This is a genomic window from Faecalicatena contorta (assembly GCF_021531895.1).
In the GTDB taxonomy this organism is placed as follows: Bacteria; Bacillota; Clostridia; order Lachnospirales; family Lachnospiraceae; genus JAFBIX01.
In genome coordinates, this window is the sequence record NZ_JAFBIX010000005.1 from 57,672 (window position 1) to 115,342 (window position 57,671).

General features: G+C 41.4%; 48 protein-coding genes and 1 tRNA gene (1 of these 49 only partly in view). 9 read left to right on the forward strand and 40 right to left on the reverse strand.

Annotated elements, in window-relative coordinates; all coding sequences use genetic code 11:
• Positions 1–1,193, reverse strand: the beginning of a protein-coding gene (locus JQM81_RS02585; protein ID WP_235231967.1) for a histidine kinase dimerization/phospho-acceptor domain-containing protein. 1,420 nt of this gene lie to the left of the window's left edge; only the first 1,193 of its 2,613 coding nucleotides appear in the window; the start codon lies at positions 1,191–1,193; its stop codon lies beyond the left edge, outside the window.
• Between the two features lie 12 nt (positions 1,194–1,205).
• Positions 1,206–1,901 (reverse strand): response regulator transcription factor, encoded by a 696-nt coding sequence (locus JQM81_RS02590; RefSeq protein WP_235231968.1) that lies wholly within the window; start codon positions 1,899–1,901, stop codon positions 1,206–1,208.
• Between the two features lie 219 nt (positions 1,902–2,120).
• Between JQM81_RS02590 and JQM81_RS02595 the strand changes: the two genes are divergently transcribed.
• Positions 2,121–2,471, forward strand: coding sequence for a sporulation initiation factor Spo0A C-terminal domain-containing protein (locus JQM81_RS02595; protein ID WP_235231969.1), 351 nt, complete (start codon positions 2,121–2,123; stop codon positions 2,469–2,471).
• Positions 2,472–2,757: 286 nt separating this feature from the next.
• On the opposite strand, the gene JQM81_RS02600 is transcribed toward JQM81_RS02595, so the two are convergent.
• From JQM81_RS02600 to JQM81_RS02665, 14 genes are all read right to left on the reverse strand, one after another.
• A complete protein-coding gene (locus JQM81_RS02600; RefSeq protein ID WP_235231970.1) occupies positions 2,758–4,242 on the reverse strand; it encodes a glycoside hydrolase family 32 protein in 1,485 nt (494 codons plus the stop codon).
• A 14-nt stretch (positions 4,243–4,256) separates the two neighbouring features.
• Positions 4,257–5,600, reverse strand: a complete 1,344-nt coding sequence (locus JQM81_RS02605) for a glycoside hydrolase family 172 protein (RefSeq protein ID WP_235231971.1) — start codon at positions 5,598–5,600, stop codon at positions 4,257–4,259.
• Positions 5,601–5,632: 32 nt separating this feature from the next.
• Positions 5,633–6,463, reverse strand: a complete 831-nt coding sequence (locus JQM81_RS02610) for a carbohydrate ABC transporter permease (RefSeq protein WP_235231972.1) — start codon at positions 6,461–6,463, stop codon at positions 5,633–5,635.
• A gap of 3 nt (positions 6,464–6,466) precedes the next feature.
• Positions 6,467–7,339, reverse strand: a complete 873-nt coding sequence (locus JQM81_RS02615; protein ID WP_235231973.1) for a carbohydrate ABC transporter permease — start codon at positions 7,337–7,339, stop codon at positions 6,467–6,469.
• 75 nt (positions 7,340–7,414) lie between these two features.
• Positions 7,415–8,737 carry an ABC transporter substrate-binding protein gene (locus tag JQM81_RS02620; RefSeq protein ID WP_235231974.1) on the reverse strand — a complete coding sequence of 441 codons (1,323 nt, stop codon included), beginning with the start codon at positions 8,735–8,737 and terminating at the stop codon, positions 7,415–7,417.
• Between the two features lie 270 nt (positions 8,738–9,007).
• A complete protein-coding gene (locus JQM81_RS02625) occupies positions 9,008–9,997 on the reverse strand; it encodes a LacI family DNA-binding transcriptional regulator (RefSeq protein ID WP_235231975.1) in 990 nt (329 codons plus the stop codon).
• Positions 9,998–10,402: 405 nt separating this feature from the next.
• The gene (locus JQM81_RS02630; RefSeq protein WP_235231976.1) at positions 10,403–12,703 is read right to left on the reverse strand and encodes a glycoside hydrolase family 31 protein; all 2,301 of its coding nucleotides are present in this window, start codon (positions 12,701–12,703) and stop codon (positions 10,403–10,405) included.
• Positions 12,700–14,193 (reverse strand): 4-alpha-glucanotransferase, encoded by a 1,494-nt coding sequence (malQ, locus tag JQM81_RS02635; RefSeq protein ID WP_235232015.1) that lies wholly within the window; start codon positions 14,191–14,193, stop codon positions 12,700–12,702. The genes JQM81_RS02630 and malQ overlap by 4 nt, the downstream gene beginning before the upstream one ends.
• A 50-nt stretch (positions 14,194–14,243) precedes the next feature.
• A complete protein-coding gene (locus JQM81_RS02640) occupies positions 14,244–15,080 on the reverse strand; it encodes a carbohydrate ABC transporter permease (protein WP_235231977.1) in 837 nt (278 codons plus the stop codon).
• The gene (locus JQM81_RS02645; protein ID WP_235231978.1) at positions 15,081–15,923 is read right to left on the reverse strand and encodes a carbohydrate ABC transporter permease; all 843 of its coding nucleotides are present in this window, start codon (positions 15,921–15,923) and stop codon (positions 15,081–15,083) included. It abuts the gene before it with no gap.
• Positions 15,924–15,998: 75 nt separating this feature from the next.
• Positions 15,999–17,294, reverse strand: a complete 1,296-nt coding sequence (locus tag JQM81_RS02650) for an ABC transporter substrate-binding protein (protein WP_235231979.1) — start codon at positions 17,292–17,294, stop codon at positions 15,999–16,001.
• Positions 17,295–17,419: 125 nt separating this feature from the next.
• Positions 17,420–18,718: an ABC transporter substrate-binding protein gene (locus tag JQM81_RS02655; RefSeq protein ID WP_235231980.1), complete on the reverse strand. Its 1,299-nt coding sequence runs from the start codon at positions 18,716–18,718 to the stop codon at positions 17,420–17,422.
• On the reverse strand, positions 18,708–20,474 hold the full coding sequence (locus JQM81_RS02660; protein ID WP_235231981.1) for a sensor histidine kinase: 1,767 nt from the start codon (positions 20,472–20,474) through the stop codon (positions 18,708–18,710). Before JQM81_RS02660 ends, JQM81_RS02655 begins: the two co-directional genes overlap by 11 nt.
• Complete coding sequence (locus JQM81_RS02665) at positions 20,471–22,063, reverse strand: response regulator (protein WP_235231982.1); 1,593 nt, start codon at positions 22,061–22,063, stop codon at positions 20,471–20,473. Before JQM81_RS02665 ends, JQM81_RS02660 begins: the two co-directional genes overlap by 4 nt.
• 370 nt (positions 22,064–22,433) lie before the next feature.
• Here JQM81_RS02665 and JQM81_RS02670 point away from each other — a divergent pair, with 370 nt between their 5' ends.
• On the forward strand, positions 22,434–24,218 hold the full coding sequence (locus tag JQM81_RS02670; protein ID WP_235231983.1) for a bifunctional homocysteine S-methyltransferase/methylenetetrahydrofolate reductase: 1,785 nt from the start codon (positions 22,434–22,436) through the stop codon (positions 24,216–24,218).
• On the opposite strand, the gene JQM81_RS02675 is transcribed toward JQM81_RS02670, so the two are convergent.
• The 13 genes from JQM81_RS02675 to JQM81_RS02735 all read right to left on the reverse strand — a co-directional run bounded on the left by JQM81_RS02675 (position 24,213) and on the right by JQM81_RS02735 (position 36,129).
• Positions 24,213–25,133, reverse strand: a complete 921-nt coding sequence (locus JQM81_RS02675; protein WP_235231984.1) for an alpha/beta fold hydrolase — start codon at positions 25,131–25,133, stop codon at positions 24,213–24,215. The genes JQM81_RS02670 and JQM81_RS02675 overlap by 6 nt on opposite strands.
• Entirely contained in the window at positions 25,134–26,504 is a 1,371-nt protein-coding gene (locus tag JQM81_RS02680; protein WP_235231985.1) for a citrate/2-methylcitrate synthase, read from the reverse strand.
• Between the two features lie 50 nt (positions 26,505–26,554).
• The gene (gene rsmA / locus JQM81_RS02685; protein WP_235231986.1) at positions 26,555–27,436 is read right to left on the reverse strand and encodes a 16S rRNA (adenine(1518)-N(6)/adenine(1519)-N(6))-dimethyltransferase RsmA; all 882 of its coding nucleotides are present in this window, start codon (positions 27,434–27,436) and stop codon (positions 26,555–26,557) included.
• Positions 27,437–27,599: 163 nt separating this feature from the next.
• Positions 27,600–28,046 carry a hypothetical protein gene (locus JQM81_RS02690; protein WP_235231987.1) on the reverse strand — a complete coding sequence of 149 codons (447 nt, stop codon included), beginning with the start codon at positions 28,044–28,046 and terminating at the stop codon, positions 27,600–27,602.
• Positions 28,047–28,053: 7 nt separating this feature from the next.
• A complete protein-coding gene (locus tag JQM81_RS02695; protein WP_235231988.1) occupies positions 28,054–28,710 on the reverse strand; it encodes a hypothetical protein in 657 nt (218 codons plus the stop codon).
• A gap of 88 nt (positions 28,711–28,798) precedes the next feature.
• On the reverse strand, positions 28,799–29,359 hold the full coding sequence (locus JQM81_RS02700) for a TetR/AcrR family transcriptional regulator (protein ID WP_235231989.1): 561 nt from the start codon (positions 29,357–29,359) through the stop codon (positions 28,799–28,801).
• Between the two features lie 43 nt (positions 29,360–29,402).
• Positions 29,403–30,749 carry a citrate/2-methylcitrate synthase gene (locus JQM81_RS02705; RefSeq protein WP_235231990.1) on the reverse strand — a complete coding sequence of 449 codons (1,347 nt, stop codon included), beginning with the start codon at positions 30,747–30,749 and terminating at the stop codon, positions 29,403–29,405.
• On the reverse strand, positions 30,721–31,239 hold the full coding sequence (locus tag JQM81_RS02710; protein ID WP_235231991.1) for a MarR family winged helix-turn-helix transcriptional regulator: 519 nt from the start codon (positions 31,237–31,239) through the stop codon (positions 30,721–30,723). Before JQM81_RS02710 ends, JQM81_RS02705 begins: the two co-directional genes overlap by 29 nt.
• Before the next feature lie 49 nt (positions 31,240–31,288).
• Positions 31,289–32,902 (reverse strand): chaperonin GroEL, encoded by a 1,614-nt coding sequence (groL, locus tag JQM81_RS02715; RefSeq protein ID WP_235231992.1) that lies wholly within the window; start codon positions 32,900–32,902, stop codon positions 31,289–31,291.
• A 34-nt stretch (positions 32,903–32,936) separates the two neighbouring features.
• Positions 32,937–33,221: a co-chaperone GroES gene (locus JQM81_RS02720; protein ID WP_235231993.1), complete on the reverse strand. Its 285-nt coding sequence runs from the start codon at positions 33,219–33,221 to the stop codon at positions 32,937–32,939.
• Between the two features lie 217 nt (positions 33,222–33,438).
• A complete protein-coding gene (locus JQM81_RS02725; protein ID WP_235231994.1) occupies positions 33,439–33,870 on the reverse strand; it encodes a MarR family winged helix-turn-helix transcriptional regulator in 432 nt (143 codons plus the stop codon).
• A 99-nt stretch (positions 33,871–33,969) separates the two neighbouring features.
• A complete protein-coding gene (locus JQM81_RS02730) occupies positions 33,970–35,895 on the reverse strand; it encodes an AAA family ATPase (RefSeq protein WP_235231995.1) in 1,926 nt (641 codons plus the stop codon).
• A gap of 161 nt (positions 35,896–36,056) precedes the next feature.
• A tRNA-Lys gene (locus JQM81_RS02735) sits at positions 36,057–36,129 on the reverse strand.
• 141 nt (positions 36,130–36,270) lie between these two features.
• Between JQM81_RS02735 and JQM81_RS02740 the strand changes: the two genes are divergently transcribed.
• The 4 genes from JQM81_RS02740 (at position 36,271) to proC (ending at position 39,808) form a co-directional block, all read left to right on the forward strand.
• On the forward strand, positions 36,271–36,786 hold the full coding sequence (locus JQM81_RS02740) for a DUF6512 family protein (RefSeq protein ID WP_235231996.1): 516 nt from the start codon (positions 36,271–36,273) through the stop codon (positions 36,784–36,786).
• Positions 36,787–36,907: 121 nt separating this feature from the next.
• Positions 36,908–37,609: an L-2-amino-thiazoline-4-carboxylic acid hydrolase gene (locus tag JQM81_RS02745; protein ID WP_235231997.1), complete on the forward strand. Its 702-nt coding sequence runs from the start codon at positions 36,908–36,910 to the stop codon at positions 37,607–37,609.
• A gap of 32 nt (positions 37,610–37,641) precedes the next feature.
• Complete coding sequence (locus JQM81_RS02750; protein ID WP_235231998.1) at positions 37,642–38,931, forward strand: amidohydrolase; 1,290 nt, start codon at positions 37,642–37,644, stop codon at positions 38,929–38,931.
• Between the two features lie 79 nt (positions 38,932–39,010).
• Positions 39,011–39,808, forward strand: coding sequence for a pyrroline-5-carboxylate reductase (gene proC / locus JQM81_RS02755; RefSeq protein ID WP_235231999.1), 798 nt, complete (start codon positions 39,011–39,013; stop codon positions 39,806–39,808).
• Between the two features lie 784 nt (positions 39,809–40,592).
• On the opposite strand, the gene JQM81_RS02760 is transcribed toward proC, so the two are convergent.
• The 9 genes from JQM81_RS02760 to JQM81_RS02800 form a co-directional block, all read right to left on the reverse strand.
• Positions 40,593–41,210, reverse strand: coding sequence for a V-type ATP synthase subunit D (locus JQM81_RS02760; RefSeq protein ID WP_235232000.1), 618 nt, complete (start codon positions 41,208–41,210; stop codon positions 40,593–40,595).
• Between the two features lie 70 nt (positions 41,211–41,280).
• Entirely contained in the window at positions 41,281–42,663 is a 1,383-nt protein-coding gene (locus JQM81_RS02765) for a V-type ATP synthase subunit B (protein ID WP_235232001.1), read from the reverse strand.
• Between the two features lie 14 nt (positions 42,664–42,677).
• Positions 42,678–44,450, reverse strand: a complete 1,773-nt coding sequence (locus JQM81_RS02770) for a V-type ATP synthase subunit A (protein WP_235232002.1) — start codon at positions 44,448–44,450, stop codon at positions 42,678–42,680.
• Complete coding sequence (locus tag JQM81_RS02775) at positions 44,443–45,030, reverse strand: V-type ATP synthase subunit E (RefSeq protein WP_235232003.1); 588 nt, start codon at positions 45,028–45,030, stop codon at positions 44,443–44,445. Before JQM81_RS02775 ends, JQM81_RS02770 begins: the two co-directional genes overlap by 8 nt.
• Positions 45,031–45,067: 37 nt before the next feature.
• Entirely contained in the window at positions 45,068–45,376 is a 309-nt protein-coding gene (locus JQM81_RS02780; RefSeq protein WP_235232004.1) for a V-type ATP synthase subunit F, read from the reverse strand.
• 1 nt (position 45,377) lies between these two features.
• A complete protein-coding gene (locus JQM81_RS02785; protein WP_235232005.1) occupies positions 45,378–45,812 on the reverse strand; it encodes an ATP synthase subunit C in 435 nt (144 codons plus the stop codon).
• Between the two features lie 28 nt (positions 45,813–45,840).
• Positions 45,841–47,781, reverse strand: a complete 1,941-nt coding sequence (locus tag JQM81_RS02790; protein WP_235232006.1) for a V-type ATP synthase subunit I — start codon at positions 47,779–47,781, stop codon at positions 45,841–45,843.
• Positions 47,778–48,824, reverse strand: a complete 1,047-nt coding sequence (locus JQM81_RS02795; RefSeq protein ID WP_235232007.1) for a V0D/AC39 family V-type ATPase subunit — start codon at positions 48,822–48,824, stop codon at positions 47,778–47,780. The genes JQM81_RS02790 and JQM81_RS02795 overlap by 4 nt, the downstream gene beginning before the upstream one ends.
• 3 nt (positions 48,825–48,827) lie before the next feature.
• Positions 48,828–49,139: a hypothetical protein gene (locus JQM81_RS02800; RefSeq protein ID WP_235232008.1), complete on the reverse strand. Its 312-nt coding sequence runs from the start codon at positions 49,137–49,139 to the stop codon at positions 48,828–48,830.
• Between the two features lie 195 nt (positions 49,140–49,334).
• On the opposite strand from JQM81_RS02800, the gene trmB reads away from it, so the two are divergent.
• From trmB to JQM81_RS02815, 3 genes are all read left to right on the forward strand, one after another.
• The gene (gene trmB, locus JQM81_RS02805) at positions 49,335–49,991 is read left to right on the forward strand and encodes a tRNA (guanosine(46)-N7)-methyltransferase TrmB (RefSeq protein ID WP_235232009.1); all 657 of its coding nucleotides are present in this window, start codon (positions 49,335–49,337) and stop codon (positions 49,989–49,991) included.
• 238 nt (positions 49,992–50,229) lie between these two features.
• Entirely contained in the window at positions 50,230–50,553 is a 324-nt protein-coding gene (locus tag JQM81_RS02810) for a thioredoxin family protein (protein WP_235232010.1), read from the forward strand.
• A 64-nt stretch (positions 50,554–50,617) separates the two neighbouring features.
• Positions 50,618–51,922 (forward strand): DUF1002 domain-containing protein, encoded by a 1,305-nt coding sequence (locus JQM81_RS02815; RefSeq protein ID WP_235232011.1) that lies wholly within the window; start codon positions 50,618–50,620, stop codon positions 51,920–51,922.
• 772 nt (positions 51,923–52,694) lie between these two features.
• Here the strand turns inward: JQM81_RS02815 and glgB are convergent.
• Both glgB and JQM81_RS02825 read right to left on the reverse strand, forming a co-directional pair.
• Positions 52,695–54,605 (reverse strand): 1,4-alpha-glucan branching protein GlgB, encoded by a 1,911-nt coding sequence (gene glgB, locus JQM81_RS02820; protein WP_235232012.1) that lies wholly within the window; start codon positions 54,603–54,605, stop codon positions 52,695–52,697.
• A gap of 112 nt (positions 54,606–54,717) precedes the next feature.
• Entirely contained in the window at positions 54,718–57,609 is a 2,892-nt protein-coding gene (locus JQM81_RS02825; protein ID WP_235232016.1) for a hypothetical protein, read from the reverse strand.
• Between the last annotated feature and the right edge of the window lie 62 nt (positions 57,610–57,671).

The following is a 57,671-nucleotide window of genomic DNA, read 5'->3' on the forward strand; positions in this document are numbered from 1 at the left end:
ATCACCAGGATACCCCTCGCACTTGTTCCGTATTTATCATATAACTGGGATTCCGTATAAAATGCATCCTTAATCGGATAGGTCGTATCCACGCCAACAGCATAGATGAATCCCTCTTCTTTATTGCCGGAGTTCTTCACCTCTTCCTGCCAGTCCGAAGCATCTATATTATTAAAATTCGTCTCAAAATCTGCAAGTTTCGGCATAATGATTGCATATTTTCCCATCTTCCGGAACATTTCCAGATTCTCCTGCGCCTTGTCATAATCCTGATATGCTTTCCGGTTTGTATACACACGCTTAGTATCAGTATCTACATACAAATACGCAAAGTTCGTATCTCCTTCCTGATAGAACTCACTCAGATCATTATATTCTCTCATGTCACTTTCGACCTGGTAGATACAATATCTCAGCATTTCATAAGCTTCACTCAGCCGGCCATTCCAGATAGGATTGTCATTAGCTATCTCCATAACACTCTTGCCATCTACCGTCTGATATTCTTCGGCCAGCCATTGTCCATCGTAACTCCAGCAGTCAATATACGCAATCTTCCCTTCTACATCCTGAAGCCCCTTGAAAGCATTCACCGTATTATTATAGAAATTTCCATCCTGCAATTCATTCAGAATATCCTCTTCAGAAACTCCTGAATCATCACTTGCGATTACAAACCGAAGCTCACCACTGTCTATCAGATTCCTAAATTCACTATAGTAATAATAATGATAGGTATTGTCAGAACGCTTACATACAATAATATTCTCATCCATACCTGCATTATCATCGTAAGATGAATTCTCTTCTCCCTGGTCGAGCCATTGCTGCGCCCAGTCAGACAGATCCTGCAGTCGGTATGCCAGACCACTTAGATTTTCATTCGTAATCTCTGACTCATTATAATATTCCTGTATATCGACAATCTTCTGCGGATTATAGACCCCATCCGTCTCGAATCGGTCCCGCATTCCAATTCCATTCATTACCTGGTGGCTATATGTTCGCAACAGCTCATTAAAGCTTTTCGTCTCTTCATAATTCTTTGCAGGCTTTCCTTCAAACATCTCATTGCGCCCTGCCGGATAGGACAAAATCCATATGATGCAGACCGCCATAATCACCACCAGAATATGTTCAGCAACGATCAAAAGTCCTTTTATGATCGGCGCCCGATACCAACGACGCTTCATATATACTCCCTTCTAAAGTTTCTCTATCTTATATCCAACACCCCAGACCACTTTCAGATAGCGCGGCTCCTTAGGATTGATCTCAATCTTCTCCCGAATATGCCGGATATGTACCGCCACTGTATTATCCACACCAATGGCTTCTTCATTCCAGATATTTTCATATATCTGATCAATAGAAAATACTTTCCCTTGATTCTTCATTAATAATAGTAAAATATTGTATTCGATAGGTGTCAGCTTCACAGTCTCCCCATCTACGGTTACTTTCTTCAGATCATTATTGATTGACAGTCCTCCAACCTCATACACTGCCTGATTCTCATGATTCACCGTACTTCCAAGCTGCGTATATCTTCGAAGCTGTGATTTAACCCTGGCTACCAGTTCCAATGGATTAAATGGCTTGGTAACATAATCATCAGCCCCGACGTTCAATCCAAGAATCTTATCAGCATCCTCAGATTTTGCAGACAATATGATAATCGGCATATTATTCTCTTCCCGAATCTTAAGCGTTGCCCGTATTCCATCAAGCCTTGGCATCATAACATCAATCACAAGAAGATCTACTTTTTCGTTCTTCAAGACCTTTAACGCTTCCTCCCCGTCATAAGCCTTCAACACATGATACCCTTCCTGAGACATATATATATCAATTGCCTCTACAATTTCTTTATCATCATCACAAACTAATATATTAGCCATTTTTATCACCTCCCTTATACTATACAAGAATAGCAGTAATTTTTTAAGAGCAGTTTGTGGAAATTCTTAAGATATTCTGAAAATCTTTTCTGTCGAAAAATGTCGAATTTTTACTGTTCACGTCGCGAAATATATTAAATACTATATTTCCGATATAATGTCCCTATAGCATGTTTTCGTTTCTCATTGTAATAAAACGTAAATAGAACAGGAGACAACATGAGTGAAATAGAAATTGAACGCTTAATTCGCTCTCTTGGCATTGGCGCAACATACCGAGGATATCATTATCTTCAATATGGGATAAAACTTTGCCTGGAGAACGAAGACTATCTTCTCTCTGTCAGTAAATCCCTCTATCCCCAAATTGCAAACCATTACTGCACAAGCAGCTACAGCGTCGAGAGAGATATCCGAACCGTAATTAATGTTTGCTGGGAGCGAGGAAACCGCGAACTACTCCAGAAAATTGCCATGCACCCTCTGGAGGTTCGTCCCGCTTCCAGCGAATTTTTAGATATATTAACTGCCCATCTTAAGCAAAAAGATATTGAAAGATTCTATTTTTAACATTTCTTCTCTGTCATCTTAAGTCCTTTTTAAGAATTTTTCTTTTTCTTTTAGAGTTTTAACATACTTTAGACATAATTTTCTTTTATACTTAGTTACAGATAGTTGATAAACAAATCACTATCTCCCCCTCATAAAGTAAAACATCAAGAAATACATGTTCTTGATGTCACACTTTACTCTCATTCCTTTAGATAACTATAACAACAACGAAACCCGTTAGCATGATAGCTAACGGGTTTCGTCATTGTTTGATACATCATGATTTTTCTACATGTTGTTTCCCCTATTGGTTGCATCCTGTCAGTCCATAGGTTTCTAGATTATTTATAACCACCTGCCCTCCATGAGCACAAAGATATATCTGATTCTGTGCGTTTCCTGCAAACACATTGAGAGAATGGTTGTTCTGATAATCGTCCGTAAATATCTCGATCGAACTCTGATCTGATAATATATGCACATCTAGTTCTTTCCTATCCTTTAGATACATCACGCTTTTGGATATTCCTTTACTCCATCCATCTGCCTCATTTCGATTTACAGACATCTGCGCATTTTTAAAATCAAAGATGCAAATAGTCTTTTTACCCTCTCCACATCGCAAACCTATTTCCAACTGATCCGCATTCGTCTCTTCAAGATTGATTTGCATTTTCCATTCAAAAGAAATACCATCACCGGCCTTAATATCTGTCTTCTTCTCACTTACTATTATAGTCTCCTGATTCCATGCATCCACACGAAGCGATTCTATCTCTTTAATTGGAATAAATTGAAGTGTACCATCTTCTTTCATTCGAACTTCTCTTGGAATATTGTACGAACCACACCAACCTTCTTTATAAGTCGGCCCCCAGTCTTTCCAGAATGGCATCCAATCCCATGCATTAGCCCACCCAACAATTATTCTTCGTCCATCTGGAGTCAGAAATGATTGCGGTGCATAATAATCGAAACCCCAGTCAATTTCTCCATTAATATGGTAATTAAATTTTCCAGTTTCATAATCGAAATCTCCCACAAGATAGACAACCGTACGTTCTCCGGCCCCCATAGGCGAAAACATAAGTACATACCGATCTCCCATTGGATAAAAATCCGGGCATTCCCACATGTATCCCCACTCGCCACGGCTTTCTGCCAACACATTAAAGAACTCCCAATGCAACATATCTTTGGAGCGATATAAGAGTGCCTGTGCTTTATTATCCCGGCTTGCTCCGCATACCATATAATAGGTGCCGTCATGTTTCCATACCTTTGGATCACGGAACTGATATGTCGGGATTCCATCTGGTGCAGTCAATACAGGATTTCCCTCATACTTTTCAAAATGTATCCCATCTTCACTATACGCAATACACTGCGTCTGCTCAAAACCTTTTCCATTATTTGTTGTGCCTGTGAACATCAAAAACAATTTTCCATCATGTTCAATTGCACTTCCAGAAAAACATCCACCACGGAAATGATCGTCATAAAATTCGGAAGGTGCAAGTGCCAGTGGTAGATATTCCCAATGGAGCATGTCATCACTTATGGCATGACCCCAGTGCATATAATCCCAGAATCCATAATATGGATTATACTGATAGAAAAAATGATACTTGCCTTTATAATAAATCAATCCATTCGGATCGTTGATCCAACCAGTCTGCGCCATAAAATGATAGTGTTGACGCATTGCACCGTTTTTCACAATATCTTTTTTTGCATCAATTTCCTGCTGAGCCTTTTCAATTTTTTTTTGCATTAATTCATTAGACATAAGACTCCTCCATATTATTTATATTCATCACGAAGTTTCTTTGCAAATTCCGTATTTAACCTTGATTCTCGACGTGCTTTCTCTTCTTTGATTCTGAATTGTTCCTGTCTTGCCGGACTGTATTCTTCCCATCGTTTTTCCCAGGAATCTCTTGCCGCTTTCATTTCATCTGTCAATTCAGGCATTCTTAAATCTCTTTCTGGAAGAACCGGAACATTCGGTAGTCTTTCTTCCATTGGAAGAATTGTAATATTCTTGCTCGTCGGCAGGGTCTGATACCAATAAGCAGTGGAACTCCAGTCATCAGACAAATGATTTGCATGCCCATGCTCGATTGTTACTTTTAAACTCTTTTCAAAACGAACCGGATCCGTAATATGGAACCTATATGATACCTGGAACCCATCTGTATCCCCTTCATGAACAATCGTTCCAAAGAACGGATATGCATTTCTCTGCATTCCCCATGCATGATTAAAATAGTCCTCTGTTCCTGTACCATTAAGACTTGGGTATTCTTCTCCATCAATAAAGAACATATCATTACCCTCGCCCCACCAACTTCCCTGATAGTGCTTAACAGTCAGATTACATCCTACATAATGTCCTGTTCCTTCTACGTCAAGAATCGTATAATTTCCCTCACCTTTGAAATTCGTCACATTATTTACTTCCGGTGAATTAGTCTGAATATCTGGTCCCCATCCATCACATGGATTCTCTCGTCTCCAGCAAGCATGAAAATATGCAGTATTCTCATCCAATGGCTCTTTATACATTTCGTAATCAATATTGAAATACAAAATAAACGGTAATTCATTCTCATTTATAATCTCAATCTTTGCTTTTTTATTAAACGGCATCGGGAAATAACAGGATACAGAACACGGTGCGCCATATCTTCCTGCCTCTTCTGGTTTTAATGAAACATTAAATGGGAGTGAACTGAAATTTCCCGGATAGCAATTTCCAATACAGAAGAAATCTCCAAAAGGAGCAAGAACACTCGGTGTATCCTGATCATCCCAGGTAATCTTTATTAACACCTTTCTATAATAAAACGGATCATAATCATCCCAAATAACTCCAAGTGCAGGATGAATCTCCATTACCGGGGCTGCCGATGCATTAAGTACCGGATCCAAAATACTTGGTGCCTTTACTTTACGGCAGGAAGATGTCATCCAAATATGGGTAATGCATCCCGGTCCTTCCACTTCTCCTAATACAATACTTTCTTTTGCCGGGATCTCCCAGTAATCCTGATTTTTTCCTCTTTGATCCCAACTTGCAAGTCTTCCGTTTCTAGCTTTTTTTATTGTTGTTAAATCTTGAAATAATCCTGATACTTTACTCATATTTTTCTCCTCCTATTGAGCAAATTTATATGCTAACCTTTTACTGCTCCTGCAGTCATTCCTTCTACGATATTCTTCTGGAATATACCATAGAATATCAACTCTGGAATAATAATCATAACACTTGATGCAACAATTCCACCATAGTCAACTGTATATGTTCCTTTGAAGAAAGATGCTCCCATGGATAACGTGTAATCTGAAACATCTCTTAACATAACGGATGCAAATGGGAACTCATTCCAGATATACAGCACATTGAATATTACAATTGTCGCAATTACCGGCTTTGTCATCGGTAAGATAACTCTCACCATTAAGTCCCAAATAGTACATCCATCTATGACTGCTGCTTCATCTATCTCTGTAGGTAATGATTTCAAATACCCCACCAATAACAATGTATTGAATGATATAGAAGTTGCTACATAAGGGAATATCAATGCCAGTTTCCCTCTGAGTCCAAAAAAAACATTAATCTTGTATACCGGGAACAAAAGAATGAATGGAGAGATTGATAATCCCATAATCAAAAAACCGTACAATAGTTTTTTAAGTTTTTTATTTTTGAATTCCATTCTTGCAAGCACAAAAGAACTGAGAAATGTAATCACCAACTCAATAATCAATGATATAATACATACAAACAACGTATTCCCATATAGCTTAGGAAAATTCAACGTTTCTAATGCATGCTTATAATTCTCAAGATTTAATGTTTTCGGCAATGACAGAGGTGTAGACAATATTTCAGAATTTGTTTTAAAAGAAAGAACCAACATCCATACAAAAGGAAATACGACCAACACAGTAATGATTGCCATTAAAATATACATCGTTGTCTTTTTTCTTTTATTTATCATCTCTTACCCCTCCTTCTCTTTTGTCAAACTAGAATAAATCGCCGTTATAATTAGAGATATTAAGAATGTAACGGTCGCTAAAGACATTCCATATCCATAATCTCCACTTGAAAATGTCTGGGAATAACTATATGTTACCAAAGTCTCAGACAAATGGTTCGGACCTCCTCCAGTTGTCTGCTGAACAATCTCAAAGATTTTAAATACACCCGTAATAATCAACACTGCAACTGTAGAAATTGTTGTCCGCATCATCGGAATCGTCACATAACGTATTTCCTGAATAGCATTTGCCCCATCAATTTTAACGGCCTCAAGGATATCTCCCGGAATCATCTTTAATCCCGCAATAAATATTGTTACAAGATAACCTAACTGCTGCCAGAAATAAATAATTGCTATACTATATGGAGAAAGCGTTTCTCCACCAATCCATTTTTGCTTAAATGCATCTGCCCCTATTGCATCCAGAACATTGTTAATAATACCAATATTAGGATCCAATATGTATACCCATATAATACCTACTATAATTGGCGCTATGATTGCTGGCGAAAAAATTAAAGCCTTAGAAAAATCAACTGCCCTAAGTTTATTATTCAACAAAAGTGCAATTAAAAATGATAATGTGAGCAATAACACAAATGCCAGGACAAACATAATCATTGTATTTTTAAAAGAAACCCAAAACAATTCATCCTGGAACAGCCTTATATAGTTTTTTAATCCAGTAAATCTTGGTTTTCCAATACCAGAATATTTTGTGAAACTATAGTAAACTGCAATAGCAATCGGTAATATTATAAAAATACTATAAACCAGCAATGTAGGAAGCATAAGTCCTACTTTGTATCTTTTCTTACTTAACCAATGCATAGAACCACCTTATTCCTTGCAAGCGTTTTGTTGGGCACGACTTATTTGTCATACCCAACAAAAACGTTTTATAAACTATTGACTATTTGCTAGCGAAGTATCAATTTTATCTAATGCTTCTGCAGGTTCATAAGTTCCCTGAAGCACTCCAAAGATTCCGTCATATAAAGCTTCCTGTACTGCTGATGGTACTGTAAGATCTGGTGCTGCCTCTGGACTTTCCCATCCACTTGCAAGCGATTCAAGCATTGCATTCATTGCATACTGTGAATCTGATGCTGCAACACCTTCATAATTTGTTGCCGGGAAAATAGATCCTTCATAAGACAATTTTGCAGCCTCTTCTCCATAATAGAATTTCAGGAACTCATATACGCCTTCTTTTAATTCTTCATCATCCGCAACTGCTGCACTGACTCCGATTGGTGCAGATGGAACCTTCATTGCTATATCCTGATTTGCCTCAGTATCTGTAAATTTTGGTCCCCACCAGAAACCAATTTTGTCACCAAGATTTTCATCAAATTCTGCACAATCCCACTGACCAGTACCAAACATAGCTGCACTTCCTTCATCAAAGAGCTGTTTTGCATCAAAGTACTCAATTGTTGCCATGTTTTCAGGGAATGCCTGTGCATCTTTCAGTCCCTGTAACTTTTCAAAGCAAGCAAGCAATTCTTCATTATTAAACTTGTCTTTTCCGCTAAGGATATTTTCAATATTATCTTCCCAACCATATCTTGCGAGGAATTCATTGAACTCCCACATTGCAAATGCACTGTTTTTGCTTCCAATTGAAAGAGGTATTATTCCACTTTCTTTTAATTTTTTGATCATCTCAATAAACTCATCGTAAGTTGTATCATCCGTTGGATATGCTACTCCTGCTTTATCAAAAAGATCCTTATTATAAAAGATTCCCTGCACATTACACTGATATGGAAGACCATATTGTCCATTATCGTCTTTGAATGCTGATTCCATTCCACCTAGAGCCTCTTTTATATCAGCATTTTCATCCAGGAATTCTGTCAGATCCATCAGCACTCCTGACTCGCTATACTCGGATGCCTCAGAACCTTCGATCCAGAAAATCTCTGGCAATGTACCGTCTTCTGCTTTCAACTTCATATTTTTCGAGTGCGTTTCTGTGTCAGCAGCTTCAAACTCCACTTTATATTTTCCTTCATTCGCTTTATTAAACGCCTCTACAATACTATTTGTCACTGGTTCTTGTTCTGCCGGATTCGCTACATGAATACCAAATTTAATAACTGTTGCTCCGCTTTCATCTGTTGCTTTTTCACTACTACTGCCGCCGCATCCTGTCAGAAGCCCCATAGTCAAAACGCCTGCCATCGTTGCAGAAAGAATTCTTTTTACATTTTTGCTTTTCATAATTCTTTTTCTCCTTTTTTTGCTTCACTTAATTATGGAACCCGTTCCATATTCATTAAAAAAAATCATTAATATAAAAATATTTTCCGGGGATTACTCTTTGTGGAACGGGTTCCACAAAGAGTAAAAAAAACAAAATCTCCAATGTGCACTTTTTCGATTCATCTGACTTTATTATATTACTTCCCAGCAAATTGTCAATATTATTTCTTTGCATTATAGTCTTTTTGTGTATTATATCAGAACTTCGCCCATTATTTTTGTGCATTATCACAGTTTTTCAATCGTTGTTCTTCCATATCTTACCTGCACATTTAAAAGGATCTTCTTATCCTTATAGACCCTTCCTCCTATCAGCCTGTGAATCAGTCTCACTGACTCTTTTGCCAATCCTTCTATTGGTTGAACAATAGCTGTAAGCTTCGGCTCTACAATCTCAGTAATAAAAGTTCCATCATAAGCAATAAACTTTACATCTCTTGGTACTTTCTTATGTCTGCGAATGGCTTCATTCATACATTCAATTACCAACCGGTCCACACCAAACACGCCATCAAATTCAATATCTTTTGAGAATACTTCTTCCACCACTTCTTTATAGTAGGCAGAATCCATACGATTCCATTTTAATTCGTATCCATAAGTCTGAATATTATTTTTCTTCATAATCCGCTCAAACTCATAATGTCTTTCATGATAGGGAGATTCCACCTGCACTGCCCCTTTAAAATGCAACACCTTCTTACACCCATTTTTTATCAACGTCTCAGCGGCCAGTCTCCCTCCTTCCTTATGGTCAACCGCAACCACCGGAATGTCTTCACCGAGGTAACGATCAAGTGCTACAATCGGTTTATGAATCTTCTTATACTCTTCCACATCCAGCGAATGTACACCTGTAATAATCCCATCCACAATATGACGGTTCAACATATCCAGATATTCCAATTCTGCATTATGAGTCTTTGCCGTATTGCAAAGCATCATCTTGTAACCCAGCTGATATAATTCCGCCTCAACATAATCTACAAATTCTGCAAAAAACGGATTTGATACGTTCGGCACTAAAACAGCTATAATCCCCGTCTTTTTGTGATATAGATTTCTTGCCAACTCGTTGGGTGTATAGTCGAGTTCTTTCATGGCATCTTCAATTTTAGCTCTTGTCTCCCCTGAAACGTACCCGCTTTCATTCAAAAGTCTTGATACAGTTCCTACTCCAACCCCCGCTCTTTTTGCAACATCTCTGATACTCGCCATTTTCCTCCGCCTTTCCATAAAATTCCTACTTCTATTTTAAAATAATTCAGCTAAAAGTCAAACAAAAGATACCTTATTCTTTTACTAACATAACACAATAAATATATACTAATATTTCTCCATCCCTTGGGAAAAAGTAGATTCTCTTTAATGATTACATTTGGCATTTTTAATCACACTGCTTACCTACATAAATAGGAAAAAACAAGTAAACAACAAATAAACCTACCTTTGCACTCAGCAGTCTAGGTAGGCTTATATTTTACATTAATGGCGATCCACTTTGTGGACAGTTATTCCTTTCTCATCTATCATATATCACATCATAACATGTATTGTAAGCATATAAATTTTCCAGAGTATCTTTGCGATATCTGAAACTATTAATTTCACAACTATTCCTCTTCACTCCAGAATTATCATATAGTCATGTTCAAACTTCACGACTCTCTCTTCTCCTTGATACCGGATAACCAATGTCTCATACATCTTCTCATATCCCTGATGAATCAGCTCCATCGACAGCTCGTTTCCATCCAATGAAAAGCGGTACAGATTATATTCACCCTCCTGATAGTGGAAGTCTTCCCCATTATCCTGATAATGAACATACTCTGCTTTTCCCGGATACACCTCCAAAATCAATACCTTGTCCTTTTCCTCTGACGTAGAAAGTCTTGGTGGATACTTTGGTAATATACCTCCCGCTTTTACGAAGATTGGACACTCATCTAGTTCTGCATGGCGAATCTTATACTGTCCGCCTTGGATTTTCTCTCCAGTCCAGTAATCATACCATTCTCCCTCAGGGAAATATATGAGTTTCTGACGCATTCCTTGTTCTGTCACCGGTGCAACCATAATATGATCTCCGACCATGAACTGTCCGTTCAGATTCTTCGTCTCCTCATCCTTTTCATAATTCATAACCAGCGGACGCATCAGTGGGAGCCCTTCTTGCTCTTCTACATGGCACAGATCATAGAGATACGGCAGCAATTCATACCTGAGATTCAGATATTTCCTGTATATATCTAGCACTTCCTGATCAAAAGTCCACGGCTCTTGCCTTCTTGTTCCCATTGCTGAATGATTTCGGCAGAATGGCGAGAAGCATCCCACTTCAATCCAGCGACACATCAGTTCTTTCGTTGCATCCGAACCAAATCCGCCAATATCCGTTCCCACATAGGGGATTCCGCTTAAGCCAAGGTTACACAGCTGCGGAATTGCCATCTGCAGATGCGCCCAGATACTGTGATTATCTCCTGTCCAGGCAATGGCATATTTCTGAGAACCACTGTAGCATGCTCTCGTAATGACAAATGGCCTTTTACCGGTCAACTTCTTTAATCCTTGATAAGTTGCCCTTGCCATATTATGTCCATAGACATTATGCATTTCTGCATGAGTACTCTTCCTGCCGCCATCGTAAAACACAACATTCTCCGGTAGTTCCCCTTTAAAACTTGCTGGTTCATTCATATCGTTCCAGATTCCGCTGATTCCGGACTCCATCAACATACGATGGTTTTCTCCCCACCAATCACGGACCTCATCTTTGCCAAAATCCGGATAAACCGCATCTCCAGGCCAGACTGCATTTTCATATATCTGTCCGTCCTCGTCCAGAGCAAAGTAGCCTTTTTCAACACCTGTATCATACACTTCATATCCCTTTTCAACTTTTACTCCGGGATCCATGATGGTCACAAGCCGGATTCCCATATCTGACAGATCATCCGTCAGCTTCTTCATATCCGGGAAACGCGTTTCATCTACCGTAAACACTTTATATTTTTCCATATAATCGATATCCATATGGATTACATCACAAGGAAGGTGATATTCACGCATGGACTCCGCAATCTTTCGAATATCTGCTTCACATTGATATCCCCATCTAGACTGATGGTATCCCAGCATCCACATCTGTGGCAGCGGCGCGGTTCCAGTCAGGTAAGTATATCCCTTCACTACGTCTTTCATCGAGTCTCCGCCGATGAAATAATAATCCAGATTGCCCTGGTCTCCACCGAACCAATAGTAATCATCCGATTCCTTTCCCATATCAAAATATGTACGAAATGTATTATCAAAGAAAAGTCCAAAAACAGTATCCTTTTTTAACGTAATAAAAAATGGAATAGATTTATACAATGCCCGGAAACTATCCACATGAGGATCTGGATCATCCGTATTCCAGTTCATATATTCATATCCACGCTTATTCAAGAACCCCGTCTTATCACCAAGTCCATAGAAGCATTCGTCTCCATCCAGCTTCTTCAAAACCTGAATCACATGACCATCTGCATTCTCCTGGGTAGAGTGTCCCTCTCGCTCTAAAAGTTCCAGCATCTTCTGGTCAAGTGACTGACTAGAGACTCTTTCTCCTCTGTAATCAATACAGACTGGCTTTCCATCTTTATCATAGATATCCACCTTGGCCTCATCAAAGACTTGCACGGTAAGTTTCGGCAAATGAATCTGGACACTTTTCTCATCTTCTTCTATAGCGAATGCCACCTTTCGGACTTTGTCCCCTTCTATTGCCTTAGATACCGGGCGCTCTTCGGACAACCGCGAAAATACTCGGATAATTTGTCCGGTAATAATCTGAATCTCCAGTTCTCCCTTTTCAAAAGAGATATAAATTATGTTTCCATCTTTTTTATGTTCTTTTAATCTGCCATATTTCTTCATCTTACTCTTCCTGTCACTTTGGTAAGTGCATATATCTTCTCCAAAATCTCATCTGTCAATGCACCTTTTTTCATTCTCCATTGCCAATTGCCGCCAAGCGTAGATGGTGTATTCATACGCGCCTGTGATCCAAGGCCAAGGAAATCCTGCACCGGAATGATACACGTATCTGCTACGCTGCGCATTGCCAGACAGATATAATCCCAGTGAATCTCTTCTTCATCTGTCGCCCAATTATTCAGATATGTCAGTGCCATTTCTTTATCTTCTGCACTGATGCACTGATACCAGCCCTGTAACGTATCATTGTCATGCGTTCCTGTATATACTACACAGTTCGTTCCATAATTATGTGGCAGATAATCACTTTCCTCACGGGAATCAAATGCGAACTGCAACACTTTCATTCCCGGATAGCCGCTGTCTGAAAGAAGCTGCCTTACGCTTTCTGTCAGGAAACCAAGATCTTCTGCAATAATTGGAAGATCTCCCAGTCTTTCTTTTATTGCATTGAAGAGTTCCATCCCCGGTCCCTTTTCCCAGTGTCCGAACTCTGCTGTCGTATCTCCATACGGAATCGAGTAATATTCATCAAATCCACGGAAATGATCAATTCTCATAATATCATACAGGCGGAAGCAATGCGCGATACGCTGTACCCACCATTCATAATTTGTTTCTCTATGATAATCCCATTTATATAATGGGTTCCCCCAGAGCTGACCTGTGGCTGAGAATCCATCTGGCGGACATCCTGCCACCGCAGTCGGAAGATGATTCTCATCCAACTGGAACAACTCAGGATTGGCCCATGTATCTGCGCTGTCAAATGCTACATAGATTGGAATATCACCAACAATCTGAATCCCATTTTCATTGGCATAAGACTTAAGTTCGGTCCACTGTGTGTAAAAAAGATATTGCAGATACTCATAGAATTCTATCTCATCCTGCAATTCATTTCTATAATAAGCCATTGCTTCAGGCTTACGAAAACGGATATCTTCTGCCCAGCTGTCCCAGCTTCTTCCGTCAAACTGGTTCTTTACTGCTGTATAGAGTGCATAATCCTCCAGCCAGTATGCTTCTCTCTCTTTAAATGCACGGTAGTCTTCTTCCTGAAGTCCACCGCTGTCTTTGATTCTTCCATATGCAATCTTTAAAATCAAGAACCTTGCACGAAAGATTTTCTCATAATTTACAGATTCTTCATCATCTCCAAAATCAGCCGCCTTACATTCCTCTTGTGTAAGATAACCTTCCTCGATCAATGACTCCAAATCAATAAAATATGGATTTCCTGCATATGTGGAAAATGCCTGATAGGGGGAATCACCATACCCGGTAGGTCCAAGAGGCAGAATCTGCCACAAAGATTGGCCGGATTTTTTCAATAGATCCACAAACTCATATGCCTCTTTCGAAAAGCAGCCGATTCCATAGGCAGATGGCAGTGATGATATCGGCATTAACATTCCATTTCTTCTCATCATGTTTCTCCTTTACTAAAAAGGAACCCGCTTTCATGCGGGCTCCCGAGTTATCCTTTTACAGCACCTGCCGCAACACCCTTAATGATATGTTTCTGACAGGACAGATAGAAGATAATTACCGGAATAACGGCAAGGATAAGAGCAGCCATAATCGCGCCCATATCTACTCGTCCGTAGCTTCCCTTCATATACTGAATAACAATAGAAATCGTCTTATACTTATTCAGGTCAAGTACCAAATACGGAAGCAGGAAGTCATTCCAGATCCACATCGTCTCCAGAATACCTACAGAGATATAGGTAGGTTTCATGATCGGAAGAACTACTGAGAAAAATGTACGAAGTGGAGTACACCCATCAATCATAGCAGCTTCTTCGATTTCCAGCGGAATAGACTTTACAAATCCACAGAACATAAAGACCGCAAGTCCCGCTCCGAATCCCAGATATATAATGATGATTCCCCATGGTGTGTTAAGTCCGGTACGGTCTGCAACCAGTGAAAGTGTGAACATGACCATCTGGAATGGCACTACCATTGAAAATACACAAAGCAGATAAAGAAGCTTTGTAAATTTTGTCTTTACTCTTGTAATATACCATGCACACATGGATGTACATACAAGAATCACCAATACAGAACCAATCGTAATAAATACCGTCCAGCCAACGGCACTTAACAATTCATATTTATCAATCGCAGCAAAATAATTTTCAAATCCTACATAAGTCTTTTCTGTCGGAAGTGCAAATGGTTCCTTATTGATAAATACCTTTTTCTTAAAGGAGTTCATAAGCACGATTAAAATTGGTGCAATGTAAACAATACCGATAATCGTAAATACACCGGTACCTACCCAGCTTAATTTTTCTTTTATTTTCATCTACTGCTGCACCTCCTTGGAACGTGTTGCACGAAGCTGTATCATTCCGATTGCTACTACGATCAGGAAGAAGATTACAGCCTTTGCCTGACCGACACCTTCCCATCCGGTACGTCCATAGAACGTATTGAAGATATTCAGTGCCATTAACTCAGACAGTTTTGCCGGTTCACCTGCTGTCAATGACAGGTTCTGATCAAAGAGCTTGAATCCATTGGTAATGGACAGGAACATACAGATTGTGATGGAAGGCATCATCATCGGGATCGTAACCTTGAAAAGTCTCTGGATCGGTGATGCACCGTCAATCTGTGCTGCTTCCATAACATCCCCCGGTATCGCCTGCAATCCTGCGATATAGATAATCATCATATAACCAATCTGCTGCCAGCTTACCAGAATAATGAGTCCCCAGAAACCGTACCACTGATTCAGGCTGATTGCAGTGTTATAACGAGCCAGGAAACCATTAAAGATCAACTGCCAGATATAACCGAGCACGATACCGCCGATCAGATTCGGCATAAAGAAGATAGTACGAAAGATATTGGTTCCACGCATCTTCTGCGTCAGTGCCATAGCCAGTAAAAATGCAATTACATTAATTACAATAAGTGATACTACTGCAAAGAGAACAGTCATCCAGAATGAATGACGGAACATGGTATCCTTTAATGCTTCGATATAATTGGAGAATCCTACAAATTTTGCATCTGTAACTGTCGTGAACTTACAGAAAGACAGCCAGATACCCATAATAAACGGAACAATGAAGCCGATGATAAATGCACAGAATGTCGGAAGTACAAATATCGGCATATAACGTTTTATGGCTTTTTCCATAAAACTCCCTCCTTCTCTCTAAAAACGGCGAGCGAACTATTCGTCGCCCGCCGTCTGTCTCTTATGGTTTCTTTTTTATTTTGCTGCTGCAGCCTCTGTTGCCCATCCGTCAACGAATGCAGTTACTACTGCATCCCAGTTCGCATCTGTCTGGTCTGCTGCGTATGCTGTAAGTGCAGAACCAACACCGTTCTTCCACTCTTCTGAAGGCATTGTAGAGAAGTTCCATGAAACAGGAGTCTTGCCTTCTTCCAGATATTTATTAGCTTCATTTACAAGTACGTTATCAGATTCCAGATTAGACTTGAATGGAATTACGAATCCCATATCTTTGCACATAGCCTCAACACCTGTATCAGATGTTACACACCAGTTAATAAAGTCAAGTGTTGCCTGAATATCATCTTCAGAAGCTTTTGCATTGACACACCAGTAGTTTTCTGTACCTGTGCAGACACCCTGATCTTCTTCACCTTCTACGCCAATGTAGATTGGAAGGATTCCAAGATTCTCATCGCCAAGATCAGCGACATCGTTATATGCCCATGTACCATTCTGATAGAATACTGCTTCTTCTGTTACAAACTCTGCTACTGCATCGTCACCTGTCTTTGTAGAAAGAAGTGTAGGATCACAGGTTGCATTGTTAATGTACAGATCCCAGATTGCACGGTAGTTATCAAGATATGTACCCTTGATTGCATCTGTGTTGTCGATACCTTCATCTTTGTATTCATAGTAGATCGGAAGGTTTGCAAGATGTGTCTTGAATCTCCAGTCAGAGGATCCGTCCATACCTGCAGATGTGAATGCAGAGAATCCAAGTTCATCTTTACGTGCTGTGATATCTTCTACTACTTTCTTGAAGCTGTCAAAATTCGTGATATCATCTGCTGTATATCCAGCTTCTTTCAAAAGTGCTTTGTTGTAAATAATTCCGTAGTTTTCAATAACGTATGCGATACCTGCCATTTTATCTCCGTCCATCAGTGCGAAGCTGTCATCTGTAAGCTCGCCTGCGATGTCAGAACCAGATAAGTCATAGCAGTAATCCTTCCAGCTTGCAAGACCTACCGGTCCATTTACCTGGAATAATGTCGGAGCGTCTGTCTTGGCCATCTCAGATTTTAATGTCTTCTCATATTCTCCAGATGCTGCTGTCAGAACGGTTACAGGAACGCCAGTCTCATCTGTATAAGCTTCTGCAAGAGCCTGCCACTGCTCGTCTGCTTCTGGTTTGAAGTTAAGGTAATATACTTTACCCTTTGCATCCTTAGATCCTTCATCGGATGAAGAACTTCCACATCCTGCAAGGAGGCTTAAGGACATTGCTGCTACCAGTAAAACCGATAAAACTTTTTTCATTTTCATACTGTTCTCCTCTTTTCTAAAACTTTCGTTTTTTTGTTTCTGGAGATATACTAACAAAAAAGAATGCAAAACATTTAACAATAAAAAAACCAACTATGCAAAAAAATAAACTTTAAGGCGAAGCATCACTGCTCCGCCTCAAATTGTTCTATACTCTTATCTTCTTCCTGTGTAAATTGCTCTGGAGTGATCTTTCCAGAGATCAGATCTGGCAGGTATGCTCCCAGTGTCTCTTCCTGAAGAATCGAATTCCACTTCACCTGGTAGTTCGGCACAATCTGTGGATTCCCCTGATATGCCCGGATATAATCCTGCACCACTTGACTATTACTGGTATCGTTATCCCGAAACAGTTCTTCTTTCTCTTCTTTATTCAGCTTCGTCCGAAACTTCAAGAACTCTACTGCACCTTTCTTCTTCTCATCACTATAACCGGATACAATCGACCAGCCAAAGGTCTCCGGAGAAGAGACCAGCTTATTCCCCGGGAACGGCGAGAATCGCACCTTTTTCTCCCATTCTCCTTCTGGGATCTGATCAATCATCCAGTATCCATTGGGAATCATGGCAGCTTTGCCAGAAAAGAAATTCTCATACGACACATCAAAATTCTGCCCGATCACATCTTTCGTTGTATACGAGAACAATCTCTTTAACGTTTCTGCCATGTGAAGACCACTTTCATTCTGATAGGATTCCGGGAATATCTCTTTCATGAACTCTGCTCCTTCTGATGTATCAGAAAGCTCTGCCGTAGCTAAGAGCATTGCCGCCCAGGCAGTTCCTTCTGTGTGTAACGCAAGAGGCGTTATCCCATAAGACTTAAGCCTTTCACACACGTTCCAGAATTCTTCCCAAGTTTCCGGGAATTCGTCAATCCCTGCCTCTTCAAACAGCTCCTCATTCCAGAACACTCCTGAACACGAGAAGGCTGCCGTACTAAGAGGCGCCAGATAGATCTTTCCATCCGATTCACGAAAGCTATCCAACACGACCGGTTCTATCATACTCATCCATTCGTCATCTTCCAGGATATAAGGAGACAGGTCCTCAATTCTCTCATCCTCTATCATCATCTGATAGAAAGATGGCAGCATACGAAGATCCGTGATGATTACAGGCAATTCATCCGTAACATTCAACCGTTTCAGATTCTGACGATATTCATCTTCCGTCTCCATGACCCACTCTACATCTATCTCGTAGATTCCATCATATTCCTCATTGAACTTTTCAACCACTTTTTCTTCGTTCTTCTTACCGGTGGAAGGATTTACGGTAAGGATCATCGGAATCTTTATTTCATTTTGACTGTTCGCCGTTTTCTTCTCTTTTTCTGATTTGCAGCCGACAAGCAGAACCACAATCAGAACTACACATAAAAGCACTGAGAGCAATCTGCTATACAATTCTTTATTCCACATGCCCTTCACCTCCCGGGATGCGAATGATACAGCTGGTTCCTTCCGACTCTGCATGATAAAGGATTCTCACTTCATCTCCATACTTCAGCCGCAGTCGGGTAATAATATTCATAAGCCCATATCCACGGCTTTTATCTGGAAAACTGTCTTTCACCTTGCTAAGCGGAAGTCCATTCAAATCATTGAGTTTCTTCACCATATCCTTTTCCATGGACGTACCGTTGTTATACACAACAAATTCCAGTGTTTCCTCCGCCTTCTTTACTTCAATTCGAATAAAACCGCCTTCAAAAATATCGCAGAAGCCATATTTTATCGCGTTCTCAACAAGCGGCTGAAGCACAAGCTTCAACACATACGTCTGCTTTGGATCCACCTGACAGTCAATCTCATATCGGAACAGATTCTCATTCCGAATCTGTTGTATCTCCATATAACTCTTTACATTTTCCAATTCATCCTCGACTGTAACCACATCTTTTCCTTTGCTCAATGACAGTCGAAGATATTTGGACAACGCCTGTATCATCTTCATCGTTGTCTCTTCTTTATTAATACGGGCAAGCATATAGATTGTATCCAGCGTATTATAGAGAAAATGTGGATTGATCTGGCTAATCAGCATATTCAGCTCACTTGTCCTTAACTCTTGCTGCTGTATTTTAATCTCTTCCAGCAACTCTTCGATATTTCCAAGCATTTCATTATAAGAACGCCCAATCTGATCTAATTCCGTATGCGTCTCCAGTTCAATCGTATGATCAAAATCTTTTCCGTCAAAACTACTCATCGCTTCGCTGATATCCTGAATCGGTCTGGTAAAACGTTGCGAAAAATAAATACTCAAGACTAACGCAATTGCAATGACAATGACATAGATTCCTGCCAACACAAAAAGCATACTTCTTGTTCCGCTGTTCAACACACAGTCCGGCACGAATGAAAATACGATAAACCCACTTTCTTTCTGCCGATACGCCGATACCACACCGCCTGACACTTCCATGCCGTCTAAGATCATGCCATCGCCCTCTCTGTCAGTGGCCTCCAGGGAAATATCTTCCATGGGGATCCACATTTCTTCTGGTGCATTCAGACTGCATAGATTTCCATTTGCATCCATGATTCCCGAAGCAAACGCTTCCTCTGATACTCCATTGGACACAACCTTGTCCAGATATTTCTCTTCCATCTTAAGGAACAACATGCCCGGTTCATGCGCATATTCCATACTCCTTACATAGCGGCCGATAAAAAGAGACGGTTCACCGGTACCAAACAAGTTATCATCTGCCCAGAACCATACTGTTTTCGAATAATCTCCGCCCAGCTTACCCTCAAATCCACTCTGTTTAAAATCGGCGTAAGAAACATCTGAGTAATAACGGCTGTACACATTGCACTTATTATCTACATAACAATATTCCGACACATAATCCAGATCAATATATGCAAAATACTTACTGAGAGCAGTGCGGTTCACCTCTTCCATCTCATTCTTCTGAAGACTTTTCTGTACATCATCATAGACAATACACTCTGCGGTCACCTCATCGCTTTTCCGATACATATTATCTAACGCAATTCCCATTTTCTCATCAATGAACCGGTATTTATCAACGATTGTCTTTCTGACACTTTTTTGCATATATGCCCATACTCCAATACTGGAAAGGCATAATGCAAGTGCAAGAAGTGTAATTGTATATTTTAAATATTTTCTCTGGATGCCTGACTGCAGCATTCTTTTTCTCATACTTCGTATTCCTTTTTATATTCACTGGGCAGCTTTCCAGTGTATTGCTTAAAAAGATGTGAAAAGTATGACGGATTATTAATTCCGACCTGTTCACATATATTTCCGATACTTACATCCCCTTCTTCCAGCAGTCGCTTTGCTTTCTCCATTCTCTGCTGCAGAATATACTTCTTGAAAGTCATATGAAATGTATTCTTAAATACTCTTCCAAAATAAACAGGATTCAGATAAACATGCGTCGCAACCGACACAATAGACAATTCTTCATCATCCAGATGTTCATCTATATACGCAACAGCTGCCTGAATATATTCTTTGAAATATTTTGTTTCATCTTTTTCCGCACATTTCTGACGCTCTTCGATTACATTTCCGATAATCTTATAACATACATCTACTGTTCTTGCCGCGTTCAGATTCTGCATGTTAGAGTAATAATTCTGGAACTTCTCCTTTAATTCATCCGTCATTCCATAGGAATCCTTGACCATTAGTTCTACATTCAGCATAACCTTATGGAAATACTTGCACTGCAGCTCCTCATCCTTTGGAAGATGATATATCATATGAATAAAAGCATCCTTAAGCTCTTTCGCATTATTCTTTCTCACTGCATTGACGATCAAGATATCCGCATCGTCTGAGGACCCTTTATCCATATAATCTTCCAGCTCCTCTGAAACTGCAAGAGCACTTGCTCCTGCCGCCCCGGCAATTCCGAACAGCTTCTGTGCCTCCTCATAGCTGCGTTTGATTCCTTCAATGCCCTTGTATGGCTTCGATATTGCGGCAATAACCGGGCTTGTCCCTTTTTGCTTAATATCTTCCAAAAGATGCTTCAGCTCTCTCACCACTGCATTGTCCTGAGTCTTAATAATGAAGATATAATTTCCTTCCTGATTTTCCATCTTCCAGTAAAAATATCTCTCTTTGACAGGTTCTTCCAGAAGATTCAATAATTTCAGTCTGGATGCCTCATAATCCAGAGAATTCGTAATCTTATATGCAATATCTATATCCGCACACACTGTAATAAACCGGTCATTTTCTAGAAGTATGTTACCGATTGCGTCAAACACTTCCTTAACTTTATCATATTCCAGACGATTCTGTACATATTTCTGCACAACTACCTGCAGAAAACTGGTAGAATCTGACACAAGCAGCTTTTCCCAGCTTTCATACTTTTCATCCGCTTTCCGCCTCTCCATGCATTTTTGATAAGCAGCTCCCATGGTTTCCTGAAGCCTATCATCCTCAATCGGTTTTAAGAGATACGCAAAAGCTCCCAGATCACACGCCTGCTTGGCATATTCAAAATCCCGATATGCACTTAGTACCACGAACAGACACTCCAGGCCTTCCTTTTGTATCTCTTCTATGACCATAAGGCCTGTGATCTGCTTCATCCGTATGTCTGTCAACACCACGTCCGGATTCACTTCACGGATAACCTCCAATGCCTGTTCTCCACTTGAAGCAGAACCCACTACTTCAAATCCCATACTCTCCCAGTCATAGGTATGCAAAAGTCCCTGTAAAAGAATCGGTTCATCGTCCACAATTACCAGTTTTAACAGTTTCATAATTATCCCCATTTGATATAAACGTAAATACATTTTGATTTTCTCCTTTCATTTTATTGTTCAAACAGGGAATCATTTTATAAAAAAGTATACTTTTTATGCCAAAAATCATACTTTTTCGTTATTTTCCTGTCCCGGATGTAAGATATACAGCGAAATTAAATTATTTTACTTTAACAGCTTCATAAGTCTTGCCGATTGTATCTCTGAATAATCACAAAGATCAGATCATATAACCATTTTCTATCACTCATAATAGTTGTTTTCTATAACATCATATCACAAAATCTTTTTATAAACAGGGCAAAATGTGTTATACTTTTCCAATATACCACATTACAAATTTAAATCATAAAAAGGGAATATACATATGACGATTCAAGAATATTTACAAAGAAACAAATTAATTACTGACGGTTCTTTTGGAACCTATTATGCCGGAAAATATCAGACAGATGAGATCCCAGAAGCTGCAAACACAGAGCATCCAGATCGCGTCAGCAATATCCACCACTCCTATATTGATGCTGGTGCCCAGCTGATCCGTACAAATACATTTGCATCCAACACGGTGTTGCTGTCTTCTGACTGGGCTTCGGTGGAGCAGAATATTCGTGCAGCAATACAGCTTGCAAAAGATGCGGCCGAAGGCAAAGACATCTTTATTGCCGGTGATATCGGTCCGATTCCAGATACTTCTTCTCCGAATACCGAGACAGATCTTCTGGCAGAGGAATATTATCAGATTGCAAGGATATTTGCCGAAGAAGGAATTCAAGTACTGACTTTTGAGACATTTCCTGACATGGAACATATTCTTCCGGCAATCTCTCATATTAAAAAAGAATATCCACTTTTTATCATGATGCAATTCTGTGTAGACCAGTTTGGTTATAGTGCTTCCGGACTGAGCGCAAAGAAATTGTTAGAAGAAGCAGCTTCCGTACCAGAGGTTGATGCAATCGGCCTGAATTGTGGTGTTGGTCCCGGACATATGAACCAGATATATGGAAAAATAAATCTCCACTCAGACAAATACCTGATAGCTCTGCCAAATGCCGGATATCCCAAACGTCTCCGTGGACGCCAGATCTTCTTTAACAACAATACAGATTATTTTACAGAAAAGATGACCGAACTTTCTACTGCCGGAATTGACATTCTTGGAGGCTGCTGCGGAACAAATCCATCTTTTATCAAGGCAATTTCGTCTGCACTGGACATCCGACAATCAGTAAAATCTGCTTCTATCCTGTCTCACACAGAAGTCGAAGCATACAAAAAGAAATCCGGCTTCTTCTGTCAGGAAGACGGTACTGTCAAAGACAAAAAGCTCATTGCCGTAGAGCTTGCTCCTCCAGTCTCTGCCAATGATGAGAAGCTTCTGGAAGCAGCACATTTTCTGCGCAATGAAGATGTAGATGTATTGACTTTTCCAGATTCTCCGTCTGGCAGAACACGAATCGACTCTGTGCTGATGGCCGAAAAGATACGACGTTCCACAGGTATGTGCGTCATGCCGCATATCTGCTGCCGCGACAAGAATGCCATCGCCATGAGATCTCTGATCTTAGGCGCACATATCAATGATATTCATAATCTGCTGATTATTACCGGCGATCCGATTCCATCTCTGGCAAGACAGACGGTAAAATCAGTATTCAACTTTGACTCTGTAGGTCTGATGAAGATTGTAAGAGATATGAACCAGGAATATTTCCCAGATGCACCGATGGTTTACGGAGGCGCAATCAACCAGGGAAGACGCAATCTTGAAGTGGAGATTAAGCGAGTAAAACGTAAGATGGAAGTTGGTGCTGAATTCTTCCTGACTCAGCCAGTCTTCTCTAAGAATGACGCTGATCGTGTCCGCTACATTAAAGAATCCACCGGGGCTCGGATTCTCTGTGGAATTATGCCTCTGATCAGCAGAAAAAATGCGTCATTTATGAAAAATGAAATTGCAGGTGTCGATGTTACTGATGAGATCATCCAACGCTATCCGGAACATGGCACCAAAGAAGAAGGCGAAGCAGTCGGTGTTGCAATCGCCAGAGAAATCATAGAATACACCAAAGACTTCGCAGATGGATACTATTTTTCATTTCCATTTAATAGAGTCCATCTGCTGAAAGAGATTCGAAAGTCTCTATAGACTCTCAATCCATTGATATAAGTCTTCATACACTTGTTCACGGTCGGTCTCATTCAGGATCTCATGCCGGTCTCCTTCATAGAGATGCATGGATACCTGTTGCATTCCGGCCGTTTTATACTTTTTATATACTTTTTCGACTCCTTTTCCAAATGCTCCCACAGGATCATCTGCTCCTGCCACGAACAGTACCGGTAAGTCCTTCGGGATACGTTCCATGCTCTCTTTTCGTGTCAGTACTTTCATCCCTTCAAACATCTGGTAATAGCCGCCCAATGTAAACATAAAAGAACATAATGGGTCATTGACATATTTCTGTCTGTGGTCTTTATCCGAGGTGATCCAATCTTTTGAAGTCTCTCCAGGTTCGAATCTTTTATTATAGCTGCCAAAGCTCAGTTTATCGACGAATCTGCTGCGGTATCTCCAACCCTTGAATGCTGCGATCACACGGCATACCAGCTGCCCCATGTTCAATACCGCACTTCCCTGATATCCAGTTCCCATGATAATCGCACCTGACAGACCTTTTCCATACATGGTCAGATATTGCCGCAGCAAAAATGACCCCATACTGTGTCCTAACATATAATAAGGAACATCTGGATATTTTTCAGTCGTCATCTCCCGAAGCTTCTGAATATCACCAATGACAAACTGATTCCCTTTCTTCTCTTCAAAATACCCATAATCTTCTTCATTGCGTATGGATTTTCCATGTCCAAGGTGATCATGCCCCGTTACATAATACCCCCGCTCACACATATATTCTGCAAAATCATGATATCGGTTGATGTATTCCACCATACCATGGCAGATCTGAAGCACTCCCTTAACTTCTCCTTCCGGGATCCATTCTACTGCATGAATCTGCGTCACTCCATCCCGGGAAGGATAACAAAATTCCTTTTTCATCTATCGTTCATCCATTCTCAGATATGTTTTATGCTCAGCCAGCGGCTTATACGCCGGTCGGATAATCTTATCAACATTCTTCAACTCTTCCAGTCTGTGCGCACTCCATCCTACGATACGCGCCGCCGCAAAGATTGGTGTGTATAATGACGGCGGAAGATCTAACATGCTGTACACAAGACCACTATAGAAATCTACATTTGCATTGACACCCTTATAGATCTTTCTCTTTTCTGCAATTACTTCCGGTGCCAGACGCTCTACCGTCTCGTACAATGCATACTCATCTTCATAGCCCTTTTCTGCAGCAAGCTGCTTCACAAATCCCTTGAAAATATCAGCTCTTGGATCAGATACAGAGTAGATTGCATGGCCCATTCCATAGATCAACCCCTTCTGATCAAAGGCTTTTTTATCCAGAAGATCATAGAGATACTGCCGAACCTCATCCTCATCTTTCCAGTCTTTTACCACGTTTTTCATATCTTCAAACATCTGTGTAACTTTGATGTTGGCACCTCCATGCTTCGGCCCCTTCAAAGAAGCCAGTGCCGCAACAATCGTAGAATAGGTATCCGTTCCAGAAGAAGTTACCACATGTGTTGTAAATGTAGAGTTATTACCTCCACCATGATCCATATGCAGTACCAAAGCCATATCTAATATCTTTGCTTCTAACTGTGTATATTTTTTGTCCTCTCGAAGCATCATCAGGATATTCTCCGCCGTAGATAATTCTGGAGATGGGGCATAGATGAACAGATCTTCGCCCAGGCGATAATTGTACGCGTGATAACCGTATACCATCAACATCGGAAACTGACTGATCAGATTCAGACACTGACGCAGCACATTCGGAATCGATGTATCATCTGCCAATGCATCATAGGAATACAGGCTCAGGATAGAACGTGACAGACTATTCATCATATCTCTGCTCGGTGCCTTCATGATCACATCTCTTACAAATGTCGGAGGCAATGTACGTCGTTCTACCAATGTCTCATGGAACATCTCCAGCTCCTTTGCTGTTGGCAATTCTCCAAACAGCAGAAGATACGCAACCTCTTCAAATCCAAAGTGCCCATCTTCCAGAAATCCTCTTACCAGATCTTTAATATTATATCCTCGGTAATACAGATTGCCTTCACAAGGGACCTCTTCGCCATTCACGATCTTCTTCGCACATACATCAGAGATATTCGTAAGACCCGCCAGAACGCCTTTTCCATTCAAGTCACGCAGGCCCCGCTTCACCTCATACTTTGTATATAATTCCTTGTCAATTGCGTTATTTTTATTACACAATTCTGCAAAATGTTCTATCTCCGGTGTAACCTCAAATAATACAAATTCTCCTTTTCTCGCCATAGGCAGCACTCCTTTCTTTTTCTTCTAATCTATTATCTTATTGCGCATACTTAATCATTATGCGAATATTTCCACAAATAATTGCTCAGCTCTGCAAATTCTTCCAACGTAAGAGCTTCTCCTCTGACGCTGGAACCCTTCCCCAAAGACTCTATTGCTTCTGTGATCTCTTCTTTTGAAAATGATAACTTGTCTGAATTATTCAGGCCATTGGCCAGAGTCTTTCTGCGCTGGTTGAAAGATGCCCTTATAATATCAAACATCAGGCGTTCATCCTTCACTTCCATCGGTGGCTGTTCGTGACAGGTAAGCCTGATGACTGCTGACCCCACCTTGGGTCTTGGCATAAAACAGTTTGGCGGAACATTCGCCACAATATACGGCTCTGCATAATACTGAACAGCGAGCGACAATGCTCCATAATCCTTATTCCCCGGTCCGGTCTGCATCCGGTCTGCAACTTCCTTTTGCACCATGACAGTAATGCTCTCTACCGGTACATGATTCTCGAATAATCCCATAATGATCGGAGTTGTAATATAATAAGGAAGATTCGCCACTACCTTGATCGGCCTTCCCTGATTCTCCTCATTGGCAAGCTTCTGGATATCCAGCTTCAGAACATCTTCATTGATAATCGTCACATTCTCATACGCACTCAGTGTGTCCGATAAGATTGGAATCAGATTCTTGTCAATCTCTACCGCAACGACCTTTCCCGCTGCCTCTGCCAGATACTGCGTCATCGTTCCGATACCCGGTCCTATTTCCAGCACCATATCTTCTTTGGTAATCTCAGCTGCACGGATAATCTTATCCAGTACATGTGTGTCGATCAAAAAGTTCTGGCCAAATTTTTTCTGAAATGTAAAATTATATTTCTGCAAAATCTCAATGGTATTCTGGGGATTTCCTAAAGTCGGTTTACTCATAGATCTACTCCTGATTTTTATAGTATTTTGTTATTATACAATATTTTCAGACTTTTTGATATGTCTAAAGAATTAAATAATAATTAAGAAAATGTGAATTTATATATCAAAAAAAGGATTCACCTTGGTTTTCAACCACTGTGAATCCTTTTATATTCCTATACTATACCTCTATGTTGTGTTCACGATATCCAAAGAACATCAGCCAGAACAACACTCCGGCAAGTGCCAGCGCACACCCCAGCCCTGTGTAGAACACCGCTATAAATACATCCGGCACAAGCCCGGAGCTGCGAAGCCAGATTCCGCCGCCCATCATAACCGCCATAATACAGTACGCCTTAAGGTCGAAGAAATGCCATACCGGGCGGAACTCTTCTTTATAGCCCTTGATCCGCTTGGTATGCTTGATGCTCATTTTATAAAACATCATTCCAAACGCAGCAAAAACAAGAACGGATAACAAGATATGTATTACTGAAAATGGCAGGATCTTCTGATAAGAAAGTATGCCAAGCCTTGCCACATTAAATCCGGCAATCATCCAGACACAGCCTGCAACCGCAAGCAATGTACGCTTTTTTACATGAAAGAAAGAACGTCTGCTCATAGAATCATCACCGTCCCATCGCTTTATATCCTATCAAAACAACCCACACATAAGCACATGTCTTGGGAATCATCAACATTCCAACCGGCGGCACGGTATCTGCAAACAAAACCACCGGAATATAACATGCAAAGCTTATGACCACCGCAAGCCACAGAAACCGAAACGGCTTATCCTGTTCTGCCTTTGCACTGCGATAAAACAGAACCACAATCAACACACCAAGAATGGTGAACGGAATATTACGGTAAATTCCCCAAGAAAGTGGTGCCTCAGCGCTCATCCATGCATTCTGCGGCATCAGACATAATACAATACGCAAGAGTGCCAGAATCCACACAATCATTGTAAGTTCTTTTTTATCGTTGACCTGATAACGAAGCCGCCATACATAATAGAGCAGCACATAGAATAATGTCATTGTAATGGATGTAATCAGTTTCCCGACACCAAGCGCTGCCGTATAGTTTTCTAATCCTGTCGTACAGAGCGCAATCGCTCTTGGTACGAGATGGAATGCATCCCCGCATCCAAGTACGACCGCCATCATCCCATATAGAAAATATTGTCTGCGTCCCTGGCTTCCACGAATCATAAGAACACCAAGTGTAATAACCGACACCAGATATACGATATCAAACAGTGTCTCAAAAATTGCCTGCATAAGCTCTTCCTCCTTAGGTGAACATTGTTCATTTTATTTGAAAAGAAAGCCCGTCAAAAGACGGGAATTCTATTATATGAATCAATAATTATAAGTAAATCGTTCTTCGTATCGTCTCTTTCAGCACTTCACAACTTGTCTTTCCCTGTATAAGTAATAACAACAAATTGTCTAGCACAAAATCAATAAACTCCATTTCTGTAAATGCTGAAGAAAATGCCTCTCCTGATACCCGGTCATCCGCCTGCAATACCTCCAGCATGCCTGTTTTCATATGGCCGAAATAATGCTTCATTGTGCTTTTTGCCTTCCCTTTTTCAGAGTTGGCGATACTGACAGAATGCGCTGTGAAAAAATCCGGGTAATCTTCAGCACCTTTCTGTATACATTCAAAAATATACGCTACATATTCTGGGAAAGTGAAGTCCGTTGGGCACTTGTGATCCATATGGAAAATCGCTTTCCATATATCTTCTACAATCGCAAGCAGCAATTCATCTTTATTAGAATAATAATTATATAATGTCCCAAGTGCAATATGACATTCATCAGCAACGGATCGCATATTCACTGCAGATAACCCTCTGGAAGCCACAATCCCTCTGCACACCTGAAGGATCGCTTCTTTTGATGTGATACCTGTATTCAATATACTCACCTCCCATGTGAACATTGTTCATCATAGCATTTTCTTACTCAATTGTCAATTTCTCCTCCATCACGCTCATGTAAGCCGGACGTATAATCTTATCTGTGCAGATCAATTCTTCGATGCGATGTGCACTCCAGCCGACAATCCTTGCGATTGCAAATATCGCTGTGTATAATTCCTGTGGAATTCCAAGCATATCGTACACAAATCCACTGTAGAAGTCTACATTCGGGCTGACTCCTTTGAATATATGGCGTTTCTTGGCAATCAGCTCCGGAGCAAGCTCCTCTATATTTTCATAAAGTGTCAGATCTTCTTCTCTTCCTTTTTCTTTTGCAAGCTGCTTCACATATTGCTTGAACACTCTTTCTCTCGGATCAGACAGCGAGTAGACTGCATGGCCGATTCCATAGACCAGCCCCTTCCGGTCAAATGCCTGCTTATCAATAATCTTATTCAGATAGGCTGCTACTTCCTCTTTATCCGCATAATCTTTTACATTTTCCCGGATATTTTCCATCATTTCCATGACCTTAATATTCGCTCCTCCATGTTTTGGCCCTTTCAGGGAGGACATTGCTGCTGCTATCGTAGAGTAGGTATCCGATCCGGAAGAAGTTACGACTCTCGTTGTAAAAGTAGAATTGTTTCCTCCTCCATGCTCCATATGGAGAATCAATGCAGTATCCAGAACTTTTGCTTCTGTCGGCGTATACTTCATATCCGGACGTAACATTCGAAGAAGATTTTCTGCGGTAGACAGCTCTGGATCAGGATTGTGAATATACATACTCTGATTATTTTCATAATGGTTGTATGCATGATAACCATACACAGCAAGCAGCGGGAATTCGCTAATCAACTGGATACATTGCCGAAGGGAATTGCTGACACTGATATCTTTCGCATTCTTATCATAAGAAGCCAGGGTCAGAATGCTCCTTGTCATAGAATTCATGATATCCTCAGATGGTGCTTTCATAATGACATCCCTGGTAAAATTGGTCGGCAGCGTCCGGCATCTTCCGATGATATCACGAAATGTTGCCTCTTCTACCTTTGAAGGCAGTTCGCCCATCAGCAGTAGATAAGCAATCTTTTCGAATCCCATCTGATTCGGTCCCAGACTGTGAATCAGATTCTCCACCTTATATCCTCTGTACCACAGCTCTCCATCACAGGGAACCTTTTTATTGCCTTCTATACGTGTTGATACAATCTTTGATATCTTCGTAAGTCCTGTCAGAACACCATTTCCATTCTCATCACGCAGGCCTCTGTTTACACCATACTCATCATACAGGCGCCGGTCAATGTTATCATTTTTACGGCAGATATCTTCTTCTCGTTTTGTATAATCATTCATCAATTCCATCATCTCTGTCATTTTCTTCCGACACCTCCATTTCTTCTATCTTACTGGTCATAACGGTATCCAGTTGTTTCATCAGCTGTAGTAATTTAATCAGATTCTCTTTTCCAAACGCTTCGATTACTTTTCCATAATAATCTTTCAGACAGGCTTCTTGTCTGGCAAGCAGACTGCTTCCCGTATCTGTTATTGTGACATAGGTCCCTTCTTTTCCACTTCCATCATGGGACCACAGAACCAGCCCCCGGTCTTTTAATTCCGTTATCATCTTGGAAGTCTGCCGAATGGTCATCTGCATCTTATCAGACAGATCTTTTAAATAAGTCCTTCCTTCATATATGATAGAACTCTTACTCTCTGAAGCAATCATATGCAGAGCAATGTATTCGGCCAAGGTCATTTCACAAAAAAGTTCTCGGATTTTACCCCTGTTCATCAGATAATGTCGATATATCAGTTCATTCGAAAGCTCTGCTACTTCATTATTCTCTAATAAGTTCTTCATACATCTATCACTCCGAATCAGCTATCTTTTATCGGTCTTCATATTTATCCTAATACATATCTGGCTGCGGAGGTACTGCCGGTGCTGCTTCCTTGATATCTGCCACAGCAGCTTCTGTAGTCAGAAGTGTAGCTGCTACGCTGACGGCATTTGCAAGTGCATGTTTTGTGACCTTGACAGGATCGATAATTCCTTCTTTGAGCATATCTACATACGTTCCATGAATTGCATCGAATCCAATTCCATCTTCACTTTCTTTTACTTTATTTACAACGACAGAGCCTTCCAGTCCTGCATTTTCTACAATCGCGTAAAGCGGTGCTTCCAGTGCTGTTGCTACGATCTCTGCACCTGTCTTTTCATCGCCTGTCAGTGTTGCTGCAAGTTCATGGACTTTCTTCTGTGCATGGATATATGCAGATCCGCCGCCGCTGATAATTCCTTCAGACACTGCAGCTTTGGTAGCGTTCATTGCATCTTCCATACGATATTTGGCTTCCTTCATCTCGGTCTCTGTTGCTGCTCCGACACGGATCACTGCAACACCGCCGCCTAGTTTGGCAATACGATCCATCAGTTTCTCTTTGTCAAAATCAGATGTTGTATCTGCCATCTGTCTTCTCAGGCTGTCAATTCGTTCTTCCACTCCGGCTTTGTTACCCGCGCCATCAACGATGGTTGTATTCTCCTTGGTAACTTTCACGGATCTGGCACGTCCAAGCATATCCATTGTTGTGTCCTTCAGCTGCATTCCAAGATCGTCCATAATAACCTGTCCGCCAGTCAAAGTAGCGATATCCTGCAACATTTCCTTTCGATTATCCCCGAATCCAGGAGCTTTTACTGCAACAACCTTTAAGGTTCCTCTTAATCTATTTACGATCAATGTCGTAAGAGCTTCGCCTTCTACATCTTCTGCAAGAATCAGAAGCTCTTTTCCCTCTCTCATGATATTTTCCAGAATCGGAAGAATGTCCTGAATATTAGAGATCTTCTTATCCGTCATGAGGATATATGGATTCTCCATATTGGCAACCATCTTCTCTTTGTCATCACACATATAACCGGAAAGATATCCATTATCAAACTGCATACCTTCTACCACATCAATTTCTGTCTTCATGGTCTTGGCTTCCTCAATAGTGATGACTCCATTCTCTCCGACCTTTTCCATCGCATCTGCGATCATCTCACCAACTTCTTCGTTACCTGCAGAGATGGCAGCGACCTTTGCAATATGATCTTTTCCAGTTACCGGCTGGCTCATCTCCTCCAGCGATTCACAGACAGCATCGGAAGCTTTTTTCATACCTTTTCTCAGGATGATAGGATTCGCTCCGGCCGCAATGTTCTTCATTCCCTGATTGACAAGTGCCTGTGCCAGAACGGTTGCTGTTGTCGTTCCGTCACCTGCGATATCATTCGTCTTCGTCGCAACCTCTTTGACCAACTGCGCACCCATGTTCTCGTAGTGGTCTTCCAGTTCAATATCCTTTGCGATTGTCACACCATCATTAGTGATCAATGGCGCACCATAAGACTGCTCTAATACTACGTTCCTTCCTTTTGGTCCAAGTGTTACTTTTACAGTGTCTGCAAGCTTATTGACACCTGTCTCCATTTTCTTTCTTGCATCAATATCAAAACTAATATCCTTTGCCATAATGAATTCCTTCTTTCTCTGAACTTTTCAAAATCTATTCTACAATTGCCATAATATCGCTCTGATCTACAATAATATACTCTTCATCATCTATCTTAACTTCTGTTCCGGCATATTGAGAATATATAACTTTATCCCCTTCTTTTACCTGCATACCGCTACATTTTTCGTCGTCTCCCTTTCCAGGTCCAACCGCGATTACAACTGCATCCTGTGGTTTTTCTTTGGCACTGTCTGGCAGGATAATTCCAGATTGTGTCTTCTCTTCTGCTTCCTGTTGCTGCAAAATAACTCTGTTTCCTAATGGTCTTAATTTCATTACAATAACCTGCCTTTCATTTTTGTCAGCACTCTTTCTATCCGAGTGCCAGGTTTAGTTTAAAAAATATATTACTCCTCGCGAAGTAATTATTTTAATTTTAAACTATTTATTTTTAAAGTATTATATCACTTGTTTTTTCTTTGTCAACAGAGTTTATACTTTTTTTAAAAATAAAAATGCAAAGCATATTTTTATACCTTGCATTTTCATCAGACTATATGATATTTTCTATATTACTTTTTATCTTCAAGGAAACTTCCAGAAATACCCGAAGTTCTTCTTCTGATATTCCCTGCAGAATCTGTCGGTTCATCTCTTCTCTTCTTTTTGCCATCTCTGCAACAATCTCTTTCGCAGAATCCAGTACTTCATAATGCACATATCTACGATCATTTTCGTCTGGAATCGCCATAATAAACTTCCGCCTACACAGACTGTCAACCGCCTGTGAGATATGGCCCCTGTTCATCATTAATTGTGTATGGATATCCGTGGGAGTGTTATGGCTACCGCAACGGGATAAGAAATACAAAATCTCTAATTCTGCTTTTTTCAAGTCATATTTCTGGCGTAATTCTATACTTTGTTCATCCAACAGTTTCTTAAACTGTCCGCCTTGCAAGATAGATTCCATCTGTCCGTCCATAACATCACCTACTTTTTCAAATATTAAGTATCATTTTATCAAATAAGAGAATGTAAGGCAATAAAGGACTTGTGAATATTTATGCTCAAGAATAACAAGCTATTCTCTTTTTTCCCACTTTACTTCTGCTTTCTTGCCATAATGCGCCAGCCCAACATAATACACTGTCCCTTCCATCTGTGCATCATACTTCTTTTCCTTCGCCTGCCGTATTGCATCCAGCGCCAATTCTTCCAGACTCTGTGACCTGTCTCTGGTATATTTGAATTCCAGTATCATATGTGGCAGTTCTGGTTTTCTGGCATAAAGGAGAATATCTCCCCTTCCCATTCCACTCTCCCGGTTACTTTGCACATCATAATATGGATGCAGAAAAGTACACATTCCTAGCATCATCATATGATAGCTGTTCTCACTTTTTAAATCATGACAGGATGGCAGATCCTTTAGAATCCACTGATATTCTTCTGCGAATCTCTCCATAGCCTCTGTTCTCAGATTCAAGAGCATCAGGTCAATATGTCCTTCTTCTACCTGCATATAAAATGCTGTAAGTTCCTGAAAAGCCTTCCACACTTCATAATTTGGAATCCGAAGCTTATAGATTCCTTCACTTAATTCCTCCTGGACCGTTACCATCCCTGCGTTGATTAACAGTCCCCAAAGAGAAGCATCATCCTGCTTCTCATAATATGCCATTGACAGTTCTGCACTAACAGTTGCTGTTCCTTTTTCAATCAATTCATTATAGCCACGGGAAAAAGATTCGCCCCGCTGCGCAAGTGCATTTTTAATGATACTGTTCTCACTGGTATTCAGCCAATAGGCTTCTAGCTTCTTTCTGGATGCATAACATGTTACCGACCACGGATTATATACCTCCTCTGTACCGAACAGATATCCATCATACATTGCCTTAATATCACTTGAAAATTCCAGTTCACAATATTGCAAAAGTGCTTTGACTTCCTTCTCTGAGAATCCAAAGCATTCTGCATATTCCGGATCCTTTACCGTACAGACAACCAGATTATTGAGTCCGGAAAATATATTCTCCTTGGCAACACGCTGCACTCCAGTCAACATCGCTTTTTCAAGAGACGGATTCCCTTTGAGCGAAGAGCTTAAAAGTTCTGCCAGTACGCCACGTATATTCTCATAATATCCGCTATCATTTGCAGAAATAAATGGTGTATCATATTCATCTATAAGAAGGTATACCTTTTTCTCATAATATAATTCCAGCAAATAACATAATACAGAAACCGATGCAACAAGATAATTTCTCCCCTCATCATCCATTTCCCTCTGGCAAAGACAGCGATATATCCTCTGTGCCTGCGCATTCTGCTCCTTGGGCAATCGCGCTTCCTTCCATACAAATGAATACCGCTGATATTCTTTTTGAATCACATCACATAACTTATACAACATCTCGTTCGCCGAACTGCCCTTGACATTCAGAAATGACAGAAATATGACCGGATGTTCATTCATCTCTTCCATGACATAGCTTTCGGTAACTCTGGTCCCTGCAAACACATCGCCGGAATATTTTGTACAATCCAGGAATTCAGCCAACATGGACATATTTAATGTCTTCCCGAATCTTCTGGGGCGCGTGACCAGCGTGATCTGATACCAGGATTCCAGGAATTCCTCTATCATCTTCGTCTTATCCACATAATATCCACCTTTTTCACGTAAACTACGAAAATTCTGTTCTCCAATTACCAGCTTTTTCCTGATATTCTTCCGCGACTTCTTATGCTGCGCCTGATAGGATACCATATTCTCGCACAACACGCCATACCTTGCTGCCGGTGCTCTTCCAAAGAGTTCATCCATCGAACAATCCAGCACATCTCGAATCCTCTCTAATGTCTCCAGATCCGGTGATCTCTTTCCTGATTCGTAATTCGTATAAGTGGAACGGGAAATATTCAACTTTTCTGCCATCTCTGCCTGCGTATATCCCCTTACTCTGCGCAGATGCATCAAATACTCATGAAATTTCGTTTTCATGTCCGAATCAACTCCCTTTGTACTTTCCTAAAGTATAACATGTAATGTTTCACATCGCAACATTATGTCGTGTCGTATTGCAACATTTTATTGTAAAAAAATACAGCAAAAAAATCACCGCCCCCAACGCTCTCATGTCGCCAAAAACAGTGATTCCTAAGTGCGCGATCAGGGGTTCGAACCCTGGACACCCTGATTAAGAGTCAGGTGCTCTACCAACTGAGCTAATCGCGCATCTACTATTGATTTTTATTGCGTCTTCCGTAACGCAATTTATATTATATAATAGCATTCTGAAAAAAGCAAGTGTTTTTTTATATTTTTTTCATATATTTGCATTTTCCTTCATATACTAGTGGAGGGAGGCGTATTGTTATGAAATTTTTATCAAAATATATTGACGCAAAAGACAAGCCTTATATACTTATCGTAATTGTTCTGGGCTGTCTGAATCACTTTTTATATGATATTTCTGGAAAACTGGCAGGGGTCGCCATATTCTGTCCGGTAAATGAATCTACCTGGGAACATTTGAAGCTTTTGTTCTTTCCTTTTCTTTTCGTATCTGTTTCCCAGTATTTTAAATTTCACTTCCATACAATTCGTTTCTTCTATTATCGTTTTATCGCTGCTCTATGCGGAATACTTTCTATTATTGTATTATTTTACACGTATACAGGAGTCATAGGACAACATTTTCTCTTCGTTGATCTTCTTATCTTTATTTTTAGTGTTTTTCTCTCCTTCTCCATCTGTCATTATCTACAGCAAAGAGAACTTACGCTTCCTTCACAGACTATCGTATTTTCTCTTTGGATTCTGGTATCCATGAGTTTCTTTGCTTTTACCTGCTTTCCACCAGATATTCCTCTGTTTTTTCCTACACTCTGACTCTTAATCAGGGTGTCAACGAATTTATTTCACAATCCACAAATCCGCAATGCATTTTTCAGATAACTGTAGTATAATTGTGTTGGTACTTTATTACGTTACAAGAAAGGAGCGTGGGATTATGGAAAATAAACCTGTTCAATGTAAGATAGAGCACCATGCAGTTTTATTTGCACTCTTTGCAAAACACGCAATCGAATTATGCGGTGAAAAAGGGAAAGAAGCAATTCTTACCGGAATGACTACCTATGGCAACGAACGAGGTGCCCGTATGGCTGCCAACGCAATTGCCCATGGAGACCCGCTGACAACTATGACCAATCAGGCATATGGTGAATGGAAACCCGATTACAACGGTCAGATGGAATTTGGACAATTACGTACAGAACCGACACTTCAGACCTACATATCCAAATGCGCCTGGTGTGATGCCTGGAAAAAACACGGATTGACCGAATACGGCAAATTTTATTGTGTCAATGTTGACAATGCAGTTTACCAGGGATTCCGTTCTGATTTTGTCTGCACTCCAACTGCCACTTCCATGAGCTGGGGCGGAGAAAGATGTGAATTTGACTGGGGATATCCCCTGACACCTGATGAGGTCACTCAGCTCGCAGAAAAGAAAAAAGAGCTTGGAACTTCCTGCATGAAAGATTTTAATTTTCACACTGCTCATATCAAGCACACAATCAGCAAGACATTAATCGATACTCTTGGTAAAGACGGGCAAAAAGCTGTTGATCTGGCATTGAAGGATTATGCCGACACCTTCGGTCAGGAATATCTGGATGTCCTGGAAAATGTTTATCCGGCAGAGTAATTAAAAACACATTAACTACAAGGAGGTATGACATGAACCATGAAGCAGATGCGACGAACATTATCGCATCCTGGATTGACCAACATGAGCCAGAACTAATCGAAACCGCCAGCTACCTCTTCCAACATCCGGAACTCGCCTACCAGGAAACTCTTTCCTCCAGATATCTGGCAGAATACCTGGAAGGTCATGGATTCGAAGTCACATATAAAACAGCCGACATTGAGACCGCATTTACCGCTGTATGGCATAGTACTCCTGTTCAAGAAAAACCAATTATTGGATTCCTTGCAGAATACGATGCGCTTGCAGAACTGGGACATGCCTGTGGGCACAATCTTCTCGGCACCGGAGTCTGTGCTGCAGCCTGCGCATTAAAAGCAGATATGAAAAAAAATCATACACCTGGAACGATCCGCGTGTATGGTTGTCCGGCAGAAGAGATCATGTCCGGCAAGATAAAAATGAATGAGAAAAGGGTATTCGATGACTTGGATGTAGCCGTCATGTGGCATCCATTCGACCGAAACCGTATAAGCAACGATATCTGGCAATCTCAGGATATCAAAAACTACACATTCCACGGCATCAGCGCCCACGCTTCCAAGGCACCGGAAGCTGGTAGAAGCGCACTGGATGCAGCGGAACTTATGAATATTGGCGTCAATTATCTAAGAGAACACGTCCCCGGTGACGTCCGTATGCACTATGCATACATCGATAACGGCTTGCCGGCAAATGTCGTTCCCGACTTTGCCAAGACCAATTATTTCATCCGATCCGCCAAACGTGCCCGTACCGAAGATGCAAGCATCCGAGTCGACAATTGCGCCAGAGGCGCTGCCATGATGACTGGAACATCCGTCGACATTGAACTGGTCGGAAGTTGCAAAGAGATGAAAGTCAACCGTCCATTGACCGAGATCTACTACAAAGCCATGACTCAGATTCCGACCCCTGAATATACAGAAGAAGAACTCGCCTTTGCCGCAGATATTACCCGCGAGGCAGGCCTTCAAAATAACGGTATCTACTTCACCGGATTAGAACCACTGGAAGACGAACCAGTCCCCATATCCATTGGAACAGACGCTTCCGAAGTAAGCCATACCGTTCCCCTCATCACAATCAGCGCAGCAACCATGTGCAAAGGCACACCACTGCACCACTGGGCAGCCGCCAAACAAGCCGGAATGAGCATCGGCCACAAAGGAATGCTGTACGCTGCAAGATGCATGGCAGAAGGAACAAAATTATTACTTGAGAAACCAGAAAATTTACAAAAAGTATGGAAGTATCATTTGGGTACACCCCATTTATAAAAAAGTGACACCACAAATGTTAAATGGGGACGTAGTAAAATTGCATTTTACTACGTCCCCAATAAAGGAGGTACATAATATGATTACAAAGAAAATTGGAGTTATTGGATGTGGTAACATGGGTGGCGCTATTCTCTACGGCGCATTGGAAAGCGGCGTTCTCCCTAAGGAGAATGTCTATGTATATGACATTAATCCTGCTATGATGGAAAAAGCCAAGGGCTGGGGTGTGAACCTTGCTAAAGATGATGAAGATGTCTGCTTAAGCAGCGATATTATCCTCTTGGCCGTAAAACCACAGAATGCTGCCGAAGCGTTATCTCAATGTAAAAAAGCGTTAGATGAAAAAGCAATGATGTCCATCGTTGCCGGAGTAACCGTAGAACGCCTGAGAAATATGATTGACGGTACTCCAAGGATTCTTCGCCTGTTGCCAAATACTCCTGCTATGGTATTCGAAGGAGCATTCGCAATCTGCTCTGACAATGACTTTACAGAAGAAGAATTAGAGATTGCAAAATCCATTTACAGCACAATCGGAATTATTGAAATGGTACCGGAACACTTGATTGATGCTGCCTGTGCATTAAACGGCGGTGGTCCTGCTTTCGTTGCTATGTTCATTGAAGCCATGGCTGATGGTGGAGTAAAACAGGGGCTTCCTAGAAAAACAGCTTATCGCCTTGCAGCACAGACTGCTCTCGGTACAGCCAAAATGATTCTTGAAAAAGAATTACATCCAGGTGAAATCAAAGACATGGTAACCTCCCCAGGCGGAACAACCATCGAAGGATGTGAGGCACTGGAAAAAGGCGGCATGAGAGGTGCCGTTATCGACTGCATCAACAAAGCCGCTGAGAAATCCAAGAAGTTATAGATGGGAATTTAGATGAGTTAGTTGGTGATTGGGAGGTGTACGGCGCAAGGGAGTTGGATAGGCTGGTCTGTATCCGATATCCTTCGCTGAGAATCCATAACAGAAAAAAGAGTTGCAATTTCGTGACCGGACTGATTCACCGAGAAATTTGGATAATTTCTCGATTCAGCAGTCCTTTTGAATTTGGCTGAATGCCAAATTCTCACACGGAATTGCAACTCTTTTTTCTGTAACGGATTCTAACACTTGGATAGACGGATACAGACCAGCCTATCCAACTCCCTTGCGCCTGACATTTCCAATTACCGAACGGACTCATCTGGCGGAATTTCTGGCGCGAAGCGCAATGGGGAGCGATGTTTTTATACTATTCATCATTATTTCAATGGAAGAATCAGTTAGTTATTCCGCCAGTTTTTTGACAATATCTTTACTGATATCTTTCCCTCTGCATGACGCGCAGGAATCCTCCCGGATGAGGAAGTTGCGGACTTGGGGGATGTCAAGCGAGAAGATGGATGGGATAGTTTCCATTCGTTGGCCAAGCGATAGAATCCGTTACTGGAAAAGAAGCAGATATTTTGTGCGAAGATTTGGCTTCAAGCCAGATCTGAGAAGGCTGCTGAGCCTCGAAATCATCAAGATTTCGGGGCGAATCAGCCTGGTCACAAAATATCTGCTTTTTTTCCTGTTATGGATTCTTAGCGAAGGACTCCGCAATGGAAACCATCCCATCCGTCCTCTCGCCGTACACACCCAATCACCAACTAACTCATCTAAATTCCTACTTCCCCTGCATCCTTTTAATTACCTTCAATCTGGTAAATTCTTCTCTTTCTTTTTCTTCCAGGGCATTACTGATGTTATAAACCAGATTGGTATACATCGGGATTGTAATATTTTTCAGTGCATTGGCGCGTTTCTGTGTCTTCTTGATATTCGTAGCCAGGCGATAAGCTGAATTTTCAACTTCAGCCAGCTTGATCGTCAATGCTTTCACCTCACGGAATGCCTCTCTGGCAATATCAATAGACTCATGCGTGGCACCAAATGCATAAGTCAGTTTATTCTGTTTCTCATCATATTTTATATGCGGAATTTCTGTTCCCATAATACTTCGCGTCTGAATACGGATAGAATCCTCTATCGGAACAGTAAAGGCCAACTCCTGTACTTTACTGATTCCCAGCTCAATATTGGCACGCTTCAGACAGGCATATGCTTTCGTAAAGGTCGAATCAATCTCTTCCTGGATATCTTTCGCCTCATCAATCAACCCCATCAATTCCTTTAAGAGGATATTACGTTTCTTATCCATCAGCTCATATCCCTGACGCGCAAGTGCCAGCGAATTCTTAGCAAGCATTAAGTTTCCTTTTGTAGGAAATTCTCTCGGATCCATATACAAACCTCTTTTCTACTGCTAATCTTATTACAGTCTACAGACTATCTGCTATTTCCAAATATCGCAACTAGTCTGTTGCCGGTGTATAGTATTTATCGATCAGTTTTGTATCAATTCGGTCGAGCTCTTCTTTTGGCAATAACCGCAGAAGTTCCCAGCCCAGATCCAGCGTTTCCTGAATCGTCCGATTCTCCGTCGGGCCCTGGCCGATGTAACGTTTTTCAAACTCTACACCAAACTTCAGATATTTTTTATCAATCGGAGACAATTCATCTTCGCCGATAACAGAAGCCAGATTTCTTGCCTCTCCCACTTTTGCATATGCAGAAAACAACTGGTTTGCCAGATCCTGATGATCTTCACGGGTATATCCAGCTCCAATTCCATCCTTCATCAGACGTGACAGGGACGGAAGTACACTGATCGGCGGATAGATCGCCTGCCCATGAAGGCTTCGGTCTAATACAACCTGGCCCTCTGTAATATATCCGGTCAGATCCGGGATCGGATGTGTAATATCATCATTTGGCATCGTAAGGATCGGAAGCTGCGTTACAGATCCATTTGAACCCTCTACAATTCCGGCACGCTCATAGATGGTTGCCAGCTCACTGTACAGATAACCCGGGTATCCCTTTCGAGAAGGGATCTCTCCTTTGGAGGATGAGACTTCTCGTAACGCTTCTGCAAACGAGGTCATATCCGTCAGGATAACAAGGATATGCATATTGCATTCAAATGCCAGATATTCTGCCACTGTCAGCGCAACTTTCGGTGTGATCAGACGTTCCACCACCGGGTCATTTGCCAGGTTCAGGAACATACATACATGGTCAGATACTCCGCTTTCTTCAAATGTTTTCCGGAAGAATTCCGCCACATCATGCTTTACACCCATTGCTCCAAATACAATCGCAAATTCTCCTTCTGCGCCATCTCCCAGAGATGCCTGCTTAACAATCTGTGCTGCCAGCTGATCATGCGGCAGTCCATTTCCCGAGAAGATTGGAAGCTTCTGTCCACGAATCAGTGTTGTCAGTCCATCAATTGCAGAGATTCCGGTCCGGATATAGTTTCGCGGATATTCTCTGCGCACCGGGTTCAGCGGAAGTCCGTTGACATCTCTTCGCTCCACTGCCGTAATCGAGCCCAGTCCATCGATTGGTTCTCCGATTCCGTTAAATGTACGCCCCAGCATATCCGGTGACACAGCCACTTCCATCGGACGCCCGGTCAATTTTGTATGCGTATTCTGAAGGGACATATTCTCCGTTCCTTCAAACACCTGTATAATCGCCTTGTCTTCATTCAGTTCAACAATACGGCCCATCTTCTTGATGTTGCCTTCTACGACAAATTCAACAATCTCGTCAAAGAAAGCATTCTGCACTCCTTCCAGTACAACAAGAGGTCCGTTGATATTACTCAGTCCAAGATATTCTATTGCCATTTACGGTTCCTCCTTTATGCATTCTTTTCGATTACTCTCTGATAAAAATGGTCAATCTCCACTTTATATAGATCTAGCAGCTGCAGATCATCGTTTGGAACATCATATTTCATTGCAATTACTTTCTCGAAGATTCCTTCCGCCTTTAACACAGACATCGGCATTCCCATTGCAACAAGAGCCCGGGATGTTTTATACAGATATAAGATAACATCCATCATCTTAAACTGCTTTTCCGGCGATACGCAGGTATCATCTTTGTGGAAAGCATTCTGCTGCAGGAAGCCCAGACGGATTACTCTGGCGATCTCCAGGATCAGTTTCTGATCATCCGGAAGTACATCTCCGCCGATCAATTTTACAATCTCCATCAGGTTACTCTCCTGGCTCAGAATGGTCATCATTCTGTTTCGATAATCTGTAAACTTCGGCGACACATGGTCTGCGTACCATCCACTGAGATCATTCAAATATTCACTATAACTGTTCAGCCAGTGAATTGCCGGGAAATGTCTTGCATACGCCAGAGATTTATCCAGTCCCCAGAAGCATCTCACAAATCGCTTAGTATTCTGCGTAACTGGTTCTGAAAAATCTCCTCCCTGAGGAGATACTGCTCCGATAATGGATACGGACCCCACCTCGCCATTCAAAGTCTGCATCATACCAGCTCTTTCATAAAATGCTGACAGCCGAGAAGCCAGATATGCAGGAAAGCCTTCCTCAGCAGGCATCTCTTCCAGACGTCCGGACAACTCACGCAGAGCCTCTGCCCAACGTGAAGTAGAATCAGCCATAATAGCCACATCATATCCCATATCCCGATAATACTCTGCCAGTGTAAGGCCTGTATAGATAGAAGCCTCACGGGCTGCCACAGGCATATTCGAAGTATTGGCGATCAAAGTGGTACGATCCATCAATGGGTTACCGGTTCTCGGATCCTCCAGCTGAGAGAATTCTTCCAATACCTGCGTCATCTCATTCCCACGCTCTCCACATCCGATATAGATAATAATGTCTGCATCCGCCCACTTCGCAATCTGATGCTGCATCATCGTCTTTCCTGTTCCGAAGCCTCCCGGAATCGCTGCAGTTCCTCCCTTTGCAATCGGGAACATGGTATCCACGATACGCTGTCCTGTAATCAGTGGAATATTTGCCGGGAATCGATGAGCCGACGGTCTCGGAACACGGATCGGCCAGCGCTGTGTCATCGTAAGATCTCTCCTGCTGCCATCCAAAAGTTCCAGCGTAACCAGCACATCCTCTATCGTATACTGCCCATCCGGAACAACGGAGACAACCGTTCCTTCTACATCTGGCGGCACCATACACTTATGAACAATTGCACGTGTCTCCGGAACCTCCGCAATAATGCTTCCGCCATGAACCACATCTCCAACACACACCGTCATATGCGTATCCCACAACTTTTCTCTGTCCAGCGAATCCACACTGATTCCTCGGGTGATAAATGACCCGGCAGTATCCGCGATTCGATCCAACGGACGTTCAATTCCATCAAATATATTATTCAGAATTCCCGGTGCCAGAGTAACGGATACTGCTGATCCAGATGACTCCACGATCTCGCCCGGTTTTAATCCTGATGTTTCCTCATATACCTGTATCGTTGTCAGATCCTTATCCAGGGAAATCACTTCGCCCACCAGCCTCTGTTCCCCTACATATACCATCTCTGACATCTTAAAATCAGTCATACCTTTCAAGTAGATAACGGGACCATTGATTCCGTAGATTTTTCCAGTTGATACACTATTCAACTCCCGCACCTCCTCTGAATACAAACTCACGATATTCTTTTTCAATTGCGCCCTTGAACGCGTGATCAATCAGAATATTCCGTTCTCTGATCACGGCTCGCACACCTCCGATAAAGTCCTCTTTACTCACGGTAAGTGCCATGCCGGTATGTTCCTCCAGATAATCTTTCTTATCTTCATCCGTCGGATTAATGTAGATCGTCATAGCTGCCCCGTCTGCAAATCGGGCCGACTTATTAATATACTCAATCAGAAGACGCTTATATTCTTCCGTCTTCATGAAGTCCCGTATCAGTTCCTCAACCTCCCGGAACAGCTCCTTTTTCAACTCTTTTTGTGTCTTTCCCAGTTCTCTTTTTAATTCCAGCTGCGCCTTGGACATCGCCATATTCAGCTGCTGCTTTGCATGGACTCTTTCCGCCTTCACTCTCATCTCCGACTGTCGGGTTGCTTCTATGCGGTGCTGCTCAAATACGCCCATCAGCGCATCTTCATGCTTTTTCATAATAGCATTGCCCTCTGTTCTGGCTTCTTCCATCGCTGCGGCCTGCAAATGTGATATCTTCTCTTCTATTGTCAAGTGTGTCACCTTCTTTTCAATTGGAATTTCATTCCATCTATAATTTCAGGCCAATCGCCTCATTTACATAAGATGTGATAAAATCTTTCTTACGTCCGGTTCCGTGTCTGTCAGGAATCTCTATCAAAAGCGGCATCTCTCGTCCCAGCTTGATCTCATCGATCAGATCCGGGAATTCTCTGCCGAACTTTTCCGTCAGCAGTATGATTCCCACTGTCTTATCATTCATCGCAGTCTCAATGGCCTCCCGAAGCTCCTCTCTTTCATGAACCACTACACCATCGACACCAGCCAGCCGCATTCCTGTCAGCGTATCGATATTATCACTGATCAGATACATCTTCATCTTACAATTTACCTAAGATCATGAAGGAGATGATCAGTCCATACAGACATACACCTTCTGCAAGACCTACGAAGATCAGAGACTTACCAAGTGCGCTGGAGTCTTCACTGATTGCTCCAAGAGCAGCACTGGCAGCACTGGCAACGGCAATACCACCACCTACACAAGACAAACCGGTTGAAAGTGCAGCGGCAAGGTAACCGAATCCTGTAGCATTTGAAGCAACATTTTCTGCAGTGTCAGCAGCCTGTACCGGATCCCCGCCAAACATCATGATTGCTGCAATTACAAATGCTCCAAAATAAAAGAATACATTGGTTCCAATTGCTCGTTTATATCTTTTTCTGGATTTTTCTCCGAGCAGATAATAGCCAAATGGAATAATAATACTAAGTATCAAAGTTGCAATGAGTAATAATTTTACTGTTAATGTCATGATTGATATCCTCCTTATGTTTGGATTATTAATGTTCTTTACTATGATTATTAAACGGTTTGAATTCCCGTCCGTTTCCTTTATAGAACCGGCTGAACATCTCGTAGTATTCTAGACGAAGTACCTGGATTCCAACGACCAGTCCCTCCAGTCCACATACCAGAATATTGCCCAGCACAAATACGATCCAGTTCGTACTTCCCTCAGATGCACCGGACAGCATAAGTACAACTTCCATCATTGCCGCATGACTGACTGCAAATGCGCCGATTCGCACATAAGATATGGTGTTGGAAAAGTAACTCAGCATTGTTTCGAACAATTCAAAAAATGCCTGCACAAAGAACATGACTTTTCCTTCTTCCATCTTCTTATGTCGCTTCTGAACCAGATTGGCAAGAGGTTCTTTGAACACGAACATCAAAATCGGAACTCCCAGGAAGATAACCATCATAATATTTCCCGGAACTTTATGTCCTGTCATATACAAGACGATCGTAAGAACGAGAAAGCCATAGAACACAAGTCCTGCCACTCCGTTATTCGAAAACAGCCCGTTTTCCAGATCATGTGACTTTATAGCGTTAACCACATTGAAGATCATCACCAGCAGATTCAGCGCCATACCAAATGCAATTGCCACAACAAATACGGTATTCAGCTGACCGATAAACGGAAGATTCGTCATTGCTTCCACCGGCCTTAACCAATGTGCTTCAATAATATTCTCAAATCCAAATATACTGCCGAACATATATCCAAAAAATGTCGAGAAAAGACCGGCGATGGATATGATTCCCGCCAGATCGATCTTCTTGATCAGATAGAGCAGACCGCCGATAACAAACAGGCACAGTCCCTGCCCCATATCTCCAAACATGGCACCAAAAATAAATGTATACGTCAGTGCCACGAACATCGTCGGATCCATCTCGTCATGAGCCGGAAGCCCATACATACGGATAAACATCTCAAAAGGCTTAAAGAATCGAGGATTCTTTAACTTCGTCGGAGGATCTCCAAAGAACTTTTCCTTATCCTCTTCTACCACGATGAACACTTTGTCATCGTGTTCTGCTTCTTTTACAAATGCCTCAACATCTTTTTCTCCCATCCAGCCGCAGAGGATATAATAATCTTCTTTATTATCTCCTACATCTGTCCTTGCCGCCATCTTTCGTACATCGAAGTTATTCGATAACTCTTCCAGCCTTCTTCTTGCACCAAGAAGCTGTGACGCATGCTTTGTCATGAGTTCTTCGATTTTAGTATCAATTTCCTTCATCTGTTCTGCAGCATCATTAATTTCTTTCTGGATATCCTGGCATGCCAGTTCCGGTGTCCCAACATAATCCCTGGATAGCGAGATTCTTTCAAAATGAAGAGAATTGAATACCGAGTCCACTTTACTTGCCTCTGCATTCGAGACAAAATAGCAGCCATAGACATAATTCTCATTCCGGACACCTTCCAGGAATATTGCATTCAGATCACTAAACAGATATCTCTCCAGTCTCTTATAATAATCGACTTCAATTCTTCCGAAACGAACCTTCATATACTTATATCTCATGACTTTGTAGAGATCCAGCTCCAGTGGTCTGAACGGCTCCAGTACATTCAGGTTATCCTTTATGCCATCTGCTTTCTTCTTTAAAAGTTCTTTCTTTTCTACCAGTTCCAGATAATTATGATTAATATTCCGAATCAATGTAATCATCTCGTCTTCCGTCATGGAAGCGTCCACATGAACATTTCCATCCGGTATCAAAGCCGCAAACTGTTCTGCCTTTGCTAATGGTTCCTTATACGGATTCACCTCTACAAAAGGCATGAGATTGTCTGTCGTCTTTAATTCAGTAAGGGCGTTCTCAAGCTGCATCTCATATTTTGACAGATATACATCACATACACGGTCAATATCTGTTCTTGGTCCGCTAATGCTCAAAAACTTCATTTTTACAATCATTCAATCACACCTCCTAGGTATCCTAACGTTTCTCTTGAAGATAAGCCGTAACGGATACATTCAAGGGCTGTAGTTAGTTTATATATTTCTTCTTCTTTTAAAAATAAATACGTATTGACCGTTGCTATAGAATATGGATTCTTTCTCCGGTCACTCAGATATAATCGCTTCAGACATTCTTTATAGATATGCTCCAGTTTCTTTCCCTCAAAACCAACAAGTTTCTTTGCATAATAAGTCGTCCCAAGCTGCCGTTCGAATTCTTCCAGTGTAGGTGCCTCGACCAGCATTTTAAATTCCTCAACACTGATTCGATAATGAATCGGAATAGTAAGGGAATAGATATCTGGTGGAAGCATATGATAATACTTCTTAGCACGATAGATCCACTGGATATTCAAAAGATCTATCTTCGTTCCACAGTCCCTGGTATAAAGTTCCAGTTCCTTCCCTTTCAGAAGCCGCTTATTCTTTTTCCACATACTGGAAAAATAATACAGATCCAATGCCAGATCATAATCAAAGAGATTCGCATCCTCTGCATCTCTTAGCTTCTGGAGAGGAGCATAATACTCCGTTCCCCGCAGGTTATCTACCAATTCTACAATATTTCTTGATGTGATCAACTTATCAATGGATATCTGGGAATACTTATCGAAGAATTCTTTCTTATATTCTAGATCAAACGGTTTATCGTAATGATTAAATATGATACGCAGACAATAATTAATCAGATCAATCTCATACCTCTTCCAGTATATCTTCAGGAACTTCTTCTGTTCCATTCCCGCAAACCGGAAAATTCTTGTGTAATCATCAAACAACGACTGATACAGCACTTTTTCCACATTGCCGCGGTGATACAACGAGACATCCATCCGATTAACATAATCTGCATAAGCCGGCTTTTCTTTCAGATAATCTATAGCTTCCGGTACGCTTTTCAGATTCGCAATATTCTCAAAATCTTTTTCTGTAAGGAGCTTTGCCTGCATCGCACGGACCTTTGTAACAATTCCGCTGTATGACATAACATTTCCCATGTTTTACACCTCTATTATATGCTTCAAAATCTCCTGGGCATATGCGCTGTGATTTTTCTCAAATTCTTTTCTCAGATTATCAATCGTCGACTGATTCTTCTCTCTCTGATCCGCCAGAATCCGTTCCATCTCCCTGTCGGCTTCTGCTTTAATCTGATCCAGTTGTACCTGCGTCTCACTTTCCAAATTCTCATCAAACTGGTCTCGCTTCCTCTGAATCTCTTTCTCAATCTCTTTTTTCTGAGCCTCGGCATGCTCCACAATTGCTTCCGCAGTCATCTCTATATCCGCTAATTTTTCAACAACAGATTCCATAGGCGCCTCCATTTTCCTATAATTACACTCATGTTATAATAATACTCTTATTTTTTCAAATTTCCATAGTCAATATTACCAAAAAATTACAGCCTTGTTACTTATTTAACACATTCGTGTAGAATTGACTTTTCTTTGCTCAGGAGATAAACTAAAAGATATGCTAAAACGCTTGAAAATAGGGAGGAATCGCGTATGCGTCTTAGAAATATACCACGCGCAGAAGGTGTATTGAACGACTGTAAAGAAGTTGTTAAAAATGAAACTGATTTTAAAGGAAATTGGCAAAATGTATTTGATAATACCAACCCCATACATATAGAAATTGGAATGGGAAAAGGAAAGTTTCTTCTCTCCCTTGCTCAGTGTAATCCAGATATCAATTACATTGGCATCGAGAGATATTCCAGTGTCCTTCTTCGTGCAGTAGAAAAATTCCAGGAAATGGAGAATTCTCCATCTAACATTCGCTTCATCTGTATGGATGCTGCTGATATCGCAGAGGTATTTGCTCCTGATGAAGTCTCCCGTATATATCTGAATTTCTCAGATCCATGGCCGAAGGCTCGTCATGCCCGCAGACGCCTGACTTCCGCTGAATTCTTTGCACAATATGACCGGATACTCACTCAGGACGGGACTGTTGAATTCAAGACAGATAACAGGCCTCTCTTTGATTTTTCCGTAGAACAGCTAAAAGAATCTTCCACATTTGAACTTGCCGCCTGTACCTACGACTTACATAACACACCAGATATGAACCAGGGCAATATTATGACAGAATATGAAGAAAAGTTCTCTTCTATGGGTAACCCCATCTGCAAATTAATTGCTCACAGGAAATCTTTATAATATCTCTCTGTGCCAAAGTCTTGTACATCTGCATATATTAATATAGAAGAATTTATATCTGGATGTAAGCATATGGGACGCAGACGAAAAAAAGGAATCAAACAAAAGATCTGTGAATTTACTTACCGACAAAAAGGATTACACAACAAATTAATCTGTCTAAGGCACTCTATGGATGAAGTATGTCGCATATTGAATCCCAGATGCTAGAAGATGAGAAAAAGAAAGGTTGAATAATATGTTACACTTAACAGCCAAAAATTTTGCGGCTGAGGCGAAACACGACCCTCTTCCGGTTGTGGTCATGTTCTATGCAATATGGTGCGGCAAATGCGCTATGATGAAGCCGGTTGTAGAGGAAATCGAAAAAAAATATGAAGGCCAGATTAAATTCTGCGAAGTAGAAGTTGACGAATCGGCCGTACTTGCCGCCAACTACGAAGCAAATATCGTTCCGACATTCGTATTCTTTCAGAACGGCGAATTGCTTGGAAGTATGCAAGGTGTCATAGACGAAGAGCTATTTGATCAACGTCTACAGAAAATCTTCAGAAATAGTTAATGCATATTTTATTTGCAAAAATAGCGGAATATGGTATATTAGGGTAGAATCATGAAGTCTCCGTGTGGCAGTCGACGAAGCTATAGCCATTTTGCTTGCGTCGGCTGTCGCCGCAAAAGAACAAAAAGGAGGTATGGTGTTTACACCAGACATTATGAAAAAGATAAAACGAACATTACCATTAATCATGGCTGCAGTACTTACCTGCTCCAGCCTGCCTCTGGTAGCTCAGGCTGACAGCTCAAAGGTTGTAACTCTTGGCGCCAATCTTACAGAGGAACAGAAAACCTCCATGTACGAATATTTCGGAACTTCTGCTGATGAAGTGGATACCATCGAAGTAACCAATGCGGATGAAAGAAAATACATGGAAGGAATCGCTTCTGAGGAACAGATTGGAACTCGTACATATAGCTGTTCCTATGTGGAACCAACCAGCAGTGGCGGTGTACAGGTAAAAGTTGCAAACCTGACTTATGTAACCAGTTCTATGATTGCAAGTACATTATTAACTTCCGGTGTTGAGAACTGCAATGTTGTTGCTGCCTCTCCAATCGAAGTATCCGGTACCGGGGCATTGACCGGAATCATGATGGCTTATGAACAGGCAAGCGGTGAAGCCCTGGACGAAGGACAGAAGGAAGCTGCCACTCAGGAACTGATAACTACCGGAGAACTTGCCGATACCATCGGTCAGGAACAGGCAAGCGACCTGATGAACGAAGTAAAAGAAGACGTCATCGATAACAACTTAACAGATGAAGGCGAGATTCAGGATGCAGTCAACAATGCCGCAGATAAATATAACATCACCCTTTCCGAAGGACAGATGGCTCAGATCGTATCCCTGATGCAGACAATCTCTCAATACGATTATGACACAAAAGCATTGAAGAAGACACTGGACAACTTGAACGGAGAAAGCGGCGGATTCTTCTCCAACCTCTGGAGTTCTGTCAAAGGATTCTTTACCGGCGATTCTAACGACGGCGGAATCATCAACGATACTCAGGACGATGTCCTCGGAGCAGATGCCATCATTGACAGTACACTGGATGCAGTTGTCGGCGAAGAAAAAGAAAGCTTCTGGGATAAAATAGTTGGATTCTTCAAAGATCTCTTCGGCGGAGAGGATGAAGATACCAACGAAGATACAGAAGAAGTAGACGAAGACGCTGACACCGACGAAGAAGAAGACAACACCGATGATACAGATATCACAGACGATTCCGATCTCGATGGAAGTGATTCCACAGATGATGCTGCAATCGACGATTCCACCGCAGACGGAACCGATACAGACACCTCCGGTGACACCGGATTAGTCATCGATGATGGCACAACCGATTCCAGCGAGAGTGTTCAGTAGGAATTTTGATGGGTAAGTTTTGTGATTGAGGAGTGCACGACGCAAGGGAGTTGGATCGGTTGGTCTGTATCCGGTATCCTTCGCTGAGAATCCATAACAGAAAAAAGAATTGCAATTTCGTGACCGGACTGATTCACCGAGAAATTTGGATAATTTCTCGATTCAGCAGTCCTTTCGAATTTGGTCTGTAACCAAATTCTCACACGGAATTGCAATTCTTTTTTCTGTAACGGATTCTAGTGCTTGGATAAACGGATACAGACCAACCGATCCAACTCCCTTGCGCCTGACATTCTCAATCACGGAACGAACTCATCTAGGGGAATTCCTAGCGTGAAGCGTAATGAGGTACGATATTCTTATACTATTCATTATTATTTTGATGGAAATATTGGTTAGTTATTCTGTCAAACTATTGCCAATATCTTTCCCTTTTCGTCATACGCAGGAATCCTCGCAGATGAGGAAGTTTCGGACTTGGGAATGACAGGCGAGAGGATGAATGAGATGGTTGACATTCGTTGGACAAGCGTTAGAAGCCGTTACAGAAAAAGGAACAGACATTTTGCGCGAAGATCTGGCCTCAAGCCAGATCTAAGAAGGCTGCTGAGCCTCGAAATCATCAAGATTTCGGGGTGAATCAGCCTGGTCACAAAATATCTGCTCCTTTTCCTGTTATGGCTTCTCAGCGAAGGACTCCGCAATGCCAACCATCCCATTCATCCTTGCGCCGTACACTCTCAATTACCAACTCACTCATCTAAATTCCCACTTAAAACTCAAATATAGCAACTCCATATGCTGGCAATTTATATTCGAAGGAATATGGTCTTCCATCGCATTCTTCCTTCTTAGCCTTATAAACAAGTGGTCTTTCTTCTCCTTTTCCACCATATTTCGGATCATCACTATTCATGATCAGCTTATACTGTTTCTTTCTCGGTACACCAACACGATAATCTTCTCTCTCCACTGGTGTAAAGTTACATACGAACAGGAGGTTCTTTTTATTTCCTTTGGAATGTCTGATAAAGCTGAAGATACTTCTGTCAGCATCGTCTGCGTTGACCCACTCGAAGCCATCCCAGCTGTCATCCTGCTCATACATTGCTTTATTCTTCTTATACAGATGGAGCAGATCTCTTACCCAGTTTTGCATCTGCAGATGTTCCTCTTCTGCCAGAAGATACCAGTCTAACTCTCGTTCTTCACTCCACTCACGAAGCTGGGCAAATTCCTGTCCCATGAACAGAAGCTTCTTTCCGGCATGTCCCATCATAAAGGCATACCCGACTTTTAGATTCGCATATTTGTCGAACCCAAGGCCCGGCATCTTGTTCAGCATAGAACACTTCAAGTGAACAACTTCATCATGTGATAATACCAGAATAAAGTTCTCGCTATGTGCATAACTCATAGCAAATGTCATCTGATTGTGATTATATTTTCTGAAGTATGGATCCAGTTTCATATATTCTATAAAATCATGCATCCATCCCATATTCCATTTCAGGCTGAAACCAAGGCCATCGTCTTCAACATCTCCGGTAACCTTCGGCCAAGCTGTAGATTCCTCTGCAATCATTAATGCACCTGGATTACGTTTTTTTACAATGGAATTCAGATGTTTGAAGAAATCAATTGCTTCAAGATTCTGATTTCCGCCATATTTATTAGAAATCCACTGACCAGTCTGTTTTCCATAGTCAAGATAAAGCATGGATGCAACCGCATCTACTCGCAGACCATCTACATGGAAATATTCAATCCAGAACAAAGCATTAGAAATCAAAAAGTTACGCACTTCATTTTTTCCATAATCAAAAATCTTGGTTCCCCAATCTGGATGTTCTCCCTTTTTTGGATCTGCATATTCATATGTAGGGGTTCCATCAAAATTAGCCAATCCGTGTATATCTCTCGGGAAATGAGCCGGTACCCAGTCCAGGATAACTCCGATTTTATTCTTATGAAGATAATTAATCATCCACGCGAAATCTTCTGGTGTTCCATAACGAGAAGTCGGTGCAAAGTATCCCGTCACCTGATATCCCCAGGAACCGTCAAACGGATGTTCCGCAATTCCCATCAATTCAACGTGAGTATATCCCATATCTTTTACGTACTTTACAATTTCCTTTGCAAACTCACGATAATTATAGAATCCCGTACCTTCCGTTCCAAGATGCCGCTTCCAGGAACCAATATGTACTTCATAGATAGACATTGGTTCTTTCATATGATTCCACTGTTCACGCTTCTCCATCCAGACAGAATCTGTCCACTTAAGCTGGGAAATATCCGTCACTCTTGATGCTGTACCCGGTCTTAGCTCTGCATAATTCGCATATGGATCAGACTTAAAAACATATTCTCCTGTATATGTCTCCACACAGTACTTATATAAAGCTCCCTCTTCAACACCCGGAATAAAACATGTGTATATTCCCAATGGTTCTTCCCTCTCCATTGGATTAGCTTCCATGCTCCACTCATTGAAATCGCCCACTACAGACACAGAACGCGCATGCGGTGCCCATACTGCAAAATATACGCCCTCTTTTTTCCCTTTTTTCACTCTATGAGCTCCCATTTTTTTGTAAATCTCATAGTGTGTTCCCTGTCCAAAAAGGTACTGATCCAGTTCGCCGATTTCATATGGTTTTTTCTTTTTCTCTGCCATATAACTATCCCTCACATTCTGTTGCGATATATTATTATTATACTTTAGACCACCATAAAAAGAAAGGGTTTTGGCAAATCTTACTCACCAAAACCCTACTTTTATTCATCTCTTATATTTTGAAATCTTCCTCTTTCAAAATAATTCTGTCAGACTCATCTGTACTTCTTCCAAACACTCTTCTTGCCAAATGCTTTACATTTGCCTTCTGAGAATGTTCAATTGCTTCATCCATGATTTCCTTAACCTCTGCAACAGATACCGCATGATCTTCTCTCTGCATCACATCAATTCTGCTGTATAATGCAAGAATTCCCATTTCATCCAGCTTATAACCATTCTCCTTCGCATATGTCTGTCCAAACGTTACCAATTCATCATTTATAAATACCGGAAGTTCCAGTCTTGAAGTAAACTTCTTCTTAAAATCTGGATTGGCTGTCATCAGACGCTCCAGTGGTTTTCTCTGATCTTCCAGCACAAAAAGAAGTTCTCCTGTCTTCTTTTCCATCAGATAATTTAACTCTTTAATTGTTCTGGAATTCAGTTTGCCTGCCTTTTCGATAATAATTGCACCACCACGAAGCTTCTGAATAATATTCGTCAATTCCTTCTTATTCAATGATTCTCCTGTTACAATCGCTACCTTTCCTTGCTTCAGGTTCCTCTGCTTCTGAATTGCCTTTACAATATCTACTGCAAGTACCGTCTTACCAGAACCTTTACGTCCGATTACCAGAAGGTTTCCTGTCTTTGAGGTTCCTTCTCTCTGTGCTCTCCGGTCATTATCAAGAACTTCCACGATCTGTTCACTCATTCCTCTTACCGGAACAAAATAAGAGAACAATTTTTTCTGTTCTTCGGTAAGTCCAGCTTTTAGACCAATCTCACTAGTTGCGCTCAGATCATAACGTCCAGTCACAACAAATCCTGTATCAAACGGAACTCCACCGCCTTTTGACTTTTTAATTCTTTTCTGAATCTCTTCTTCAGATGGCTCCTCAATTTCAAGAGTCTCTGTTACCGGTTCAGGCTCTGCCTTTTCAAGTTCCTCCTCTTCGAAATCTTCCTCCTCAAAGTCTTCTTCCTCAAGTTCTTCTTCCTCAAGTTCTTCTTCCTCGAAGTCATCTTCCTCAAAGTCTTCCTCGCCGAAATCTTCCTCCTCAAAGTCTTCTTCTCCAAAGTCTTCTTCTTCGAAATCTTCCTCTCCGAAGTCTTCTTCCTCAAAATCTTCCTCTGCAAAGTCTTCTTCTCCGAAATCTTCCCCGAAGTCTTCCTCGTCAAAGTCTTCTTCTTCGAAATCCTCTTCTCCAAAGTCTTCCTCGTCAAAGTCTTCTTCAAACTCCTCTGCAAAGTCTTCTTCGAAATCGCCGATAAAATCTTCTATATCAAAATCTTCTTCCTGATCTTCTACTTCCTCTGTTTCAAAGGTATCTTCCAGCGCATCGGCCTCGAAATTATCTTCTTCTACATCATTCTCCATTTCTTCCATCAATTTTACAATATCATCTGGAATTCTCTGTGTCTTTCCCTGAATGATCGTATCTGCTTCCTCAGCTGCTTTTTTAGCTGCTTCTTCCTCCGCTGCTTTTTTAGCTGCTTCTTCCTCTGCTGCTTTTCTGGCCGCCTCTTCCGCCGCTTTTCTGGCTGCTTCTTCTTCCGCCGCTTTTCTAGCTGCTTCTTCTTCCGCCGCTTTTCTGGCTGCTTCTTCCTCCGCTGCTTTTCTGGCTTCTTCCTCGGCTGCCTTTCTAGCTGCCTCCTCAGCTGCTTTTCTGGCTGCTTCTTCTTCGGCTGCCTTTCTAGCCGCCTCCTCAGCTGCCTTTCTAGCCGCTTCTTCCTCGGCTGCTTTTCGGGCTGCTTCTTCTTCCGCCGCTTTTCGGGCCGCTTCTTCTTCCGCCGCTTTTCGGGCCGCCTCAGCTGCCTTTCTCTCTACTTCTAAGCGTTCTGCTTCTTTTCGACGTTCTGCCGCTTCCCGCTCTTTTCTAATTCTCTCGCGGTCTTCCTGCTTCTTCTTTTCGATTACTTCTGCATTCGCCTTCTGCTTTGCTTCCCACTCCTGAAGGATTTCTTCAATGCGCATCTGTCCAGTAACTCTTAACGCTTCCTCTTTCTCCTTCATTGCTTTCTCTTCTATATTGATTCCACTGGCGATTGCCACTCCCGTTGCAAGTGCTTCTTGCAAAGTTGCACCCTTTACAACTCTCGTAATTGCAGAATGCTTTTCTGGCTTTTCTTCTGGAATCTCTTCTTCCATTACTTCCGGCAATTCTTCTGCGACATCAATTCCATTCTGCTTCAATTCTCTTGCAACGTCCTGAACTTTTTCCTCTTCAGCCGCCTCTGCTTCACGGATAATTTCTGCCATAGGCGTTTTTGCCTGTTCCGGCTTCTTTTCTTCTGTCTTCTCAGACTCTTCTTTCTTTGGTGCGCCTGGGCGAGCATCGTATTTTTCCTTCTGAAGCGGGGTCAATGGCTTATACTTCATCTTCAATTCCATTGCCTGATAGACATACTTTCCTTCGCTAAACCACAGAATCAAGTCATCACATTCTTCCAGACATTCTGCAGTCATTCCCGCCTCATGATATAATTTTGCCAACTCGTATGCCCATTTTTCAACATACTCCGCCTTTTTAAAATCTTCCATGGCATGAATCTGTTCTTCTAATGGTGCTCCCTGTGCTCTCAGAATCTTGTATTTCAAAATATACTGATTTGGATCTTTTGGTGCAAGTTTTACAAATTCTTCATAACAATCTGATGCTTCTTCAAAATCTTCTATCTTTAACGCCAGATTACCGAGCCGGTATACAATCTTTCTGCTTCCCGGAGCGCGATCAAATGCAACAAATAGTATATCTCGGCTCTTCTGGAATTCTCCGTTATATTCATAGATCTCACTTACCATATTCAGCATAGACACATTCTTAACTCTGCGCCAGTCAATGGTATCTGCAATCTCCATAGCTTTCTTATATTGTTTTTTATCCATGTATTCGAGCATCTGCTCTGTCTTTACCCGATATTCATATTTATCCAAATTTCTCACCTCAAATAATTGTCAAA

Bases quoted from the DNA above. Each gene is read 5' to 3' on its own strand.
- JQM81_RS02615 (WP_235231973.1), bottom strand. From the start codon at position 7,339: ATGCATTGGTTAAGTAAGAAAAGATACAAAGTAGGACTTATGCTTCCT.
- JQM81_RS02605 (WP_235231971.1), bottom strand. From the start codon at position 5,600: ATGAGTAAAGTATCAGGATTATTTCAAGATTTAACAACAATAAAAAAA.
- proC (WP_235231999.1), top strand. From the start codon at position 39,011: ATGATTACAAAGAAAATTGGAGTTATTGGATGTGGTAACATGGGTGGC.
- JQM81_RS02810 (WP_235232010.1), top strand. From the start codon at position 50,230: ATGTTACACTTAACAGCCAAAAATTTTGCGGCTGAGGCGAAACACGAC.
- JQM81_RS02600 (WP_235231970.1), bottom strand. From the start codon at position 4,242: ATGTCTAATGAATTAATGCAAAAAAAAATTGAAAAGGCTCAGCAGGAA.
- JQM81_RS02785 (WP_235232005.1), bottom strand. From the start codon at position 45,812: ATGACATTAACAGTAAAATTATTACTCATTGCAACTTTGATACTTAGT.
- JQM81_RS02725 (WP_235231994.1), bottom strand. From the start codon at position 33,870: ATGGACGGACAGATGGAATCTATCTTGCAAGGCGGACAGTTTAAGAAA.
- JQM81_RS02720 (WP_235231993.1), bottom strand. From the start codon at position 33,221: ATGAAATTAAGACCATTAGGAAACAGAGTTATTTTGCAGCAACAGGAA.
- JQM81_RS02625 (WP_235231975.1), bottom strand. From the start codon at position 9,997: ATGGCGAGTATCAGAGATGTTGCAAAAAGAGCGGGGGTTGGAGTAGGA.
- JQM81_RS02800 (WP_235232008.1), bottom strand. From the start codon at position 49,139: ATGGAATCTGTTGTTGAAAAATTAGCGGATATAGAGATGACTGCGGAA.
- groL (WP_235231992.1), bottom strand. From the start codon at position 32,902: ATGGCAAAGGATATTAGTTTTGATATTGATGCAAGAAAGAAAATGGAG.
- JQM81_RS02760 (WP_235232000.1), bottom strand. From the start codon at position 41,210: ATGGATCCGAGAGAATTTCCTACAAAAGGAAACTTAATGCTTGCTAAG.
- JQM81_RS02655 (WP_235231980.1), bottom strand. From the start codon at position 18,718: ATGTGGAATAAAGAATTGTATAGCAGATTGCTCTCAGTGCTTTTATGT.
- JQM81_RS02675 (WP_235231984.1), bottom strand. From the start codon at position 25,133: ATGAAAAAGGAATTTTGTTATCCTTCCCGGGATGGAGTGACGCAGATT.
- JQM81_RS02680 (WP_235231985.1), bottom strand. From the start codon at position 26,504: ATGGCGAGAAAAGGAGAATTTGTATTATTTGAGGTTACACCGGAGATA.
- JQM81_RS02705 (WP_235231990.1), bottom strand. From the start codon at position 30,749: ATGACAGAGATGATGGAATTGATGAATGATTATACAAAACGAGAAGAA.
- JQM81_RS02710 (WP_235231991.1), bottom strand. From the start codon at position 31,239: ATGAAGAACTTATTAGAGAATAATGAAGTAGCAGAGCTTTCGAATGAA.
- JQM81_RS02765 (WP_235232001.1), bottom strand. From the start codon at position 42,663: ATGGCAATAGAATATCTTGGACTGAGTAATATCAACGGACCTCTTGTT.
- JQM81_RS02645 (WP_235231978.1), bottom strand. From the start codon at position 15,923: ATGGAAAAAGCCATAAAACGTTATATGCCGATATTTGTACTTCCGACA.
- JQM81_RS02730 (WP_235231995.1), bottom strand. From the start codon at position 35,895: ATGAAAACGAAATTTCATGAGTATTTGATGCATCTGCGCAGAGTAAGG.
- JQM81_RS02610 (WP_235231972.1), bottom strand. From the start codon at position 6,463: ATGATAAATAAAAGAAAAAAGACAACGATGTATATTTTAATGGCAATC.
- JQM81_RS02590 (WP_235231968.1), bottom strand. From the start codon at position 1,901: ATGGCTAATATATTAGTTTGTGATGATGATAAAGAAATTGTAGAGGCA.
- JQM81_RS02750 (WP_235231998.1), top strand. From the start codon at position 37,642: ATGAACCATGAAGCAGATGCGACGAACATTATCGCATCCTGGATTGAC.
- JQM81_RS02660 (WP_235231981.1), bottom strand. From the start codon at position 20,474: ATGAGAAAAAGAATGCTGCAGTCAGGCATCCAGAGAAAATATTTAAAA.
- JQM81_RS02650 (WP_235231979.1), bottom strand. From the start codon at position 17,294: ATGAAAATGAAAAAAGTTTTATCGGTTTTACTGGTAGCAGCAATGTCC.
- JQM81_RS02665 (WP_235231982.1), bottom strand. From the start codon at position 22,063: ATGAAACTGTTAAAACTGGTAATTGTGGACGATGAACCGATTCTTTTA.
- JQM81_RS02745 (WP_235231997.1), top strand. From the start codon at position 36,908: ATGGAAAATAAACCTGTTCAATGTAAGATAGAGCACCATGCAGTTTTA.
- JQM81_RS02795 (WP_235232007.1), bottom strand. From the start codon at position 48,824: ATGGGAAATGTTATGTCATACAGCGGAATTGTTACAAAGGTCCGTGCG.
- JQM81_RS02620 (WP_235231974.1), bottom strand. From the start codon at position 8,737: ATGAAAAGCAAAAATGTAAAAAGAATTCTTTCTGCAACGATGGCAGGC.
- JQM81_RS02595 (WP_235231969.1), top strand. From the start codon at position 2,121: ATGAGTGAAATAGAAATTGAACGCTTAATTCGCTCTCTTGGCATTGGC.
- JQM81_RS02780 (WP_235232004.1), bottom strand. From the start codon at position 45,376: ATGAAGATGTATCTGATCAGTGATAATATCGATACGCTGACAGGAATG.
- JQM81_RS02740 (WP_235231996.1), top strand. From the start codon at position 36,271: ATGAAATTTTTATCAAAATATATTGACGCAAAAGACAAGCCTTATATA.
- malQ (WP_235232015.1), bottom strand. From the start codon at position 14,193: ATGAGAAGAAATGGAATGTTAATGCCGATATCATCACTGCCATCTGCC.
- glgB (WP_235232012.1), bottom strand. From the start codon at position 54,605: ATGGCAGAGAAAAAGAAAAAACCATATGAAATCGGCGAACTGGATCAG.
- JQM81_RS02630 (WP_235231976.1), bottom strand. From the start codon at position 12,703: ATGAAGAAATATGGCAGATTAAAAGAACATAAAAAAGATGGAAACATA.
- JQM81_RS02670 (WP_235231983.1), top strand. From the start codon at position 22,434: ATGACGATTCAAGAATATTTACAAAGAAACAAATTAATTACTGACGGT.
- JQM81_RS02640 (WP_235231977.1), bottom strand. From the start codon at position 15,080: ATGAAAATAAAAGAAAAATTAAGCTGGGTAGGTACCGGTGTATTTACG.
- rsmA (WP_235231986.1), bottom strand. From the start codon at position 27,436: ATGAGTAAACCGACTTTAGGAAATCCCCAGAATACCATTGAGATTTTG.
- JQM81_RS02695 (WP_235231988.1), bottom strand. From the start codon at position 28,710: ATGCAGGCAATTTTTGAGACACTGTTTGATATCGTATATCTGGTGTCG.
- trmB (WP_235232009.1), top strand. From the start codon at position 49,335: ATGCGTCTTAGAAATATACCACGCGCAGAAGGTGTATTGAACGACTGT.
- JQM81_RS02790 (WP_235232006.1), bottom strand. From the start codon at position 47,781: ATGATTGTAAAAATGAAGTTTTTGAGCATTAGCGGACCAAGAACAGAT.
- JQM81_RS02690 (WP_235231987.1), bottom strand. From the start codon at position 28,046: ATGAGCAGACGTTCTTTCTTTCATGTAAAAAAGCGTACATTGCTTGCG.
- JQM81_RS02825 (WP_235232016.1), bottom strand. From the start codon at position 57,609: ATGCTCGAATACATGGATAAAAAACAATATAAGAAAGCTATGGAGATT.